This is a genomic window from Lelliottia sp. EB106-05-01-XG201 (assembly GCF_058791735.1).
Map to the genome: position 1 here is coordinate 4533226 of NZ_JBYTDV010000001.1, position 57671 is coordinate 4590896.

Genomic DNA, 57671 nt, shown 5'->3' on the forward strand with positions numbered 1-57671 from the left:
GCAAGACCGGCGGCCAGCGGGATATCGAGGAACGCGGATTTCCAGCCGAGACGCTGCATCTTCAGCGCGGTGTGGGCATCTTCCGTCACCGTTTCCACGGCGAAGCCACCGATCTCTTCCAGCGCGCTGCGGCGGATCACCGCACAGGAGCCGCAGAAGAAGGTCGCGTTCCAGTTGTCGTTGCCCTGCTGAATCGGGCCGTAGAACAGAGTCCCTTCGTTCGGGATGTTGCGCCCGACGGAGAGGTTACGCTCGAACGGATCGGGCGAGTAGAAGTAGTGCGGCGTTTGCACCAGCGCCAGTTTCGGATCTTTCAGGAATCCGCCCACCGTCGCCTGCAGGAAAATGCGCGTGGCGACGTGGTCGCAGTCGAAGACGGTGATTAGCTCGCCCTGGGTGAGCTTCATCGCGTGGTTGAGGTTGCCCGCTTTCGCGTGGGAGTTGTCGTTGCGCGTGATGTATCCCACGCCGACATCCGCCGCAAAGACGGCGAACTCGCGGCGCTTACCGTCATCGAGCAGGTAGATTTTCATTTTGTCGCGCGGGTAGTCGATACACTGCGCGGCCAGCACCGTGTCGCGTACCACGTCCAGCGATTCGTTATAGGTCGGGATGTAGACGTCGACCGTCGGCCAGAGCGACATGTCGTCCGGCAGCGGAACAATCTCGCGCTTGAGCGGCCAGATGGTTTGCAGGTAGTTCAGCAGGAGCAGCACCCAGACGTAGACCTCGGCGAGGAATAAACCCATCCCGAGAATCGTCTCAATCTCGGAATTAAAATGCAGAGTTTGCGTCAGGCGGAAATACATATAGCGGGTCGACATCAATAATGACATCACCACCATAATCACAGAAATACTGCGTCTTTTGCTGAAGCCCATTAAAAACAGCAGGCCAATGCTGATAAAGCCAAAGATATATTGTTTCTGGCTGTCCATCGGCGTAATGACGATCAGCAGCGCAATGGGGATCATTGCTAACGTCAGCAAAATAAAAAGAAACTTTTTCATAGGTCGCCCTGGGTGAATTTAGAACCCTGACTTACGCGGAAGGGTGTGAACAGTCCCGTCACCCACTTTGACGCCCAGAATGCCGGCGACTTTTTTGGCGATAAGCTCAATGTCGAAGGCGGCGGCTGAGGCCGGGCTAAAGTCGAAGACGGACTGTTGTGAGGCGTTGGCTTCCCCGACACTTTCGTCGCGGTGAACCACACCCAGTAGCTTATCGCCGAGTTTATTCTCGACGAAGGTGGTGACATCCCGACTGATCTGACGGCGGTTGTCGCTTTGGTTGAGAACGAAATAGTGCCCGGCTTTGTGGTTGAGCACCCCGCCCGTCAGGCGCTGATTCTCAATTTGCGGCAGCAGAGAGAGGGACGCGGTATCCGCCAGCAGAGTGATCAAATGCAGATCGGCCAGCCGCGACATGGCTTTTAACGCCGGTGATGGGCCAGGAGGAAAATCGGCGACGATAATCAGGCCCGGATAGTTGAGCAGCGTGCTCAGCCCGCGCGTGAGAAAGTGCTCATCATTGGTGAGTCGCTCCTCAAACGCCATGCGCTGCTCTTCGCTGGCATCGCCGTACGGCAGCACGAACAGGTTTCCGCCGGCGGTGAGGACAAACTGGCTCCAGTCGGAGGATTCCGCGGCTTTGGCCACGTAACCGCGGCTGTCGGAAAGCGGAACGCCGAAGTGCAGACGAAGCGCGTTTTGCACATCGAAATCCAGCGCCAGCACTTTGCTTCCCGAACGCGCCAGGGCGTAAGCCAGGTTGGCGGTCATGGTCGTTTTCCCCACGCCGCCTTTTGGCGAGCAAACGCAAATTAACGGCATGAGGCGATCCTTTCCAGCAGGGAATTCAGGGGCTGATTCTTTTCAGCGGCGGGTTTTGGCGTGCTTGTGGCGGGCGCAAACAGGCGTGAGAAATTCACATCCGTCGGAGCCTGAACCGGTACTGGCGCAGCGGCGCGGACCGGAGTCGGTGCTGGTATGGGTGCGGATGGAGTCTCTGGTTGGGTAGCCAGCTGTTCAGCGACGCCCTGGAAAATCGACGGGGCATGAGCGGGAACCACGTCGACAGTGACGATTTCTGCCACTGGAGCGGCTTCGGCCAGCGTGAAAGTTTCGGCGCTCACGGGCTGCGGTGCGGCGACGGAAACGTGCCCGCCTTGCGCAAACGCCTGGGTTTCCGTCTGAGGCGTCAGCTGGTTGAGAATGGCCCAACTCCCCTGATCGCTCGCCTGGTTTTGAACAGAAAAGTCTTTGAAATCGAGCGCTTGATTGCGCGTTTTATCCTTAAATCGCTGCAAATCATCATAATGATTCATAGTTATACTCATGATTTACAAATAAATAATGTACACACCACGGTTTGTCATTAGTGGCCATTGACGATCAACAGACGTGTTTTATTCAGGTGTAGGTGTACAGTCACGTTACGGTTTTACCCGCACGCTTATTTTTGGCATGTTTAAATTATGGTTTTATTACTGAAAGACTTATTTACAGCATATGCATAATCATCTACTCGACACATGCTAACTGTTTTTAACCCAGAAAAATACCGAAGTGTTTTTGGTTTTAGTTAAGCGGAACCAAGGGGATTAACATTCAGTTTTGACTTTAAAAGCAGTGCTCTGTATGGATAAAATTGAATTACAAAGAACTAAAGACTGACCAGGATGATTCTTACTTTAATAAAACGTTACGCTGTGAAATATCTTGAAATACATTTTCGTCGTTATTATTTTATGGGAATCGTTAACCCCTTATTCTGGTTAATATTATTTATATCCCTACCATTTTAGGGGGGAGGCGAACAAAGTGATAAAAAAGGGAGCCACAGGCTCCCTCAGGTTATTCCGCACTTCTTAGTGAGATTTCACCGCCAACCCACGGCTTAAGAACGCCATCTTGCTCAAGCAAGAGCGCCCCTTGAGCATCGATACCGCGGGAAACACCGAAGATCTCTTTGTCGCCAATGATCAGTTTCACCGGGCGATGAATAAAGTTGTCGAGCTTCTCCCAGCGGGAGAGGAACGGTGCCAGCCCGTCCTGCTCAAAGAGCGTCAACGCGTCGCGCAGATCTTTAATCAGACGAACGGCGAGGGTATTGCGGTCGATGGTGATGCCCGCTTCCTGCAGCGTGATCCAGCCCTGATTGACGATGTCAGACTGCACCTGGCGCATCACCATGTTGAGACCTGCGCCGATCACGATCTGCGCGGCATCTCCGGTTTTGCCCGTCAGTTCGACTAAAATACCGGCCAGTTTACGATCGTTCAGATAGAGATCGTTCGGCCATTTTACGCGGACTTTGTCTGCGCCCAGATCGTGCAGCACTTCGGCCATCACGATGCCAATCACCAGACTTAAGCCAATGGCGGCGGCGGGACCTTGCTCAAGACGCCAGAACATCGACAGATAGAGGTTGGCGCCAAAAGGCGAGAACCACTTGCGCCCACGGCGACCACGTCCGGCCTGCTGATATTCGGCGACGCAGCAGTCACCCGAGTTGAGGCTGCTGATGCGGTCGAGTAAATACTGGTTGGTTGAATCGATAACCGGTAAGACCGTCACTTTCCCCTGGTCAAGCTGACGACAAATCACCTCTTCATCCAGTAACTGGATGGGTTCGGGCAGGCTGTAGCCTTTTCCCGGAACGGTGAAGACATCCACGCCCCAGTCGCGCAGGGTTTGAATGTGCTTGTTGATTGCCGCGCGGCTCATGCCGAGGCGTTCACCCAGCTGCTCGCCAGAGTGAAACTCTCCGTCAGCCAGAATGCTAATCAGTGTTAACGGGACGGTGTTATCTTTCACGCAATTGTCTCCACGGCGTTCACTTCACCAGTACGACCAATAAAGCGGACTTCCGGCTCAAGCCAGACGTTGAATTTATCGCCCACGCACTGGCGAACGTGATGGGCCAGGCGCACGACATCTTCACTGGTCGCATTATTCTCATTGATGAGCACCAGTGCCTGCTGGCGATGCACCGCTGCGCCACCCTCGACCGCGCCTTTGAGCTGACATTGATCGATTAGCCAGCCCGCGGCCAGTTTTACGCTGCCATCCGCCTGCGGATAATGTGGCGCATTGGGCCATTGTGCGAGCAGGGCTTGTGCCGTTTCGCTACCGATCACCGGGTTTTTGAAGAAGCTACCGGCGTTACCATTCACCTTCGGGTCGGGCAGTTTGGTCATGCGCATGTGGCACACGGCATCAAACACATCGCGAGGCGTTGCGGTTTGCGGATCCAGACGCGTCAAATCACCGTAGGTTAAGACCGGCTGCCACTCTTTTGCCAGACGCAAGCCTACAGAAACAATGACATAGCGATCCTGGTATTCATGTTTGAAGATGCTGTCGCGGTAGCCAAAACGGCATTGCTCGGCCGTCAACCGGCTGGCTTTGCCCGTCGCCAGCTCGATGCAGTCGACGTATTCGCAAACATGTTTCAGCTCGATGCCGTAGGCACCGATATTTTGAATAGGGGACGATCCTGCACATCCGGGAATAAGTGCCAGATTTTCCAGGCCAGCCATCCCATGCTCGAGGGTGAATTGCACCAGCTTGTGCCAGTTTTCACCTGCCCCGACGTGCAAATGCCAGCTGTCTTCAGTCTCGGTGACATCAATACCTGAAATGCGGTTCACAATGACCGTACCGGCGAAATCATCAAGAAAGAGAACGTTACTCCCCTCGCCGAGGATCAGGACAGGTTGGTGATTTTCAGTGGCGGTTTTCCACGCGTCGAGCAGTTGCTGAGCGTTTTCGGCGCGCACGATATTGTTGGCATTACGTTGAATGCCAAAGGTATTCCAGGGCTTAAGGGAGTGATTCATAGATGCTATCCTGATGCAAAATCAGGGATAGTTTACCGTATATGTGCGGGGATGGGGGATTAGTTTGCTGCGTCGTGAGAGGGATCTGATGTTCGACAAAAACGCAAAAAGGCCATCCTTGCGGATGGCCTCTTCACTTAATTGATGCCTGGCAGTTCCCTACTCTCACATGGGGAGACCCCACACTACCATCGGCGCTACGGCGTTTCACTTCTGAGTTCGGCATGGGGTCAGGTGGGACCACCGCGCTAAAGCCGCCAGGCAAATTCTGTTATCAACACGCATTTCCGCATGTCGATTAATCTGTTATCAGGCTGAAAATCTTCGTCTCTGCTTTCGCCAAAACATCTTCGGCGTTGTAAGGTTAAGCCTCACGGTTCATTAGTACTGGTTAGCTCAATACATCGCTGCACTTACACACCCAGCCTATCAACGTCGTAGTCTTCAACGTTCCTTCAGGACTCTCAAGGAGTCAGGGAGAACTCATCTCGGGGCAAGTTTCGTGCTTAGATGCTTTCAGCACTTATCTTTTCCGCATTTAGCTACCGGGCAATGCCATTGGCATGACAACCCGAACACCAGTGATGCGTCCACTCCGGTCCTCTCGTACTAGGAGCAGCCCCCCTCAATTCTCCAGCGCCCACGGCAGATAGGGACCGAACTGTCTCACGACGTTCTAAACCCAGCTCGCGTACCACTTTAAACGGCGAACAGCCGTACCCTTGGGACCTACTTCAGCCCCAGGATGTGATGAGCCGACATCGAGGTGCCAAACACCGCCGTCGATATGAACTCTTGGGCGGTATCAGCCTGTTATCCCCGGAGTACCTTTTATCCGTTGAGCGATGGCCCTTCCATTCAGAACCACCGGATCACTATGACCTGCTTTCGCACCTGCTCGAGCCGTCACTCTCGCAGTCAAGCTAGCTTATGCCATTGCACTAACCTCCTGATGTCCGACCAGGATTAGCTAACCTTCGTGCTCCTCCGTTACTCTTTAGGAGGAGACCGCCCCAGTCAAACTACCCACCAGACACTGTCCGCAACCCGGATCACGGGTCTACGTTAGAACACCAGCCATTAAAGGGTGGTATTTCAAGGTTGGCTCCACGCAGACTGGCGTCCACGCTTCAAAGCCTCCCACCTATCCTACACATCAAGGACCAGTGTTCAGTGTCAAGCTATAGTAAAGGTTCACGGGGTCTTTCCGTCTTGCCGCGGGTACACTGCATCTTCACAGCGAGTTCAATTTCACTGAGTCTCGGGTGGAGACAGCCTGGCCATCATTACGCCATTCGTGCAGGTCGGAACTTACCCGACAAGGAATTTCGCTACCTTAGGACCGTTATAGTTACGGCCGCCGTTTACCGGGGCTTCGATCAAGAGCTTCGCCTTACAGCTAACCCCATCAATTAACCTTCCGGCACCGGGCAGGCGTCACACCGTATACGTCCACTTTCGTGTTTGCACAGTGCTGTGTTTTTAATAAACAGTTGCAGCCAGCTGGTATCTTCGACTGGTTTCAGCTCCGTCCGCAGGGACTTCACCTACACACCAGCGTGCCTTCTCCCGAAGTTACGGCACCATTTTGCCTAGTTCCTTCACCCGAGTTCTCTCAAGCGCCTTGGTATTCTCTACCTGACCACCTGTGTCGGTTTGGGGTACGATTTGATGTTACCTGATGCTTAGAGGCTTTTCCTGGAAGCAGGGCATTTGTTACTTCAGCACCGTAGTGCCTCGTCATCACACCTCAGCGTTAATAAAGGTCCGGATTTACCTAAACCTTCCGCCTACATGCTTAAACCGGGACAACCGTCGCCCGGCTAACATAGCCTTCTCCGTCCCCCCTTCGCAGTAACACCGAGTACAGGAATATTAACCTGTTTCCCATCGACTACGCCTTTCGGCCTCGCCTTAGGGGTCGACTCACCCTGCCCCGATTAACGTTGGACAGGAACCCTTGGTCTTCCGGCGAGCGGGCTTTTCACCCGCTTTATCGTTACTTATGTCAGCATTCGCACTTCTGATACCTCCAGCACCCCTCACAGGACACCTTCAACGGCTTACAGAACGCTCCCCTACCCAACAACGCCTAAGCGTCGCTGCCGCAGCTTCGGTGCATGGTTTAGCCCCGTTACATCTTCCGCGCAGGCCGACTCGACCAGTGAGCTATTACGCTTTCTTTAAATGATGGCTGCTTCTAAGCCAACATCCTGGCTGTCTGTGCCTTCCCACATCGTTTCCCACTTAACCATGACTTTGGGACCTTAGCTGGCGGTCTGGGTTGTTTCCCTCTTCACGACGGACGTTAGCACCCGCCGTGTGTCTCCCGTGATAACATTCTTCGGTATTCGTAGTTTGCATCGGGTTGGTAAGCCGGGATGGCCCCCTAGCCGAAACAGTGCTCTACCCCCGAAGATGAGTTCACGAGGCGCTACCTAAATAGCTTTCGGGGAGAACCAGCTATCTCCCGGTTTGATTGGCCTTTCACCCCCAGCCACAAATCATCCGCTAATTTTTCAACATTAGTCGGTTCGGTCCTCCAGTTAGTGTTACCCAACCTTCAACCTGCCCATGGCTAGATCACCGGGTTTCGGGTCTATACCCTGCAACTTAACGCCCAGTTAAGACTCGGTTTCCCTTCGGCTCCCCTATACGGTTAACCTTGCTACAGAATATAAGTCGCTGACCCATTATACAAAAGGTACGCAGTCACCCCATAAAAGAGGCTCCCACTGCTTGTACGTACACGGTTTCAGGTTCTTTTTCACTCCCCTCGCCGGGGTTCTTTTCGCCTTTCCCTCACGGTACTGGTTCACTATCGGTCAGTCAGGAGTATTTAGCCTTGGAGGATGGTCCCCCCATATTCAGACAGGATACCACGTGTCCCGCCCTACTCTTCGAGTTCACAGCGTGTGCATTTTTGTGTACGGGACTATCACCCTGTACCGTCGGACTTTCCAGACCGTTCCACTAACACACGCGCTGATTCAGACTCTGGGCTCCTCCCCGTTCGCTCGCCGCTACTGGGGGAATCTCGGTTGATTTCTTTTCCTCGGGGTACTTAGATGTTTCAGTTCCCCCGGTTCGCCTCATGCCACTATGTATTCATGACATGATAGTGTGTCGAAACACACTGGGTTTCCCCATTCGGGTATCGCCGGGTCAAAGGTTCATATCACCTCGCCGACGCTTATCGCAGATTAGCACGCCCTTCATCGCCTCTGACTGCCAGGGCATCCACCGTGTACGCTTAGTCGCTTAACCTCACAACCCGAAGATGTTTCGTAAAACATCTCGTGTTGCGAAAATTTGAGAGACTCGAACACACTGTCATTCTGTTCTTATTACGGAGAACAGATGCAGCGTGTCGTTTCAATTTTCAGCTTGATCCAGATTTTTAAAGAGCAAAACTTCGCAGTGAACCTTTTCAGGTACACTCTGAAGTTTTCTTGTTTTTTCGCAGTAAAAAGGATGGTGGAGCTATGCGGGATCGAACCGCAGACCTCCTGCGTGCAAGGCAGGCGCTCTCCCAGCTGAGCTATAACCCCATCGCAAAAACTGAATCTCTGTTACCCTAATTCGTTTCCGGGCAAGGCGTGGTGATGCGAAGCATACTTATGTATGTGAGCATCGCCATAACGCAGCACGGAGGCGAATTTGGTAGGCCTGAGTGGACTTGAACCACCGACCTCACCCTTATCAGGGGTGCGCTCTAACCACCTGAGCTACAAGCCTGCAGAGATTTTTTACTGCTTATTTTTCATCAGACAATCTGTGTGGACACTACAAAGGCAGGTTCTTTCAGGTAAGGAGGTGATCCAACCGCAGGTTCCCCTACGGTTACCTTGTTACGACTTCACCCCAGTCATGAATCACAAAGTGGTAAGCGCCCTCCCGAAGGTTAAGCTACCTACTTCTTTTGCAACCCACTCCCATGGTGTGACGGGCGGTGTGTACAAGGCCCGGGAACGTATTCACCGTAGCATTCTGATCTACGATTACTAGCGATTCCGACTTCATGGAGTCGAGTTGCAGACTCCAATCCGGACTACGACGCACTTTATGAGGTCCGCTTGCTCTCGCGAGGTCGCTTCTCTTTGTATGCGCCATTGTAGCACGTGTGTAGCCCTACTCGTAAGGGCCATGATGACTTGACGTCATCCCCACCTTCCTCCAGTTTATCACTGGCAGTCTCCTTTGAGTTCCCGGCCGAACCGCTGGCAACAAAGGATAAGGGTTGCGCTCGTTGCGGGACTTAACCCAACATTTCACAACACGAGCTGACGACAGCCATGCAGCACCTGTCTCACGGTTCCCGAAGGCACTAAAGCATCTCTGCTAAATTCCGTGGATGTCAAGAGTAGGTAAGGTTCTTCGCGTTGCATCGAATTAAACCACATGCTCCACCGCTTGTGCGGGCCCCCGTCAATTCATTTGAGTTTTAACCTTGCGGCCGTACTCCCCAGGCGGTCGACTTAACGCGTTAGCTCCGGAAGCCACTCCTCAAGGGAACAACCTCCAAGTCGACATCGTTTACGGCGTGGACTACCAGGGTATCTAATCCTGTTTGCTCCCCACGCTTTCGCACCTGAGCGTCAGTCTTTGTCCAGGGGGCCGCCTTCGCCACCGGTATTCCTCCAGATCTCTACGCATTTCACCGCTACACCTGGAATTCTACCCCCCTCTACAAGACTCTAGCCTGCCAGTTTCGAATGCAGTTCCCAGGTTGAGCCCGGGGATTTCACATCCGACTTGACAGACCGCCTGCGTGCGCTTTACGCCCAGTAATTCCGATTAACGCTTGCACCCTCCGTATTACCGCGGCTGCTGGCACGGAGTTAGCCGGTGCTTCTTCTGCGAGTAACGTCAATCACTGTGGTTATTAACCACAATGCCTTCCTCCTCGCTGAAAGTACTTTACAACCCGAAGGCCTTCTTCATACACGCGGCATGGCTGCATCAGGCTTGCGCCCATTGTGCAATATTCCCCACTGCTGCCTCCCGTAGGAGTCTGGACCGTGTCTCAGTTCCAGTGTGGCTGGTCATCCTCTCAGACCAGCTAGGGATCGTCGCCTAGGTGAGCCATTACCCCACCTACTAGCTAATCCCATCTGGGCACATCTGATGGCAAGAGGCCCGAAGGTCCCCCTCTTTGGTCTTGCGACGTTATGCGGTATTAGCTACCGTTTCCAGTAGTTATCCCCCTCCATCAGGCAGTTTCCCAGACATTACTCACCCGTCCGCCGCTCGTCACCCAGAGAGCAAGCTCTCCTGTGCTACCGCTCGACTTGCATGTGTTAGGCCTGCCGCCAGCGTTCAATCTGAGCCATGATCAAACTCTTCAATTTAAGTTTGATGCTCGTGAATTAAACTTCGTAATGAATTACGTATGTTCACTCAGAGACTTTGGTATTCATTTAGCGTCTTGCGACGTTTAGAATCCATGTCACTTTGAGTGCCCACACAGATTGTCTGATAAATTGTTAAAGAGCAGTGCCGCTTCGTTTTTCTCAACGGCGCGGGGTGTGCATATTACGCTTTCCCGCTTTAGAGTCAAGCTTTATTTTCGCTTTTCTCTGTCGGTGTTCATCGCTGAACCCCGCTAACCCGGCGGCCTGTAAGCCGTTGTTCCGTGTCAGTGGAGGCGCATTATAGGGAGTTCTTCGGAAGTGACAAGCATAAAATTCAAAAAACTTATCGTTCGCTTATTTTTCAAACTCGACGTTGATTAAACATGCGAATTGCCGGTTAATTGCGCGATTTCCCGGGCAAAACCGGCCACCTGCGGCCAGTCGGTATACACCACTTCTTTACGCGTATCGGTTTCGCCGCCGGTCATCTTCATAATCAAGCGGATCATAAAGCGGTCATACCAGCTATAACGTGGATAACGCAGCGCCCCCGCAAAGACGGCGCAGAGCTCCGGCTGCCATGGCGAGTTCAGCAGGAACTTGCGCGTATAGCTGTTGGTCTGCGGCGTGCGCTTTTCTGGCTTACGTGCAACGAGGTTCACAGAGTAGAACGCGCCCGGCAGACTCTTTAAGGTATCGAGGTGCTTTTTCACAAAGCGATCCAGCGCCGGATGGAAATGGCCGTAACGTATAGAGGCACCAATCACCACGCGATCGTAATCCGCCCAGTGGATCTCTTCAGTACGATTGAGATTCACCACGTCAGCGTATATGCCCTGCTCTTTCAACTCAGACGCCAGATAAGAAGCAATCTCACGCGTCTGACCGTCACGCGTCGAGAATAAAATTAATGTCTTCACCAGATAATTCCTTACTCGCGCCAGAATGTTGGGGTAAACAGTACCAGCAGCGTAAACACCTCCAGACGACCAAACAGCATGTTGGCAATCAGGATCCATTTCGCGACCGGATTCATGCTGGCAAAGTTATCCGCCACCACGCCGAGCCCAGGGCCCAGGTTATTGAGCGTCGCCACCACGGAAGCAAACGCCGAGAAATCATCCACGCCGGTGGCGATAATCGCCAGCATGCTGACGATAAAGACCAACGCGTAGGCAGAAAAGAAGCCCCACACCGCTTCAAGGATACGTTCCGGCAGCGCACGGTTGCCAAGCTTTATGCTGTAAACCGCATTCGGGTGCACCAGACGTTTCAGTTCACGGTTGCCCTGTTTGAACAGGAGCAGAATACGGATGACCTTCAATCCCCCGCCCGTCGACCCCGCACAGCCCCCGATAAAAGCAGAACACAGAAGCAGGACCGGCAGGAACAGTGGCCAGCGGGCGATACTGTCGGTGGTAAAGCCCGCGGTGGTTGCCATCGACACCACCTGGAAGAAGGCCTGGTTAACGGTCGTGACCGCCGAGCTGTAAACATCGTGGAACCACAGCACCAGAGTGCAGATGATCACCAGCGTCAGCTGGACGCCGATAAACATTCTGAATTCTGGGTCACGCCAGTAGACCCTCAGGCTGCGCCCGCTTAATAAAGAGAAGTGCAGGCCGTAGTTACACCCGGAGATCAGCAGGAAGATAGCAATAATGGTGTTGATGGTCGGGCTATCGAAGTAGCCGACGCTGGCATCGTGAGTCGAGAACCCACCAATCGCAATCGTTGAGAAGCTGTGTCCAATCGCATCGAAAGCAGGCATCCCGGCAAACCACAGGGCCAGCGCACAGGCGACGGTCAGTAATACGTAGATAAACCAGAGCGTTTTTGCCGTCTCGGCGATACGCGGGCGCATCTTGTTATCTTTCAGCGGCCCCGGCATTTCCGCGCGATAGAGCTGCATCCCCCCGACGCCCAGTATCGGCAGGATCGCCACGGCCAGCACGATGATCCCCATCCCGCCGAACCACTGCAGCATCTGGCGATAGAAGAGAATGGCGTGCGGCAACGAGTCCAGCCCCACCAGCGTGGTGGCGCCCGTGGTTGTAAGCCCTGAGAAAGATTCAAAAAAGGCGTCGGTGACGGTCAGATTCGGCTGTTCCGCGAAGATAAACGGCAGAGCACCCACGCTCCCCAGCACGGTCCAGAACAGCACCACAATCAGAAAGCCCTCGCGGGACTTAAGCTCGCCCTTCTCACGGCGGTTAGGCCACCAGAGAATCGAGCCAATCACCAGCGCGGCGAAGAAGGTCTGCGTGAACGCGCGCCCCGCGCCGTCCCGATAGATAAGCGCTACCAGCCCTGGGAGGATCATCGTCCCGGAAAAAAGTATGACCAGCAGTCCAACGATTCGGGTTATGGCACGAAAATGCATCTCTGCCGTTCCTTTGGTATTCAAAAAGTAAGGTGGGGATTATTCTTCAATCGGCAGTAATTGCAACGCACCACGACTAAAATCAGCCAGTTTTGCTGAAAAAGCCGCCTGTTCCGCCTGAGGAAGCGCCACGCGTAATTGGACCGTCGCCTGGTAATCACTCTGCACAATCACGCCGTTAAATTGCTTAAGCAGCGTTTCGATGCCAGATAACTGAGCGTAATCACACAACAAAGTATATTCGGTCAGTGGCGTTTTGCGGACTGTCTTCAGCAGATTAAGCGCCTGCTGCACACCTCCGCCGTAGGCTTTGACCAGCCCACCGGTTCCTAACAGAATGCCGCCGTAGTAGCGAACCACTACCGCGGTGATCTCTCCGACGCCACTTCCCATCAGCTGAGAGAGCATCGGTTTCCCCGCCGTGCCTGCGGGTTCACCATCATCAGAAAAGCCAAGCTGCTGAGAATCATTCGGCGGACCGGCGACCCACGCCACGCAGTGGTGACGGGCATCGGGGTGCTCCGCGCGAACGGATTCGACAAACGCCTTCGCCGCCTCCACGCCGTTGGTATGAGCCAACAGCGTGATAAAGCGGCTCTTTTTGATCTCTTCGACGAAGATGACCGGCTCAGCCGGTATCAGCCAGCTATCCATCACGCCAGTTTCTGATCTCGCGTCATGTTCTCGATGCTGTTTTCGTGGATAACCACGTTATCTTCAATACGGATGCCTCCGAACGGTTTCAGCGCTTCGATTTTCTGCCAGTTGAAGTGTTTGCTGAACTGGCCTTCACGCCACGGCTGTAGCAGAGAATCGATGAAGTAAATGCCCGGCTCGATGGTCAGCACCATGCGCGGCTGCAGCACGCGGGTGCAGCGCAGATACGGATATTTCGACGGTGCTGCCAGATGGGTGCCGGTATCATCCTGCATAAAGCCCGCCACATCGTGAACCTGCAGACCCAGCGGATGACCAATCCCGTGCGGCATAAATGGCCCGGTGAGATCGTTTTCGACCATCGCCTCTTCGCTGATGTCCTTCACAATCTGGTGCTTACGCAGCAGTTTGGCGATGCGTTGATGGAACTGAATATGGTAATCAACGTAGCTGGTCCCCGCTTTCAGGGTGCTAATAAGCGCCAGCTGCTCGTCATTCACGTCTTTGATCAGATGCGCGAAATCGGTGTCCGCGTTCGCCGCCCAGGTACGGGTCAGATCGGCCGCATAGCCGTTGTACTCAGCGCCCGCATCCAGCAGGAAGCTGCGCATCTCGGCCGGTGCGCGGTGGTCCAGTTTCGTGTAGTGCAGCACGGATGCGTGCTCGTTCAACGCCACGATATTGCTGTAAGGCACGTCGGTATCACGATGGCCTGTGGCAGTCAGATACGCCTGATTGATATCGAATTCGCTCATCCCGGACAGGAAGGCTTCATGAGCCGCCTGATGACCGTTCACCGCCGTTTTCTGCGCTTCACGCATGCAGGAAAGTTCATAGTCGGTCTTATACGAGCGGTAATAGTGCAGATAATCGATCACGCCTTTCGGGTTGATGTTATCCGCCGGGATATCCAGACCCAGAGCACGTTCCGGCACCGGACCGATATAGCCGATGTTACCGCGCGCAGCAGGCAGCTGGCTGCCGATTCCGTCGGCTTTTGGCAGGGCAATCACCTCCACTTCTTCGGTCCAGAAACTGGTCGGCAGCGGTTCGACGTTGTGCCAGTAATCGACCGGCAGATAAAACCACAGCTTCGGCTTATTCACGCCATCCACCAGCAGCCAGCAGTTCGGCACCTGTGTCACCGGCACCCAGGCTTTGAACTGTGGATTGACCTTGAACGGGTACGGATGGTCGTCCAGGAAGACGTTGACCAGCTCACCGGAGTGAATCAGCAGCGCATCGAGCTTGAAGCGAGCCAGTACATCGCGGGTACGTTCCTGTAACGTAACAATATGATTTTTATAAAGTGAGGCCAGTGAGTCCATCATTCTTCCTTTCTTTATTGAGCTCAAGTCTTCGCATCTTAGCACACCTCGCTTTTACTGCGTGATTTCCACCGAGCGTGATCAATGCAGCAATTATTTAATGAGTGATTTGCATTTTATTAACATAAATTCCACACTCGACTTCATCTGGTATGACCAGATCCAATTGCTGGATTCAGGAGACTGACATGCTCTACAAAGGCGACACCCTGTACGTAGACTGGCTGGAAGATGGCATCGCCGAACTGGTGTTCGATGCCCCCGGCTCAGTCAACAAACTCGACACCGCGACGGTGGCCAGCCTCGGCCACGCGCTGGATGTCCTCGAAAAAAAAGCTGATTTGAAAGGGCTGCTGCTGCGTTCCGAGAAAGCGGCCTTTATTGTCGGTGCCGATATCACCGAGTTCCTCTCCCTGTTCCAGGTGCCGGAAGAACAGCTCAGCCAGTGGCTGCATTTTGCCAACAGCGTCTTTAACCGCCTGGAAGATCTTCCTGTCCCGACCATCTCTGCCGTCAACGGCTACGCGCTGGGGGGCGGCTGCGAGTGTGTGCTGGCGACAGACTATCGTCTCGCCACGCCGGATCTGCGTATCGGTCTGCCGGAAACCAAGCTGGGCATCATGCCGGGCTTTGGCGGTTCCGTGCGTATGCCACGTATGCTGGGCGCGGACAGCGCACTGGAGATCATCGCCGCCGGTAAAGATGTGGGCGCGGATCAGGCGCTGAAAATCGGCCTGATCGACGGCGTGGTGAAGGCAGAAAAACTGCGCGACGGGGCCATCGCCATTTTACGTCAGGCGATTAAGGGCGATCTCGACTGGAAAGCCAAACGCCAGCCGAAGCTTGACCCGCTGAAACTCAGCAAAATTGAGGCCACCATGAGCTTCACCATCGCCAAAGGCATGGTGATGCAGACGGCAGGCAAACACTATCCGGCACCGATCACCGCGGTGAAAACCATCGAAGCCGCTGCACGCTTTGGCCGCGACGAAGCGCTGAAATTAGAAAACCAAAGCTTCGTCCCGCTGGCGCACACCAGCGAAGCGCGCGCGCTGGTCGGCATTTTCCTCAACGATCAGTTCGTGAAAGGGAAAGCCAAACAGCTCACCAAAAATGTGGAAACGCCAAAACACGCGGCGGTTCTCGGCGCAGGCATTATGGGCGGCGGTATCGCCTACCAGTCGGCCTGGAAAGGCGTGCCGGTGGTGATGAAAGATATTAACGAGAAATCCCTGACGCTCGGCATGAACGAAGCGGCCAAGCTGCTCAACAAACAGCTCGAGCGCGGCAAGATTGATGGCCTGAAGCTGGCGGGCGTGATTGCAACTATTCAGCCGACGCTGGACTATAGCGGTTTCGACCGCGTGGACGTGGTCGTTGAAGCGGTCGTCGAAAACCCGAAAGTGAAAAAAGCAGTGCTGGCCGAAACGGAAGAGAAAGTGCGCCCGGATACGGTTCTGGCGTCCAACACCTCGACCATTCCGATCGGCGAGCTGGCAAGCGTGCTACAACGCCCGGAAAACTTCTGCGGGATGCACTTCTTTAACCCTGTTCACCGTATGCCGCTGGTTGAAGTGATTCGTGGGGAAAAAACCTCCGATCAAACCATCGCCAAAGTGGTGGCGTGGGCCAGCAAAATGGGCAAAACCCCGATTGTGGTCAACGACTGCCCGGGCTTCTTCGTCAACCGCGTGCTGTTCCCGTACTTCGCCGGATTCAGCCAGCTGCTGCGCGACGGCGCGGACTTCCGCAAAGTCGACAAAGTGATGGAAAAAGTGTTCGGCTGGCCGATGGGCCCGGCGTATCTGCTGGACGTGGTCGGCATCGACACCGCGCACCACGCGCAGGCCGTTATGGCCGCTGGTTTCCCGCAGCGTATGCAGAAAGATTATCGTGACGCCATCGACGCGCTGTTCGAGGCGAATCGCTTTGGACAGAAAAACGGTCTGGGCTTCTGGCGCTATAAAGAAGACAGCAAAGGCAAGCCGAAGAAAGAGGACGATGCCGCCGTTGAAGATCTGCTGGCAGGCGTAAGCCAGGCCAAACGTGATTTCAGCGACGAAGAGATCATCGCCCGCATGATGATCCCGATGGTCAACGAAGTAGTGCGTTGTCTGGAAGAAGGCATTATCGCAAGCCCGGCCGAAGCGGATATGGCGCTGGTCTACGGCCTTGGTTTCCCTCCGTTCCACGGCGGCGCGTTCCGCTGGCTGGATACGCTCGGCAGTGCGAAATATCTCGACATGGCGCAGCAATACCAGCATCTCGGGGCGTTATATGAAGTGCCGGAAGGCCTGCGCGCTAAAGCGCGTCATAACGAACCGTACTATCCCCCAGTTGCGCCTGCCCGTCCGGTCGGCGAGCTGAAAACGGCTTAAGGAGTCACAATGGAACAGGTTGTCATTGTCGATGCAATTCGCACCCCGATGGGCCGTTCAAAGGGCGGCGCATTCCGGAATGTGCGCGCGGAAGATCTCTCCGCGCACCTGATGCGTAGCCTGCTGGCGCGTAACCCCGCGCTGGAAGCAGCAGCGCTGGACGATATTTACTGGGGCTGCGTGCAGCAAACCCTGGAGCAGGGCTTTAACATCGCCCGTAACGCCTCGCTGCTGGCTGAAATCCCACACTCCGTTCCGGCAGTTACCGTTAACCGCCTGTGCGGCTCGTCGATGCAGGCGCTGCACGATGCGGCCCGCATGATCATGACCGGCGATGCGCAGGTCTGTATGGTCGGTGGCGTGGAACACATGGGCCATGTGCCAATGAGCCACGGCGTGGACTTCCATCCCGGCATGAGCCGCAACGTGGCGAAAGCCGCCGGTATGATGGGGCTGACCGCCGAAATGCTCTCCCGCATGCACGGCATCAGCCGCGAAATGCAGGATGCCTTCGCCGCGCGTTCCCACGCTCGCGCCTGGGCTGCGACGCAATCCGGTGCGTTTAAAAATGAGATCCTCCCAACCGGCGGCCACGACGCGGACGGCGTGCTGAAACAGTTCTTCTACGACGAAGTGATTCGCCCGGAAACCACCGTCGAAGCGCTGTCCACCCTACGCCCGGCGTTTGACCCGGTCACCGGTACGGTGACGGCAGGTACTTCGTCTGCCCTTTCCGACGGTGCGGCGGCGATGCTGGTGATGAGCGAAAGCCGCGCTCTTGAGTTAGGCCTGAAGCCACGCGCTCGCGTGCGTTCGATGGCAGTCGTCGGATGCGATCCGTCAATCATGGGTTATGGCCCGGTTCCAGCGTCAAAACTGGCGCTGAAAAAAGCCGGTCTGACGACCAGCGACATCGACCTGTTTGAGATGAACGAAGCGTTCGCCGCGCAGATCCTGCCGTGCATTAAGGATCTGGGCCTGATGGAGCAGATCGACGAGAAGATCAACCTCAACGGCGGCGCGATCGCCTTGGGTCACCCGCTGGGTTGTTCGGGAGCGCGTATCAGCACCACCCTGATTAACCTGATGGAACGCAAAGACGCCCAGTTTGGTCTGGCGACGATGTGCATCGGGTTGGGTCAGGGGATCGCAACGGTGTTTGAGCGAGTGTAAGCAAGATAACCCAGGCCCGATAAGCGAAGCGCCATCGGGCAACAAGCCGGGGGCGCTGCGCTTGCCCGGCCTACAATCATTAAGTCTCAGAGAGTTTAGTTGCCGTTTTTCCCGCCTGTCAGGGGCGGGTTTTTTATTTAGATAAACGCAAACGCATCGCCGAACAGGCGGTCTTCACGCGCATCGCGCTCATGGCAGAACAGGTCGCGGGCAATCTTCGCCATTTCAAAACGACCGGCAATATAGATATCGTGCCCGGCCAGCGTACCGTGATCCTGCAACACCGCCGTCAGCACCGTACCTGAACGCCCACGCCATCCCTCTTCTGGCTGCTCAACCACCGGCTCAACTCGCAGGTTCGGGTGGGTCACGCTCAGCGCTTCCAGCTCGGACAGATCGTAAAGATGCTTCTCTTCACGACCGCCCCAGTAGATGGTGATATCGCGGTTCGGGTTTTGCGAAAGCGCGGTCAGCAGAATAGAGCGCACGTAGGAGAAGCCCGTGCCACCGGCAATCAGGATCAGCGGACGGTCTTCGTCTTCGCGCAGCCAGGCTTCACCGTGCGGGATATCCACGTCGATTTCACGCTCTTTCAGAATGCGGTCCATCACCGCCATGGCATACAAATTAAGCTCTGACGCACCGATATGCAGCTCAATAAATTCCTGCTCTGCTGGCGTAGACGCCATAGAGAAAGGGCGCTTATCACGCTCGTCCATCACTACCATCAAATACTGGCCCGCGCGGAATGAAAACGCCGCCTCCGGAACCAAACGGACGCGATATACGGTGTCGGTGATAGCATCTACCGAGGTCACTTTACAGCTTAAGGTTGTCATTCGCTCTCTCTGTCGGGAAGTCTATAGGGCTTAACGGTCAGTCTCTGGCTTACCGTCATTCAATATGGCCAACTCGTCCCATATCGCGTCAATTCGCGCGGTCACTTCAGGATCTTTTTTAATCGGGCGACCCCATTCACGCTCGGTTTCGCCGGGCCATTTATTGGTGGCATCCAGTCCCATTTTTGAACCAAGCCCAGAAACCGGCGAGGCAAAATCCAGATAATCAATCGGTGTGTTTTCCACTAACACCGTGTCGCGCGCCGGGTCCATCCGCGTAGTGATGGCCCAGATAACGTCATTCCAGTCGCGGGCATTGACGTCGTCATCGCAGACAATAACAAATTTGGTATACATAAACTGGCGCAGGAATGACCACACGCCCATCATCACGCGCTTGGCGTGACCTGCGTACTGTTTCTTGATCGTCACCACCGCCAGGCGATAGGAGCATCCTTCCGGCGGCAGGTAGAAATCGACAATTTCCGGGAACTGCTTCTGCAGAATCGGAACGAACACTTCGTTCAGCGCGACGCCTAATACCGCAGGCTCATCCGGCGGACGGCCGGTATAAGTCGAGTGATAAATCGCATCGTCGCGCTGGGTAATGTGCGTCACGGTAAACACCGGGAAACTATCCACTTCATTGTAGTATCCCGTGTGGTCGCCATACGGCCCTTCCGGTGCCAGCTCGCCCTGTTCAATGTAACCTTCAAGCACGATCTCCGCGCTGGCTGGCACTTCGAGATCGTTGGAAACACACTTTACCACTTCGGTTTTGGTGCCGCGCAGCAAGCCCGCGAAAGCATATTCTGAAAGGGTATCAGGAACCGGCGTCACCGCGCCGAGAATGGTCGCCGGATCGGCACCGAGCGCCACCGAAACCGGGAAACGCTCGCCCGGATGCGCCGCGCACCACTCCTGGAAATCAAGCGCACCGCCGCGATGCGACAGCCAGCGCATAATCAATTTGTTTTTGCCAATCAGCTGCTGGCGATAGATACCGAGATTCTGGCGCTCTTTATGCGGGCCACGGGTGACGGTCAGACCCCAGGTAATCAGCGGCGCGGCGTCTTCTGGCCAGCACTGCATAATCGGGATTTGCGTCAGATCGACGGCGTCACCTTCGAGGATTTTCTGCTGGCAAGGCGCACCGCGCAGGCGTTTGGTTGGCATGTTCAACACCTGCTTAAACTGCGGCAGTTTGTCGAACAGATCGCGGAAGCCTTTTGGCGGCTCAGGCTCTTTCAGGAACGCCAGCAGTTTACCGACTTCACGTAAGGCACTGACATCCTCCTGACCCATCCCCATCGCCACACGCTTAGGCGTGCCGAAGAGGTTGCAGAGCACCGGCATGGAATAGCCTTTTGGATTTTCAAACAGCAGCGCGGGGCCACCGGCACGCAGGGTGCGGTCGGCGATTTCTGTCATTTCCAGATAAGGATCAACAGGGAGCGTAATGCGTTTAAGTTCGCCCTGCTTTTCCAGCAGCGCCAGGAAGTCGCGTAGATCGTGGTATTTCATGCAGTTAGTCATGGCCTCTCGGTAAGCGCTTCATTATACGGCGTTCGTCATCATGACGCTGTAATTTTGTTAAATAAGCGTGAAGTTCTGCCTCAACTTCCCCTTTCGGCCATTATAATCACCTTAGCGATCCCGCCGGGGTTTTGATATGCTTGCGCCGCGAACAAAGGGAAAGAGTGATTATGCAAGCCTGGTATTTACTGTATTGCAAGCGTGGGCAGATTCAGCGCGCGCAAGAACATCTGGAGCGTCAGGCAGTCAATTGTCTGATGCCCGTCATTACGCTTGAAAAAATGCTGCGCGGCAAGCGGACGATGGTCAGTGAACCCCTGTTCCCCAACTACCTTTTCGTTGAGTTCGACCCGGAAGTGATTCACACCACCACCATCAACGCCACGCGCGGCGTCAGCCACTTCGTCCGTTTTGGTTCGAACCCGGCGACCGTGCCTTCGAAGGTGATCCATCAGCTATCCGTTTACCAGCAGCCGGAAGATATTACCGATCCTGAAACCCCCTACCCGGGCGATAACGTGGTGATCACCGAGGGCGCGTTCGAAGGATTTCAGGCGATCTTCGCGGAGCCAGACGGCGAAGCGCGTTCCATGCTGCTGCTGAACTTCCTCAACAAGCAGGTGCGTCAGAGCGTCAAAAACACCGAGTTCCGCAAAGTTTAAAACGCGACGCCGAACAGACGGCGTACGTTGTCATCTGTTTGCGCATCCAGCCATTGCACCTCTTCGCCCCGCCAGTGCGCAATCCGCTCCAGGATATGCCCGAGATAAGCCGGTTCGTTGCGTCGCGACGCAGGTTTAGGGCGCATATCGCGCGGCAGAAGATACGGCGCATCCGTTTCGACCAACAGCCTATCGGCCGGAATGACCGGCAACAGCTCGCGCAGTTCCAGCCCACGACGCTCGTCGCACACCCAGCCGGTAATGCCCAGATACAACCCGCGATTCAGACAATCCATCGCCTCCTGACGGGAGCCGGTAAAACAGTGCAGTACCGCGCCTGGGAGTTTATCCAGCCAGGGTTCCAGCAGCGCGAGAAAGCGCTCGTGGGCGTCGCGACAGTGCATAAACACCGGCATGCCAAGTTCAGCCGCCAGCGCCAGCTGCGCGGTGAAAGCGCGCTCCTGCTCGGCCGGAGTCGAAAAATTGCGGTTGAAGTCGAGACCACATTCGCCGATCGCTACCACTTCTGGCGTTTTCGCCAGCGCATACAGCGTCGCGGCGCTTTCATCGGTCCACTGGCTGCTGTCGTGAGGATGCACGCCTGCGGTTGACCAGCAGCGATCAAAGCCGTGCGCCAGCTGCTGCGCATGCTCGCTCTCCTGCAGATTAGTTCCCGTCAGCAGCAAGCCTTTGACGCCCGCGGCAAACGCACGCGCCACGACTTCATCACAGTCTCTCGCGAACTGCGAACTGGTCAGATTCAACCCGATATCAAACATGCTCTCTCCCATATGACAACCGCCCTGTCGGGCGGCTGGTTTTACTCTTCTGTCGGATTCTCTGGCTCATCTTCTTCGTCATCCCGCGAGCGACGTTTGCCCACGTAGAAGCGCGAGAAGAACACGCCGACCTCAAACAGGCAGTACATCGGTATCGCCAGCAGGGTTTGCGAAAAAACATCCGGCGGCGTCAGCAGCATCCCGACCACGAACGCACCGACCAGCATGTACGGGCGCTTTTTACGCAGATCTTCTGGCGTCGTCACGCCCATCCAGCAAAGCAATACAATCGCGACCGGCACTTCGAAGGCCACGCCAAACGCCATGAACAGCGCCATCACAAAGCTGAGATAGCTGGCGATATCCGTCGAGACCTGCACCCCTTCCGGCGCGGTGTGCGTCAGGAAGCCAAAGGCCAGCGGGAAGACGACGAAGTAGGCGAAAGCCATACCGATGTAAAACAGCAGCGAACTGGAGACCAGCAGCGGGATGACCAGCTTGCGCTCATGCTTGTACAGCGCAGGGGCCACAAACGCCCACACCTGGTACAGAATCACCGGCGCGGAGGCGATCAGCGACACCCAGAAGGTCAGTTTAATTGGCGTGAAGAACGGCGACGCCACGTCGGTGGCAATCATGGTCGCGCCGAGCGGCATCTGCTTAATCAGCGGCGCAGAGACCACCTGATAGATGTCGTTGGCGAAATAGACCAGGCATAAGAAAATCAGGAAAACGGCAATAATGCAGTTTAACAGACGCTTACGCAGCTCAATGAGGTGCGTAATAAGTGGTTGAGTATCATCTACTGCCATGTTTACGCTTTATCACTCGACGAGGGGGCGGATTCGGAAACGGGCGCGGCGGCTTTAGCTTCTGCAGCCTTCGGTTTCACCACAGGCTCTGGTGCAGGAGCAGGCTCGGGCTCTTGTGCCGCAGGTGCCTGCGCGGGCGCACTGGCCTGATGCTCGGCATCGGCAGGCGTCACACCTTCATGCTGCGCTTCGTTATCCTTCACTAACGGATTACGAATGGTGTTCGCTTCGTCGCTCGCTTTTTCAGGATCATTGACGCTGTAGGAGCGCTTCATGGACTCTGCGGCTTCACGCAGTTCGTCCATTGAGGCTTTCAGCTCAGGCGACAGATTATCCATGCTCGCCTTCTCAACCTTTTTCAGGCTGTCCTGAAACTCCTGGAGCTTGAGTTCCTGCGCCAGTTCATTTTGCACCGTCGTTGCCAGCGAGCGCAGCGCGCGCACCCAGCCTGCGACGGTTTTTACTGCCACCGGCAGACGTTGCGGGCCCAGTACGATCAGACCAATCACGAACACCAGCAGCAGTTCACCAAAACCAATATCGAACACGACTTACACCTGCTCTTTATCGTGGCGTTTAGCGTCTTCCTTTTTGGCTTCGTCCTGTTTGTCTGCGATGGATTTAGCCGTGAAATCCGCATCCTGGCTGGATTTTTCCTGCTTGTCTTCATCATCGCTGATGGCTTTCTTGAAGCCTTTGATGGACGCGCCAAGGTCGGAACCGATAGAACCGAGCTTTTTAGTGCCGAACAGCAGCACGACGATGACGGCAATGATTAACAATTGCCAGATACTGATACCACCCATACTACATCCTCGATAGATGATGATTAATTAATCAGATTGCATTATACGTATGCAACCTGGCGATAGCGACGCAATTCAGCGCGTTTTTCTCCAGCCAATCAGCCAGACCACAAGGCCTGCGGCCATCACCCAGGCGGGCATCATCTCCCAGTCTGGGCGATTGATCAGCAGCAGCGTGCCGCTCAGCAGCAAGGTTGCGCCTATCCCAAAGAGATAGCGGGATTGTCCCTGACGCACGCGGTTTGACTGAAGCTCGCGGGCGATTTTATCCATGCTGTGCTGAAGGTTCTTGCTCTGACGCAAAGTGTCGTAAACCAGTTCAGGAATCTCTGGCATTTTTTCGATCCAGAACGGCGCTTTCTCTTTGAACGCCCGCACCAGGGAAGGAATACCGACCTGATCTTTGATCCACGACTCAAGGAAAGGTTTCGCCGTCTTCCATAAGTCTAACTGAGGATAGAGCTGGCGGCCTACGCCCTCAACGTAAAGTAGTGTTTTCTGAAGTAAAACTAACTGCGGCTGCACTTCCATATTGAAGCGACGGGCGGTGTTAAAGAGATTCAGCAGCACGTGACCAAATGAGATTTCCGACAGCGGCTTTTCGAAAATCGGCTCGCAGACGGTGCGGATCGCAAACTCGAACTCTTCGACGTTAGTATCCGGCGGAACCCAACCTGAATCGACGTGCAGCTCGGCCACCTTGCGGTAATCGCGATTGAAGAAGGCGATGAAGTTCTCTGCCAGATAACGCTTATCTTCTTTGTTCAACGAGCCGACAATCCCGCAGTCGATGCCGATATACTTCGGATCTTCCGGGTGCTCGTAGCTGACAAAGATGTTGCCCGGGTGCATGTCCGCATGGAAAAAGCTGTCGCGGAACACCTGGGTGAAGAACACCTGCACGCCGCGTTCGGCCAGCAGTTTCATGTTGGTGCCCTGTTTTTCCAGCGCCACCACATCCGAAACGGGAATGCCGTAGATGCGCTCCATCACCATCATGTTCTGACTGCAGTAGTCGGAATAGACTTCCGGCACGTAAAGCATCGGGCTGTTTTCAAAGTTGCGGCGCAGCTGGATGGCGTTGGCCGACTCACGCAGTAAGTTCAGCTCATCGATCAGCGTCTTTTCATATTCGCGTACCACTTCCATCGGACGCAGACGGCGCCCATCCGGCAACAGGCGCGGAACCCAGCGTGCCAGACGGTAAATCAGTTTCATGTCCGCTTTGATGACCGGCAGAATGTCCGGACGGATCACCTTGATGACGATCTCTTTGCCGTTCTCTTTCAGGCGCGCGGTGTGCACCTGCGCAATGGACGCTGAGGCCAGCGGCGTGATTTCAAAATCATCAAACCAGGTTTCAACCGGAATGCCGCCCATCGCCTCTTCGATCTGCTGTTTGGCGCGCGCACCGTCGAAGGGTGCCACGCGGTCCTGTAACAACGCCAGCTGATCGGCAATCTGCGGCGGGAAGAGATCGCGGCGGGTGGAGAGCATCTGCCCGAATTTAATCCAGACCGGACCAAGCTCCTGCAATGCCAGTCGTAACCGCTCGCCAAGAGGCTGGCCTTTGTGACGGTTTGGCATCCAGAACAGCATGCGCCGCCCGATTCGCAGCGGCAGCGTGATACGCATTTTGGGGATAAGCTCGTCGAGCCCGTAACTCAAAAAGGTGCGAACGATAAAGTAGAGGCGCCGAATTTCACCAGGCGTCATTTGCCCTCCAGTTTTTCCAGGCGTTTGGTGAACGCGTCAACCGCACGTTCAACGGCAGCAGACTCTTCCGCAAACCACGCCATCTCCAGCGGGCCGGGCGCCATGCGCCACTCTTCGGTCAGCACTTCGGCAACGTAGCGTTGCTGGCGCTGCACGCCCTTACGCAAGAATGACGAGCCGCCGCGCAGGAACTTGCCAATGCCTTCGGCCACGATGTCACCGGTATAAGGAGCCAGTAGCTCCGCCGGATCAAACTCGGCCAGATCGGCCAGCGCGACGAAGTTTTGCACCACCTGAATATCGCCTTCGACTTCCAGCTCACCGCTGCGGATCAGCGCCGTCAGCTGCTGGCGGTCGCGCAGTTTGGGCAGCACGCTCATGTGCGTGATGACGGAACAATCCGCCTCGCCTTCCCATTCGCCCACCACGTCGAGCTGGCGCTCGCTGAACACCAGCACCAGCGGCGTGGAGAACTCTTTTAAGACGACACGCAGCACCTTGCCGTTCAGCCGCTGGCGCGCCGTTTTCAGCGCAGGCGAGCGGTACAGGAAACTATTCAGGACATTCTCGATGCCCGCGGTGACTAACGGTTTAAAAGGCATGGCTTGCCTCCACTCAGAACTTGTAGCCGCGATGCAGCGCGACAACACCCGCCGTCAGGTTGAAGTACTCCACGTTTTCAAACTCGGCGTCCTGCATCATAGCTTTCAGGGTGTCCTGATCCGGGTGCATACGGATAGATTCCGCCAGATAGCGATAGCTTTCTGCGTCATTGGCCACCATTTCGCCAATGCGCGGCAGAATATGGAACGAGTAAGCGTCGTAGGCTTTGCTCAGCGGTTCGATAATCGGTTTGGAGAACTCCAGCACCAGCAGACGTCCACCCGGTTTCAGCACACGGTACATGGAACGCAGGGCTTTCTCTTTTTCGGTCACGTTACGCAGGCCGAAAGAGATGGTGATGCAGTCAAAGGTGTTATCCGGGAACGGCAGGGCTTCGGCGTTAGCCTGAACGTATTCCACGTTACCCACTACGCCGATGTTGCGCAGTTTTTCACGCCCCATTTTCAGCATGGAGTCGTTGATATCCGCCAGCACCACGCGGCCGGTTTCGCCGACCATACGGGAGAATTTGGCCGTCAGATCGCCGGTACCACCCGCAAGATCCAGAACGGTTTGACCACGGCGAACACCGCTACAGTCGATAGTGAAACGCTTCCACAAGCGATGAATGCCGAATGACATCAGGTCATTCATGACATCGTACTTCGACGCCACGGAATGGAATACGTGGGCCACCATGTCAGCTTTCTGCTCTTTGGCGACAGTCTGGAAGCCAAAGTGCGTTGTTTCTTGTGAATCTTCAACCATCTCAGTGCCTGCTAATCAGTCAAATGTTCGTGAAGTGTATCAGATTGGACGCGATTGCCCTACGATTCAACCACCATGAAAGAATCGTTCTGACGCCGTTTCGGGCGCCGCTTGCGCGGCTAAATCATTGTCATCACGGCTCATATTTTGTTCATCCACGCCTTCGCGCAGACGGTATTCTTCATCCTGCGCCGTGGCCTGTTCCGCCAGTTCCGGATTAATCTCGCGCTTCACCTCCACCCCCAACGTGCGGAAGGCCTCGGCCTGCGAAAGCAAATTGCCGCGCCCGGAAGCGAGTTTTTTCATTGCCTGTCGATAGTTATCCTGCGCGCGATCCAGGCTTTGCCCTACAGAGGACATATCGTCAACAAACAGGCGCATTTTGTCGTACAGCTTGCTGGCGCGGTCGGCGATCTGCTGCGCGTTGCGGCTCTGATGTTCGTAACGCCACAGGTTGGCAATGGTGCGCAGCGCCACCAGCAGCGTGGTCGGACTGACCAGCATAATGTTGTTTTTCAGCGCCTCGGTAATCAGCTCCGGCTGCCTGTCGAGGGCCAGCAGGAATGCCGGTTCGACGGGGATAAACATCAGCACATAGTCGAGCGAACGCAGACCGGGCAACTGCTGGTAATCCTTGCGGCCCAGCATGCGGATGTGGTTTCGCACCGAGGCGATGTGCTCCTGCAGCGCGGATTCACGGGTGAAATCGTCTTCGGCATTGAAGTAACGTTCGTAGGCCACCAGCGTCATTTTGGCGTCGATTACCACGTCTTTGCCCTGCGGCAGCCGCACGATCACATCGGGCTGCATGCGCGAACGGCTATCGGTTTCGATGCTGACCTGGGTTTGATATTCATAGCCCTCGCGCAGGCCGGACGCTTCCAGCACGCGGGTCAGCACCACCTCTCCCCAGTTGCCCTGAGTTTTGTTGTCGCCCTTCAGCGCCCGCGTCAGGTTAACCGCCTCCTGCGCCATTTGCGCATTCAGCTGCTGGAGATTACGGATTTCGTGGGCCAGCGTGTGGCGCTCCCGCGCTTCCATACCAAAGCTGTCCTGCACCTGTTTGCGAAAACCGTCGAGCTGTTCGCGCAGGGGAGTCAGCAGGCCGTTCAGACTCTGGCGGTTTTGCTCGTCGACGCGGCGGTTGCTCTGCTCGAATATGCGGTTGGCGAGGTTTTCGAACTGCTCGCTGAGGCGCTGTTCGCTGTTGATCATCTGGCGGATTTTGTCTTCCGCATGCAGTTGGGTAGATTCCAGACGGGTGGTGACTTCGCGGAGATCCGCTTCGAGGGAGGTATTGATATCGCGCAGGTTGCGCAGTTCGTTGTTGAGCAGCTCGCACTCGTCGCGCCAGTGGGCGCTCTGGGCCAGCTGTTGTTTTGTCGCGCTCAGCTCCGCGACCATCTCTTCGCGGTCAATCAGCTGTTCCGCTTTATGCTGCGCATGTTGATAGCCTGAAATCAGCCAGCCAATGGCCAGCCCCGCCAGCGCTATCGCCGCATAAATGATGATTGAGATATCCACACCGCCTCCTGCATCAAACCGTTACCGCACAAAATAGAATTGTGCTGTATAAACGTCCAGTTTAAAAGGTTTTTCCTGCGAGGCGCTACGCAAAAAGAAAAGGCCGAACATGTCGGCCTTAAACAGAATGCAGTGCGATTAGATCAGGCGGCGAGCCGCTTCAACCACGATTTTCACCGCGTGGCTTTCGGTCTGCTTCATGGTTTCAGCGTTCGGGATCTCTTGCTGAGTACGGTTGACGATCACGCCCGCCACCATACCCGCACGCAGACCCTGGCTTGCGCACATGGTCAGCAGCGTTGCCGATTCCATCTCATAGTTCATGACGCCCATTGACTGCCACTCTTCCATGGAGCCTTTGAAACGGCTGACTACGCGACCAGAGAAGGTGTCGTAACGCTCCTGGCCTGGGTAGAAGGTGTCAGAAGAGGCGGTCACGCCGATGTGGGTGGTTGCACCGATAGATTTAGCCGCTTCAACCAGCGCTGTCGTACATTCGAAGTCCGCAACCGCCGGGAATTCCATTGGAGCGAAGTGCAGGCTTGCCCCGTCCAGACGCACAGAGGCGGTGGTTACCAGAACGTCACCGACGTTGATGTGCGGCTGAATCGCACCGGTCGTACCGATACGCAGGAAAGTACGAATGCCCAGTTGCGCCAGCTCTTCCACAGCAATAGAGGTAGACGGGCCGCCGATACCGGTCGAGCACACGATAACCGCTTTGCCATCCAGCTCTGCACGCCAGGTGGTGAATTCACGATGCGCTGCCAGCTTAACCGGCTTATCCATCAGCGCGGCGATCTTTTCCACACGCTCAGGATCGCCAGGGACGATAGCCAGCGTAGCCCCTTGTAGATCGTTTTTAGTGAGGCCGAGATGAAAAACATCAGACTTAGACATAGGTGACTCCTCTGTGGGTCGGTGTGTCAGAAGAAGTAAAACGGTACTTTACAGAAGCACCAGGCTTAATTTCGTGACACACCTCACCATGAATGAAAATGGTTGCAGTTAATTTCCATAAAATAGTGATTTACATCACATTAACAAGTTATATCGTTCAGCGCTGCACAAAAGATAGCCCGTTTCGGGCACTGTGAGTTGTTAACTTGAGGTCTATATTTACTTTTGCGCTAACAGGTACGGAGAATACCATGACACAAAAGACCCATTTTGCACCTGCTGCAGCCCCTCACGCCGCGACCATCGTCTCCACCTCAGAAGAAGCCATTTCCGCAGGCGAAACCTCGATCCCCACGCAGGGTGAGAACATGCCCGCCTACCACGCGCGCCCGAAAGAGGCGGACGGTCCGCTGCCGATCGTGATTGTGGTGCAGGAGATTTTCGGCGTTCACGAACATATTCGCGATATTTGCCGCCGTCTGGCGCTGGAAGGTTATCTGGCCGTCGCATCAGAGCTCTATTTCCGCCAGGGCGACCCCAACGACTACAGCGATATCCCAACCTTATTCAGCAACCTGGTCAGCAAAGTGCCAGATGCGCAGGTGCTGGCCGATCTGGACCACGTCGCCAGCTGGGCCGCGCGCAACGGCGGCGATCCGCATCGTCTGCTGGTCACCGGTTTTTGCTGGGGCGGGCGCATCAGCTGGCTGTATGCCGCCCACAATCCGCAGCTTAAAGCTGCCGTGGCCTGGTATGGCAAACTGGTCGGTGAGAAAACGCTGAATTCGCCGAAGCATCCGGTGGATATCGCCACCGATCTCAACGCGCCGGTGCTGGGGCTGTACGGCGGGCAGGATACCGGGATCCCCCTGGAGAGCGTGGACACCATGCGGCAGGCACTCCGCGCCGCCAATGCGAAAGCCGAGATCGTGGTCTATCCCGACGCGGGCCACGCCTTTAACGCCGACTATCGCCCGAGCTATCACGAAGAGTCCGCCAAAGACGGCTGGCAGAGAATGCTGGCGTGGTTCAGGCAGTATGGCGCGAGAAAGAGTTAAGTCGCTCACACATTGACGCAACACCCGCAGCGGTTGTTTGACTTTTCAACAGATTTTGGTCGATATAAAAGCACAGGCGTGTAACTACGATCCGTAGGCAAGACCTGAAGCCCATCTCTCCTTCTCAGGAGGAATGGGCTTCAGGTCTTTTTTTTTGCTCTGGAGACAGGGACCAGACATGAATCACTTGCAGACAGCACTGGATATCATCGCCCAGGTGGGTGGCGCTGAAAACATCGAACACCTTGAACATTGCTCCACCCGTTTACGGTTGAGTCTGTACGACAACAGCAAAGTGAACAAGATCGAACTGGCGAAAATTGACGGTGTGCTGGGCGTGCGTGTTAACGTGCAGTGCCAGGTGATCATCGGCCATGAGGTGGTTCAGGTTTATGAAGCGGCGCGCTCACTTGTCGGTTCGCCACAGGCAAATGCACCAGCTCAGACCGCAAAACCTAACCGTGGCGCGCAAATTATCGACTTTGTCATTAGCGTGTTTCAGCCACTGGTACCCGCCATCGCGGGCGGTGGGGTACTCAAATCGCTCCTGTTGCTGCTCGACGTGCTCGGCTGGCTTAGTCGCGACAGCTCCACCTACAAAGTGCTGGATAACATCGGTTCTGCCCCGCTCTATTTCCTCCCGATTCTGGTCGCAATTACCACCGCGACGAAGCTAAAAGTGAACGTACTGGTTGCTGTCTCGGCCGTTGCAGTGATGGTGTTACCGGCGATGACTAAGCAACTCGCTGATGGCGCAGAGTTTATGTCGTTCGATCTGCGCAATGTGGCGTATGCCTCTCAGGTCTTCCCGGCCATTCTATGCGTGCTGTTTTACGCTCAGACCGAGAAATTGTTCAACCGCTATTCTCCAGGCGCACTACGTATTTTCCTCTCACCGATGCTCTCGCTTCTGGTCACCGTACCGGTCACTTTGTTGATTCTCGGGCCGTTAGGATATGAACTTGGCGCCGGGCTGGCCACCGTGATCTTATGGCTGTATAGCAAGCTGGGATTTGTGGCGACGGGTTTGCTCGCAGCCGCGCTGCCCTTTATGGTCGCCGCCGGGATGCATAAACCCATGCTGCCTTATGCAGTGGCATCGATGAGTCAGTTTGGTCGCGAAATGCTCTATTTACCCGCATCGCTGGCGCATAACATCGCCGAATCCGGGGCATGTCTGGCGATTGCGTTTAAGAGCAAAGATAAAGTCCTGAAATCCACCGCGTTCTCAGCGGGTATCTCAGCGCTATTTGGTATTACCGAACCAGCCTTGTATGGCGTCACGCTCCTGAACAAAAAAGCACTCTACAGCGTGATTGCGGGCAGCCTGGTCGGCGGCGCGTTTATTGGCTGGATGGCCATAGAAGCCTTTGCGCTGGTCGGCCCAGGACTTGCCAGTATTTCCATGTTTGTTTCACCTGATAATCCCATGAACATCGTCTGGGCCTTCGCCGGTGCAGGCTTGTCTTTTGTCATCGCCTTCCTCAGCGCCCTGCTTTTATGGCGCGATAACGTCGCGGAGCAGTCCAGCGCACTCACCTTTATCCGCCCCGTAGAAGGGAAAATCATCCCCCTTGAGAACGTCAATGACGACGTTTTCTCACGCAAGATCATGGGAGATGGCATCGCTATCATCCCTTCTCAGGGCGTTCTGCGCGCCCCCGCGGACGGCACAGTGGTTAACGTGTTTGAAAGTGGTCACGCATTGAGTCTGTTGACCGATGCGGGTGTTGAACTGATTTTTCACATCGGCATCGACACCATCAGGCTGCAGGGCGAAGGATTCCACCCGCGTGTGAAAGAAGGTCAGCAGGTGAAAGAAGGCGACGTACTGATTGAATTTTCTCTCGACACCATCACCGCCGCCGGACTGGATCCCGTAGTGGTGATGGTGGTGACAAATGGCGAAAGATTCTCGCTGACACCAGGCAGTAACGACAATAAAGACACTCACCCTCATATCATCATGACGCTTAAGGAGTCCGTGTAATGGATAAATCCCTCCCATTTCCGCAAGGTTTTTTATGGGGCGGCGCGATTGCCGCTAATCAGGCTGAAGGGGCATGGAACGTTGACGGCAAAGGACCGTCAGTTGCTGACGCCATCACCTGGAAGCCCAATCTATCGCTGAAAGACTATGACGCCCACATGGCGCTAACTGATGACAACATTCGCGATGCGTTTGAAGGCCGTAACGATGCGTTGTACCCGAAGCGGCGTGGCATAGATTTTTACCACCACTACAAAGACGATATCGCCCTGTTTGCCGAGATGGGCTTTAAGGTTTTACGCGTATCTATCGCCTGGTCGCGTATTTTCCCGACCGGTGAAGACGCCGCTCCAAATGAAGCTGGCCTGCAGTTTTACGAAGAGATGTTCCGCGAACTGCGCCGCCACAATATTGAGCCGCTCGTGACGCTTTCACATTACGAAATGCCACTGGCGCTAAGCGAAAAGTATAACGGCTGGGTGAATCGCAACGTAGTTGACGCTTTCGTGCGCTTCAGCAATGTCTGCTTCGATCGCTATAAAGATTTGGTGCGCTACTGGCTCACGTTTAACGAGATCGACAGTATTCATCGCCATCCATTTACTACCGCCGGGATTCGTGAAGAGAAAAGTGCACCAGGGAAAGCCAAGCAGGATATTTATCAGGGGCTGCACCACCAGTTCGTTGCGTCTGCGCTGGTGACTCGCGACTGCCACGCCAAAATTCCAGGCAGCCAGGTTGGGTGTATGCTCACCAAACTTACGACCTATCCGCACAGCTGTCGCCCGCAAGACGTAGAGGCCACGCTGAAAAAGAATCTCGAAAACTATTTCTATGCCGATGTGCAGGTGTTTGGCGAATATCCACCGCTGATCCTGCGCGATCTCGCCAGCCGCGATATTCAGATTGAGATGCAGGCAGACGATCAACGCATCCTCAAAGAAAATACCGTCGATTTCGTCTCCTTTAGCTATTACATGTCGCTCACTGAATCAACGCAGGCGGACGTCGAGCGCACCGCAGGCAACACTATTCTGGGTGTGAAAAACCCGTATTTGCCGGCATCCGAATGGGGATGGCAGATTGACCCCATTGGGCTCAAAATTTCCCTGCTCGAACTTTACGATCGCTACCAGAAGCCATTGTTTATTGTCGAGAATGGACTGGGCGCAAAAGATATCGTTGAAGAAGGGAAAATCCACGACAGCTATCGCATCGACTATTTCCGCGCCCACTTCGAGCAAACTTTGGCAGCTATTAACGAAGGGGTAGATGTGATGGGATTCACCACCTGGGGTTGTATCGACATTATCAGCGCGGGTACCTCGCAGATGTCCAAGCGCTACGGCTTTATTTATGTCGACCAGGATGATGAAGGCAACGGTACCTTAAAGCGCCTGAAAAAAGACTCCTTCTGGTGGTACCAGAGAGTGATTGCCAGCAATGGCGCTGACATGAGCTAAACGGCCAGGCCGCAGGAATAACCGTGATTACGATAAAGAAATCGCTGAATAACAGTATGCTGCTGGTTGATAACGACCAGCGGGAAATGATCCTGTTTGGCAAAGGGATTGGTTTCGGAGCCAAACCTGGCACGCACATCGATCTGGCGCAGGTAGAGAAAGTTTTTCTGCCGCTCAGTGACCTGAAATCACGCCATTTTTTATCACTGACGGATACCATTCCTGCGGCACTCTTTGAGATTAGCCATGAGATTCTGACCCTCGCTCGCAGCCAGTGCGCTGAAAAAATGAATTCCGTCTTGCTGTTTACTCTCGCCGAGCATCTGCATTTTGCCGTGGAACGCTGCCGCAACGGACAGCTGATTCTGAATAAACTGAGCTGGGAAGTGAAACGCTACTACCCGCAGGAACACAGCGTCGGGATGCAGGCGCGGGCAAAAGTGAATGAGCGCTTTGACGTTGAACTGCCGGAGGATGAAGCGGTTAACATCGCGTTTCATCTGATTAACGCCAGCAGTCAGGATGATGATAATTCCGCACATCAGCAGGTCGAACTGGTCAACCGCATCGCTGAAATCGTGCGCTACAAACTGAGCAAAACGATTGATACGGAGTCGGTTAACTACCGGCGTTTTATCACGCATTTGCGCTATTTTGCCGAGCGAGTATTAACCGGAAAAATTGTGGTCAGCGAGACCGAGGATTTCTATGAGGAATTGATGCGCCATCGCCCGGACGCAATGACCGTCGCCTGGGTGATTCGCGATTACGTACAGGATAAATATCAGCATACGCTGCCAAAAGACGAGCTGACGTGGTTGAGCATTCACATCAGCCGCCTAATGGAAGGCCATTCTTAGGCCGGGCGGTTGCCCGGCCATTTCACATTACGCCTGACGCAGGTTCTGCGCAGCTTTCACCATGTTCGCCAGCGCGGCGCGAGTTTCTGGCCAGCCGCGAGTTTTCAGGCCGCAGTCCGGGTTGACCCACAGACGCTCCGCCGGAATGCGCTGGGCGGCTTTCTGCAGCAGGGCCTCAATCCACTCCACACTTGGCACGTTCGGGGAGTGAATGTCGTACACGCCCGGCCCGATTTCGTTCGGGTAGTCGAACTCTTCGAACGACTCCAGCAGCTCCATATCGGAACGCGAGGTTTCGATGGTGATCACGTCCGCATCCAGCGCGGCGATGGAGTCCATGATGTCGTTAAATTCGCAGTAACACATGTGGGTGTGGATCTGTGTGTCGTTCTTTGCCACCGCCGCGTTGATGCGGAAGGCTTCCACGCCCCACTCCAGGTACGCCGCCCAGTCGCTGCGACGCAGCGGGAGACCTTCGCGCAGCGCCGGTTCGTCAATCTGGATGATGCCAATCCCGGCCGCTTCCAGATCCGCCACTTCATCGCGCAGCGCCAGAGCAATCTGCTTGGCGATGGTTTCGCGGGTCACGTCTTCGCGCGGGAAGGACCAGCAGAGAATGGTCACCGGACCCGTCAGCATGCCTTTCACCGGTTTGTCGGTCAGAGACTGAGCGTACTTCGCCCACTCAACGGTGATCGCTTCCGGGCGGCTCACGTCGCCGATGACGACCGGTGGTTTCACGCAGCGGGAGCCGTAGCTCTGCACCCAGCCGTTCTGGGTGAAGACGAATCCGTCCAGGTGCTCGCCGAAATACTCGACCATGTCGTTACGCTCGGCTTCGCCGTGGACCAGCACGTCCAGACCCAGACGCTCCTGCTCAACAATCGCCTGCTTGATGTGTTCCGCGATGCCGGTGCGGTAGTTGTTGGCGTCCAGATTGCCTTTTTTGAAGTCCAGGCGCAGGCCGCGGATTTCAGTGGTCTGCGGGAAGGAGCCGATAGTCGTCGTCGGCCAGGCCGGCAGATTAAAGCGCGCACGCTGAGCTTCAGCACGCACTTCGTAGGCATTTTCACGCTGGCTGTCTTTGGCGGTGATCGCCGCCAGACGTTTTTCCACCGCCGCATTATGAACGCGAGTCGAGTGACGACGCGCCTGAATCGGAGCGCTCCATTCGGTAATCGCCGCCGTGTCGCCGCTGTTCAGCGCATCGCGCAGCAGGGCCAGCTCTTCACATTTCTGCAGGGCGAAGGCAAACCAGCTCTTCACTTCCGCATCCAGACGCGTTTCAACGCTAAGGTCGATCGGGCTGTGCAGCAGGGAGCAAGATGACGCCACCCACAGATCACGTTTCCCGACGATGTCTTTAATCTGCGCGTATTTCTCGGTGAGATCGGCGCGCCAGACGTTACGACCGTTCACCAGACCGGCAGAGAGCAGCCAGTCAGACGGCAGACGCTGGTGAATTTCCGCCACGTCATCTTTGCCGTGAACCAGGTCCACATGCAGGCCCTGCACCGGCAGCGCGGTGATGGTGTCGAGGTTCGGCGTGACGCCTTCGAAATAGGTGGTCAGCAGAAGTTTGACCTGGCCTGCCAGCGCGTCGTACGCCGGTTTGAAGGCATCCAGCCACTCCTGCGGCAGCTCCAGCACCAGCGCCGGTTCGTCGATTTGCACCCACTCGACGCCGCGTTTTGCCAGCTCAGCCAGCACCTGCTGGTAGACCGGCAGGATGTCGTTCAGCAGGCTCAGGCGGTCAAACTGCTCGCCTTTCACTTTGCCCAGCCACAGGTAGGTCACCGGGCCGAGCAGCACAGGTTTGATTTTGTGGCCCAGCGCCAGGGCTTCGTCGACTTCATCCAGGATCTGGGTCCAGGTCAGTTTGAACTGCTGGCCCTTCACGAACTCCGGCACCATGTAGTGGTAGTTGGTGTTGAACCATTTGGTCATTTCCGCGGCGGCGGCGGGCTCACCGGTCGGTGCGCGGCCACGGCCCAGACGGAACAGGGTGTCGATATCTACCGATCCATCGTTGTTCTGATGACGAGCCGGCACGTTGCCGAGCAGCAGGCTGGTGGTCAGAACATGGTCGTACCAGGCGAAATCGCCCACCGGCAGCAGATCTACGCCCGCCTGTTTTTGCTGATCCCAGTGGCGAGCGCGCAGTTCACGCCCCACCGCCAGCAGTTCGTCACGCGTGGCGTTGCCCGCCCAGTAGCTTTCTTGTGCTTTTTTCAGCTCGCGGCGCAGGCCAACGCGAGGGAAACCGAGGGTGTGGTTAATAATTGTCATGTCGCTGCCTCTTATGGAATTCGTTATTTAGCCGTCCAGATGTTTACACATCTATAATTGGCAGGTACTGTATATTCCTCAAGCGCAAAATGTTCATGGCGAAGTGAAGGACTTTCATGATCGAGATAAAACACCTGAAAACGCTACAAGCGTTGCGGAACTGCGGTTCGCTCGCAGCGGCTGCGGCCACGCTGCATCAAACACAATCCGCCCTGTCACACCAGTTCAGCGATCTGGAACAACGCCTTGGCTTCCGTCTGTTCGTGCGTAAGAGCCAGCCGCTGCGCTTTACGCCGCAGGGCGAGATTTTGCTGCAGCTGGCGAATCAGGTGCTGCCGCAGATCGCCAGCGCGCTGCAATCCTGCAATGAACCGCAGCAGACGCGGCTGCGCATCGCCATCGAGTGTCACAGCTGTATTCAGTGGCTGACGCCCGCGCTGGAGAATTTCCGCGCGAATTGGCCGCAGGTGGAGATGGACTTCAAATCGGGCGTGACCTTTGACCCGCAGCCGTCTCTCCAGCAGGGCGAGCTGGATCTGGTCCTGACCTCCGATATTCTGCCGCGCAGCGGTCTGCACTATTCGCCGATGTTTGATTATGAGGTGCGCCTGGTGCTGGCCCCGGATCATCCCTTAGCGCTGAAAACCCGCGTGACGCCGGAAGATCTGGCGACCGAAACCCTGCTGATCTATCCGGTGCAGCGCAGTCGTCTGGATATCTGGCGCCATTTCCTGCAACCGGCAGGCATCAGCCCGAACCTGAAAAGCGTCGATAACACCCTGCTGTTGATTCAGATGGTGGCGGCGAAAATGGGGATCGCGGCGCTGCCGCACTGGGTAGTGGAGAGTTTTGAACGCCAGGGTCTGGTGGTGACCAAAACCCTGGGCGAGGGACTGTGGAGCCGACTGTACGCCGCCGTGCGCGATGGCGAGCAGCGTCAGCCGGTGACGGAGGCCTTTATTCGCTCAGCGCGGAATCACGCTTGCGACCACCTGCCGTTTGTTCGGAGCGCGGAGCGACCCAATGGCGATGCACCCATAGCGAAGCCAGGATCACCGTCCCCCCAATAATAAAGCTTGGCCAGTGCGGTTGTTCCTGCCAGATCGCCAGGTTCACCAGCAGCCCTGCGGGCACGTGAACGTTGTTCATGATGCCCAACGTCCCGGCGTCCACCTGCGTGGCTCCGTAGTTCCACATAAAATAGCCCAGCCCTGATGCGACCACGCCCAGCCAGACAAGCACGCTCCACTGCAGCGTGGTGGTCGGCAGTTTTTGCGGATTGCCGAGCATAAACCACGCCACCACCGCGACGATGAATGCCCCCATGTAGAACCAGGCGAAGGCGTTGTGCTGCGGCATCGGGTGGATCTCCATCAGGCGTTTGTAGCCCACCATCCCAATCGCAAAGCTGATGTTCGCCAGCTGGACAAACATCAGGCCGGTCCAGAAGTGATCGCTCACTTTGTCGTAGCGAATAATCGCCGCACCGGCCACCGCCAGCAGCGCGCTCAGCACGTAGCCCCAGCGCAGGCGGCGTTTGCTCAGCAGGTCATAAATCAGGGTGATATAGAGCGGCGTCAGCACTGTGAAAAGCAGAAACTCCGAGACCGACAGATAGACATACGCGCGGAAGCTGAACAGGTACATGACGCCGAGCTGCATCGCGCCCACCAGCATGTACAGCAGAATGGTTTTGAGCGTCTGCCCGCGCAGGCGCAGGAACGGCAGGAACACCAGCGCCGCCAGCCCGACTCGCATCAGCACCGAGAAGTAGCTGTCGACGTGTCCGGCAAGGTATTCACCGATCAGGCTGAACGAGAAGGCCCACAGAATAGTGGTGATAATGAGTAGCGCCACAATGCATGTCTCTCAGAAAGAAGGACTGGCATTGTAGCGAACTCTTCAGTTGACAACTGAGCAATAAACAATCAAATGAAGATTATTCAAGGAACAGCTTGCGCAGGTAGTTCGGCACGGCGTTGTCGGCGTTGGTGCCGATCACTTCCAGCTCAGGATGCATGTCTTTCAGACGCTGGTGCGCATTTTCCATGATGCAGCCTTTCCCGGCCATCGACAGCATTTCCGCGTCGTTCATGCCGTCGCCAAAGGCGATGCAATCTTTCAGCTCGTAGCCCATGCGTTTCGCGACCGCTTCCAGCGCGTGGCCTTTCGACACGCCGCCTGCCATCACTTCCAGACAGGTCAGAGTGGAAAAGCTGACGTTGACGCGATCGCCCCAGCGCGCGTTAATCGCCTGCTCCAGCGGGAGCAGCTCTTCGTGGCTTTCGCAGGTGAAGAACACTTTGCTGATCCCTTCTGGCTCAAGCAAACCTGGCTCGTACAGGGTGTAGTTGAACACCGCTTCCTTGAAGAAACGCATCTCATCCGGGCGATGACGGTTCATAAACCAGTCGTCGTTGCGGTAGACGTTAGTGACGATCTTCGGGTTGCTGTGCACCACGCCAAACAGGTCGGCGGCGATGTCGCGGTCGAGGTTATGGGTGAAGATCAGGTTGCCGTCGGTGTCGTGTACGCGCGCACCGTTGGAGGTGATCATGTACGCTTTGATGTCCAGATTATCGCGGATCTGCCCCACATCCACGTGGTGGCGGCCCGTCGCGAAAACGAAGTTCACGCCACGAGCAGTCAGGAGTTTTAAGGTTTCTTTCGCGTAAGGCGACAGGGTGTGATCGGGGGAAAGCAGCGTGCCATCTAAATCAGATGCGACAACCTGGTACATAGGAAAATTTAACCTCAATAGGAAATCAGTTATGCCTGTCGAAAAACTCGACGATGGCGTTGAGCGCGACTGAGCGCATGGTGTCCTTTTCAAAAAGGATCTCATGGTACGCGCCCTTTATGACCAGCGGTTTTTCCCCTTCACAGGGATGTCCGGCGGCGGCGCGCAATTCACAAAAACGGTCGTGCATGCGGTTATCCACCACACGCTCTTCTTCGGCCTGAATCAGAAGCGTCGGCGTCGCATCTTTATTGACACCCGCGAGCGCTGATTCACCCGCGCGAATGCCCTCACGCACCCAGTGGTACGTTGGCCCACCGACGCGCAGACGCGGCTCATCGGCGTAAAAGCGCAGGTTGCGGCGATAGCGCTGTCGGCTGTGCGTCAGCACGTTCATGGCGAACGGCAGCGCGCGCCAGCGACCGGTGCCGATCGCGTAGCCTTCACGAATGCGCTGATGGCCCTCAGCCCAGTCGAGAATATGGCGTACCATCCAGTCCGGGAAGCGCATCACGATGCCAAACATCGGGGCGGTGAGCGCAATGGCATCGCACTGATGCGGGTGACGTTGTAAAAACAGCGTCGCAATCGCCCCACCCATCGAGTGCGCCAGAATATAGCGTTTGCGCCACGGACCCGGCTGCACTTCCTGCTCCCAGAACGCAGCGAGATCGTCGACATAATCGCTGAAATTCACCACATGCCCGCGGTGCGTGTCCGATAACAACCGCCCGGAGCGCCCTTGCCCACGATGGTCGATAATCAGTACATCAAAACCCAGATGGAAAAGGTCGTAAGCCAGTTCAGCGTATTTGACGTAACTTTCGATTCGACCGGGACAGACGACGATCACGCGGTCGTTTTTGACATCCCGAAAACGCACAAAGCGCACCGGAACATTATCCACGCCGGTAATTTCGGCCTCTTCGCGCTGACGCCAGAAATCGGTCAGCGGCCCCATGGAGAAAGCAGCAAATGCGTTCTCGCGTGTTTCCCAGTCCTTTTTCTGCTGAAACATCGGGTTTCCACCCCTGTAAGCCAAGGAATATCGTTTTTTCAGGACGCATCGCACAACGACGCGACAATAGCGTATTGTGGCATAAAAATAGACGATTCGGGAGTTTCAAATGACCTTCGAGTGGTGGTTCGCTTACCTGCTGACATCCATCATCCTGAGCCTTTCCCCAGGCTCCGGCGCGATCAATACCATGACCACGTCCATTAACCACGGCTATCGCGGCGCGGCTGCGTCCATTGCCGGACTGCAGACCGGGCTGGGGATTCATATCGTGCTGGTCGGGATTGGCCTTGGGACTTTGTTCTCGCGTTCGGTGCTGGCGTTTGAAGTGCTGAAATGGGCGGGCGCGGCCTATCTGATTTGGCTGGGCATCCAGCAGTGGCGCGCGGCGGGCTCAATCGACCTGAATACCCTCGCCCACACGCAGACACGCGGTCGTCTGTTCAAGCGCGCGGTGTTTGTGAACCTGACCAACCCGAAAAGCATCGTGTTTCTCGCCGCCCTCTTCCCGCAGTTTATCGTCCCGCATCAGCCCCAGGTGATGCAGTACGTGGTGCTGGGTGCGACGACCATTATTGTCGATATCATCGTGATGATTGGTTACGCGACGCTGGCGCAGCGGATTGCGGCGTGGATTAAGGGTCCTAAGCAGATGAAGGCGTTGAATAAAGTGTTTGGGTCGCTGTTTATGCTGGTGGGGGCGTTATTGGCGTCGGCGAGGCATGCCTGAGGATCATGGGGTGAAGTTATGCTGTGGGTGAGGATGTTTTTCAGCATCGCTGCTGCTCACCCCTGCTCCAGCAAAAATACTCAAAAATATTATCTATACTTTGATATTACCCCTCAATAAATCATCAATCTTTTTTGGTTCTAAAAAATCAGAAAATTTATTCAGCCTTCCTATAAATGGCATACCATGAAAAACACTTCGCTAATTCATAGGGAATACCAGGTACATTTTTCCGGGCCCATTCCTCTATAGTCTTTTGCTCTGAGATACCAGCTGCACCACTCCACATTGAGATATAGTCACCTTTAAGTTCATCACCGGAATAAAATAAAAAAACCTCATCAGCGTCGAAAGTTTCTATATAAGCTATCGAACTCCCCTTATCTTTGAAGAATTTTATAACATTGACCCCATCTACTTTTAGTTGCCTTTTAACATTATTCCCCAATGTTATTTTTTCTGACACATTCAACTCAGTAACCATACCCTTACATAGAGATTGTGCAGATGAATTAGCGCAAAGAATCAAGAATAAAAAGACGCCTTTAAAAATATTTAGCCTACAATTATTATACTTCATTTTACCTCACCAAAATTTCATATCGATACGTTAAAAAAGCTCTTGGCATTTTCCATTTACATACATTTCAGTTCCAACTTCCTTTCCCATTCCACACTGACCGCCAGGAGTTATATTTCCTGCACCTGCACCTGCACCTGCACCTGCACCTGCACCTCCACCTCCACCTCCACCTCCACCTCCACCTCCACCTCCACCTCCACCTGCAGAATATCTGTACCATGTAGGTGTTCCAAACCAATTTTTATCACTCGCTCTGAATGCTGGTCCTCCCGTATGTGAAGCACTCCATATATCTCTCCCTTTTACACCCGTTGCATCACCTCCATAAATAACAACGTGCCCAGGATAAACACCGACATCTCCTAAAGTTGGCATACCTTCTACGCGTGAGAAATTAGAATTATGCGCGAATTGACCACTTGTCATTCGACCTATATTAATACCAGCCTGTTTAAATATAGATGAAACAGCCCCTGAACAATCTGCACCTGATTTTGTCGCTCCACCATATACATAAGGCACATTAGAATTTACCCAATCTTCCGCAGCTGTTTCAATTGAGTTTTTCTGGGCAGGCGTTAAATCCAGACCTAATGGATCAATCCCAGAAAGGGGATCTAACGGATACCCATATAAATTCCATCCCCCCCGCAACCCAATCGGATCCTGAGTGATATACCGCCCCTGCCGCGGATCGTAATAACGATACCGGTTATAATGCAGCCCCGTTTCTTCATCGTATTGCTGTCCTGGCAGGCGAATGAGTTGTTGCAGGTTTTCCGGGTTATCTTCGTTCAGTTGATTACCCCATTCGTCATAATCTGCGCGCCAGGCTGTGGTGCCATCTTCATTCATTAGCGCCAGTGGCAGTCCGCGATGGTCACAGTGATACAGGTGGATTTTCCGCTCCGGCTCATAGAAGGGGTCCATCTGGTTTGCCATTTGCTCCACGGTCAAACCGCAACCTGCCAGCCACTGACGATTTTCATCACTGACCGTATTTTGCTGCAGTTCACCCTCAAGCTTGTCGAGTCGTGAAATCAGCTCAGCCGGATAGACGACATTCCCGTCCTGCTGCAGTTTTTCCGCCAGGCTGCGACGAGCGGTATGCGCCAGTTCGCTGTTTTCTGTTTCGATACGTACCAGTGGCGTAAAACTTCCCGGAAGGTACACCGTCTGGACGCGTTTGCTTTCTGTTTGTGTCGTGACCAGCCTGTCGCCATCCCAGCCGTACCAGGTCACTTCGGGGAGCGGGTTTTGCACGATAAGCTCACTGTCGCCCTCGCCATACCTGTTGGTCTTCCACACTTTTTTCCCTATCCGCCTGCCGAGCGGATCGTAGAAGTAGCGGCTTTCGGAAATGACTCTGTGGTTCCAGATCTGCTCACAGACGTGGGCGACAAGCCGGTGCTGAAGGTCATAACGATAATGCCGAATCAGCTCGCCACTCATGTGCGCGGCACCGGGTGGTAAATTAATTTCCTGCCGGATGAGGCTGCCGTAATTATCATAGTCGTAAAGATAATGTGCATTCTTCGCGATACGATTGTCCGGCCATGCAGTGAGGCTGTCGTCAGGATTCAGCTCCTGACGGGTCATCCGGTTACCCGCTGGATCAAAGACATAAGGTATGCTGATGTTAAGATCTGCAGAGGTGATATTGACCCCTGTCAGACGACCAGTGCTGCTGTACTGGTAGCTCCGTTGCTGGTTCGCCCCACTGATGTGGATAAGCTGCCCGTTATCATTCCAGCCATAATCTCTATTCAGAAGGGGGTTATTCAGATGATGACTTTTGAGCTGGCCGCCCGGTGCGTAGCCAGTATCCAGCTCATAAGCACCAGAAGTACGCTGTATTTCCCGGTGCAGACGGTCGCGGGTGAAATCAATGAGTGGTCGATTGCCCAACTTTAGGCCTGCTAAATGGCCGCTGCCATAGGTCAGCCATTCCACCTGAGCCAGACCGTCAGGTGTAAACCGATTCTGTTGCCCACGAGCATTCCAGTCGTATTGGGTTTCGTGCTGCCATAACAGCTCACTGGTATCAGGATCGTGTACCGTCTGGCGTTCGCCAGTGCGGCGCCCCTGGCTGTCATGCGTATAATGGACAGCAACGCGGTGCTCTTCACTGAGATGGCTGATACCGGTAAGCCATCCACGTTCATCGTACTGCCACTGCTCAGCGGGAGTATCATTGACGGTGCGATGCGTCAGGCGGTCGGCGTCATCGTAATGCCAGAGGGTGACCAGGCCTTCATCTTCGCTCTGCGTCAGCTTGCTTAGCGGGTCATAATGATAACGGCGAGTACGCCCGTCGAAGCCGATCTCCTGTGACAACCTGTCCAGCAAATCATAGGTAAATGTCGTATGGCTGCCGTTTTCGTTGGTCAGTTGCGCGATGCGGCCAGCAGCATCATATTCCATCCGGCGGGTCAGACTGCCAGAGCTGGCGGAAACAGGGCGTCCGGCGGCATCAAACTCTGTCGTACTGCGGGTTCCATCCGGTGCAATGACGCCTGTCAGGTCACCCGCGACGTTGTATTCGTAATGAGACTGATGGCCTGCGGGATCCGTCTGACTGAGCAGTCTGCCACGCACATCGAATTCCCTGTACTGGCTCAAACCCTCTTCCATGTGGAGGGCAGTAAGCTGCCCGAACCGGTCGTATTCATGCCGGGTTTCGAATCCTGAGCAGTCGGTGAAGGTCAGCAACTGACCATAGCGGCTCCAGGTCATCTGCTGTTGACTGCCGGTGGCATCTTCACGTGTGGTGGGGAAGTCGCTGTGCGGGTCCGCATAGACATACTTCATGGTGTCGCCAGCGCGGGAGGTTTCGGCCGTCAGCCTGCCCGATTCATCATATTCCCGACGGCTGTTAAGCCCGTCCGGCCACACCGTGCTGATAAGCTGGCGCTGAGCGTTGTAATAAAATTCTGTCACCCTGCCATCCGGCGTCACGCTGGCATTCACAAGCCCGGAGGCAGGGTTAATCCTGTACGTTGTTTTTCGACCCACGGCGTCGGTTTGTGCCACCATGCGCCCGTAATGATCAAATTTACGGCGGGTGATACTGCCGTCGGCAGCGACGCTTTTGACGACCCGTTTCAGGCCATTTTCGCCTTCCGTGTGGAGCACTTCGCGGCGGTTCAGGCTGTCGGTAATCGAGACCTGATTTTTTTCATAAACGTACTCATAACTGAGTCCTGCCGGATTGAGCTGTTCTGTCACCCGCCCTGCCGCATCATAGCGATAGCGAATTTCGGGGCGACCGGCGTAATGATGCGCGACCATCCGGCCCGGGACGTTATCGTCGTAGGTGAAATAGCGCGTTTGCGTACCGCTACGATCAAAGACCGCCAGCAGCTCCCCACGACTGGAATACTGATAACGCGCCAGCGGTGCGCCCGGCAACCTGTCCGGGTATTCCGGATCGCCAGTCAACCACACTTCAGTCAGGCGTAGCCCGCTGTCCACACCGTATCGCGTCTGGGGAACATCATCTAAGCGGCTGTATTTCAGCCCGAAACGCCGGCCTGCGCCGTCGGTCACACCGACAATCTCTCCGCCAGCCGCGCGGTGAAACGCCAGCCTGCGTCCGGGGTTATCCACCAGGCCCGTCAGGACACGATATGGCGGTAAAGGTGCGGGGAGAGCTTCATTCTCCTGAGGTACTCGCTCTGACCAGCCCAGGATCCACCATGGCCCGTACGGATGGTTAGTGGCGAAATAATGGTGCGGACTCAGACGGATATCTTCAGGGAGTGACTGCCACAGACGGTGCAACGGGTGGCTCTCATGCTGTTTTAACACCCCGCCACGCGCCAGCCAGAAGGACTCGCTTTGGCTGAACGCGATTTCACCAGGCAGCAACAGGTCAAAGTGAATACTTCGCCCGCCACTGTCATTGAGGATCAGTTCGCTGTCGCGCAGTTGCAGATGAATATCAGTGGAAGCCTTCCAGCCTGGACCAAACATCCCAACGGGGGCGGGCGTTTTCGTTTGATAGCTGCTGTAGGTGCGGGAAAGGATAAACGGCAGCGGGCCTGGCAGGGCGAAATCTGTTTCGCCAGGCTGGACTTTAGCCCCCAGCAGCGGATTCACAGGGTTGCCTGAAGTGTGTCCCCCAGGACATACCGAACAGGCCACGCCGGTCGGCGCGCCAATCATAACGCCAGGAGAGCCCTGTACAATCGGGCCGCCAATTGCAGTCATATCGCCCTGACGCGCTGCGGGTTTTCCACTCATAACCAATTCCTTTTGGTTTGTCTTCAATCACGGTCCTGAAATTACATTCACAAAACCAAGCAAAGACATTAAAATATAAATAGAATCAATAAATTAAAATCAATGGAAATATATTCCCACGGAAAAACACGCACGATTGTGAGCATGATCGCGAAAGATAGCTGGAAAGAGTCTGAAGAGGGACTTTAGGAAAAAGACAGGGCTGCTTGCCCTGTCTCGATAGAAGAGGAGCTTAGCGCGAAATAATCAGGTGAATACCAAACCCTGCAAACAGCGCACCCGCAAAGCCATCAATCCACTTCGCCAGACGCTGATAGCCGCGACGCATGGACGGTAAGGCGAACAGGCTCGCCACCACGGTGAACCACGCGAAGGTTTCGACGACGATCAGCAGGAAAATGCCCCAGCGCGCGCCTGCGCCGACGTCGTCACCGACGAACAGAGAGAACACCGAGCCAAAGTAGATAATCGCTTTTGGGTTGGCGAGGTTGGTCAGTAAACCGCGCACAAAGCTGCGACCGCCGGTTGCCAGCTCCACTTTCGGCTCTGGTGCAGCAACGCCCTCTTCTTTCTTCAGCGCACCGCGCAGCATCTGGTAGCCCATCCAGCACAGATACAGGCCGCCGCCGACCATAATGATGTTATGCAGCCAAGCCATTTTCGCGAGGATAAGGTTCAGGCCGAGCAGCGCCACGGCAGCCCAGACCATTACGCCCATGGTAATCCCGAGCACGCCCATCATCGCCTCTTTACGGGAGCGGCTGACGGCGGTCTGCGAAACGAAGAAAAAGTCAGGGCCAGGGCTCATCAGCGCAACGATGTGCACCAACGCCACAGTGAGGAATAGCATCAACATAATTAACTCGCGGGAGAATAGTTCAGTGAGTCACCATCCTGGCACTTTTTAGCCGGGCTGACTACTCCTCATCGTCACCATCCGCATGAGAGCGGATCAGCGCCATGAACTCTTTGCCGAAGCGCTCGAGTTTGCGCGTACCGACGCCGTTAACGCTGAGCATTTCACCGGCGCTGAGCGGCATCTGCTCGGCCATTTCAATCAGCGTCGCATCGTTAAACACCACATACGGCGGGATGTTCTCTTCGTCGGCGATCGCCTTACGCAGCTTGCGCAGTTTGGCAAACAGCTTGCGGTCGTAGTTGCCGCCGTAGGATTTTTGCGCCACGCGTGGTTTCAGGGCAATCACGCGCGGAACCGCGAGCTGGAGTTCTAACTCGCCGCGCAGCACCGGGCGCGCCGCTTCTGTGAGCTGGAGCGCAGAGTGCTGGGCAATGTTTTGCGTGGCGAAGCCGAGGTGAATCAGCTGGCGAATAATGCTCACCCAGTGCTCGTGGCTCTGTTCGCGGCCAATGCCATAGACCGGCAGCTTGTCATGGCCCATCTCGCGAATACGCTGGTTGTTCGCGCCGCGCAGCACTTCCACCACGTAGCCCATACCAAAGCGCTGATTCACGCGGTAAATGGTTGAGAGCGCCTTACGCGCGTCCATCAGGCCATCGTACTGCTTCGGCGGATCGAGGCAAACATCGCAGTTGCCACACGGCTCCTGACGCCCCTCACCAAAATAGTTGAGCAGCACCAGACGACGGCAGGTTTGCGCTTCGGCAAACGCGCCCATCGCGTTGAGCTTGTGACGTTCGATATCCAGCAGCTGACCATGCGGTTTTTCTTCCAGACAGCGGCGCAGCCACGCCATATCCGCTGGATCGTAAAACAGCATCGCTTCCGCAGGCAGGCCGTCGCGTCCGGCGCGGCCCGTCTCCTGATAGTAGGATTCGATATTGCGCGGGATGTCGAAATGCACCACAAAGCGCACGTTCGGCTTGTTGATCCCCATCCCGAAGGCGACGGTGGCGACCACGATTTGCAGATCGTCGCGCTGGAATTTCTCCTGTACGTCGGCACGGATGTGGTTTTCTAAACCGGCGTGATAGGCCGCGGCGCTAAAGCCACGGTTTTGCAGACGCGCGGCGGTGTCTTCCACCTTCGCGCGGCTGTTGCAGTAGATGATGCCGGATTTGCCGCGCTGCTCCTGCACGTAGCGCAGAAGCTGGTCCGTCGGCTTGAATTTTTCCATCAGCATGTAGCGGATGTTAGGGCGGTCGAAGCTGCTAACCTGAATGAACGGATCGTTCAGCCCGAGCAGGCGCACGATATCCAGACGCGTGGTGTCATCCGCCGTCGCGGTGAGCGCCATAAACGGCAGCGCCGGGAAGCGCTGACGCAGCTGGCCGAGCGCGGCGTATTCCGGACGGAAATCATGTCCCCACTGGGAGATACAGTGCGCTTCGTCGACCGCCAGCAGCACCGGATTCCAGTGCGCCAAATGATCGAGGAAGTTATCCAGCATCAGGCGTTCAGGGGCGATGTACAGCAGACGAATCTGCCCGGTACGGCAGCCCGCCATCACGTCCTGCTGCTGTTCGCGGGTCTGGGTGGAGTTGATACAGGCAGCGGCAACGCCGTTCGCCAGCAGCTGATCCACCTGGTCTTTCATCAGGGAAATGAGCGGCGATACGACGACCGTCAGGCCGTCCAGCACCAGCGCGGGCACCTGATAGCAGAGCGATTTCCCGCCGCCAGTCGGCATGACCACCAGACAGTCACGGCCTTCCAGCACGGTTTCAATGATGGTTTCCTGGCCAGGGCGGAACTGCTGATAGCCAAAGGTTTCCTGCAAAACCTGTTTAGCCAGCGATTCCTGATTCATTACTTCCGCCTGCGCCACGTTAACCCCATTTGCCAGATACAAAACAGGCGCTATTTTCAGCGCCTGAGAGAGAAACTTCAACGTTTAACGCAAAAACATTCGAGCAGGCTAGAAAAGATCGTTCAGCATCACGCCCACGCCGACGCGCGTTTGATTAAAGTTGTAGTCGATCAGCGACTCGCCGTAACCGCTGTACACCTGCGTATAGATGCGCACGTGTTTGGTCATCGGGTAGCTTAAGCCCAGCTCTGCGCCGCCGTAGCCGGTGTTCCAGTTGTACTGACCTTTCGCGCTCAGCACCGCGTCGCCCAGCTGATAGCCGATTTTGAGCTGATAGTAGCCCATGTATTTGGTGATATCCGGGTTGTCATCCGTATCGCCAATCACATACCACGGCTTCACTTCCACCATCCAGTTGCCGTTTTGCGCCATCAGGCGGGTGTAGAGACGGTTCCAGCTGCGGGAAGTCGGGTCGGAACGCCCGTTGGAGTCGTGGTTGAAGCCAAACTCCACGTCGCGCAGCGTCCAGCCTGCGAATTCGTCATCGGTCGCAAAGCCAAGGAACAGCTGCGGCTCATAGTTGGTTTCACGGAACGGAGAGGATTCGCCGCTGTTGGAGAGCTGCCACCAGGATTTCTGCGTGTAAGAGCCGCCCAGAACCGAGTTCGGCCCCAGAATGCCGCGCCAGAACGGGAAGGCCAGGCTGAGCTGGAATTTCACTTCGTCTTTGCGCGCATTATCGGACCAGTTGTAGGAGCTGATCGCTTCTTTGTTCAGATCGCTGGTCTGGGTATAAATCACATAGTTGGTGTCGTACGGGTAGAGCGTGAACGGATTGTCATGCTCCTGAAGCAGGTTAGCGATAATGCTGCCGCGCACGGCGGGCTTATCGTGTACCTCTTTGAGCGTCGCTTCCTGCGCAAATGCTGTGAGGGGCAGCGCAACCGCCGCCAGTAACCAACCCAGATACATCCGCATCGGTGGTGTTCTCCTGCAAATTAGAAATTATGTGAATAGTTATGTGCGACACATTCTACCTATTTCTCAATTAACTTCCCCTCCTCGTTTCTGAAAGTGGAAATCCTTATCCTTGAAGCATAAAATCAACATTTTGTTAACAACGAAGGATGCGACTGTTCATGTCAGCCACGCTTACCGCTGAAGAAGCTTTGAAACTGGTGGGGGAGATTTTTGTCTACCACATGCCCTTTAACCGCGCGCTGGGGCTGGAGCTGGAGCGTTACGAGAAGGGATTTGCTCAGCTGAGTTTTAATAATCAGCCGATGATGGTGGGAAACTGGGCGCAAAGCATTTTGCACGGCGGGGTGATCGCCTCGGCGCTGGATGTCGCCGCCGGGCTGGTCTGCGTGGGCAGCACGCTGGCGCGTCATGACACCATCAATGAAGACGAGCTGCGTCAGCGCTTATCGAGGATGGGCACCATCGATCTGCGCGTGGACTATCTGCGTCCGGGTCGCGGAAATCGTTTTACCGCCTCCAGCAGCCTGCTGCGCGCGGGCAACAAGGTCGCTGTCGCACGCGTCGAATTGCATAACGAAGAGCAGGTTTACATCGCCAGCGCAACCGCCACTTATATGGTGGGTTGAGACGGTTTAATCGGGTAAAATGAATTTACTTTCTTGTAACGGATTATCCCGATGGATGCTAAACAGACGCGGCAGGGCGTTTTACTCGCCCTTGCCGCTTATTTTATTTGGGGTATCGCGCCCGCGTACTTCAAGCTGATCTACTTTGTCCCGGCTGACGAAATCCTGACCCACCGCGTGATCTGGTCGTTTTTCTTTATGATCGCGTTGATGAGCGTGAGCCGTCAGTGGTCAGGCGTGAAAACCCTGCTGCAAACCCCGAAGAAAATATTCCTGCTGGCGCTGTCGGCGGTGCTGATCGGCGGCAACTGGCTGCTGTTCATCTGGGCGGTGAATAACCACCACATGCTGGAAGCGAGTCTGGGGTACTTCATTAACCCGCTGGTGAATATCGTGCTGGGGATGTTGTTCCTCGGCGAACGCTTCCGCCGGATGCAGTGGGTGGCCGTATTACTGGCACTCTGCGGCGTGCTGGTACAGCTCTGGACTTTCGGCTCGCTGCCGATCATCGCCCTGGGGCTGGCGTTTAGCTTCGCGTTTTATGGTCTGGTGCGTAAGAAAATCGCCGTGGAAGCACAAACCGGGATGCTGTTTGAAACCCTGTGGCTGCTGCCGCTGGCCGCGATTTACCTGTTCGGCATCGCCGACAGCAGCACCAGCCATATGGGTAATAACCCGTGGTCGCTGAACCTGATGCTGATTGCCGCGGGCGTGGTCACGACCATTCCGCTGCTGTGCTTCACCGGGGCCGCCACGCGCCTGCGCCTGTCGACGCTCGGCTTCTTCCAGTACATCGGCCCGACGCTGATGTTCCTGCTGGCGGTGGTGTTCTACGGCGAAGTGCCGGGGGCGGATAAGATGGTGACCTTCGCGTTCATCTGGGTCGCGCTGGCGGTGTTTGTTGCTGATGCGATTTATACCCAGCGTAGGGTGCGGAAAGGGTTGTAGTGGTTTTTTGCCGGATGGCGGCTTCGCCTTATCCGGCCTACAAAGATTGTAGGGCGGGTAAGCGCAGCGCCACCCGCCAGATTTTCAAAGCCAGTTACGACGTTTGAAATAGAGATACGGCGCCAGCCCGGCGAGGATCATAAAGATAATCGCGCCTGGGTAGCCGAAGCTCCAGCGCAGTTCCGGCATAAATTCGAAGTTCATCCCGTAGCTCGACGCCACCAGCGTCGGCGGCAGGAACACCACGGATACCACCGAGAAGATCTTGATGATGCGGTTCTGCTCGATGTTGATAAAGCCCATCGCCGCCTGCATCAGGAAGTTCACCTTCTGGAACAGGGATTCGTTGTGCGGCAGCAGGGATTCGATATCGCGCAGGATCTCACGCGCCTGCTCCAGCTGACCGCCCGGCAAACGCGCTTTACGCACCAGGAAGTTCAACGCACGCTGGGTATCCATCAGACACAAACGCACTTTCCAGCCGATATCTTCCTGCTCCGCCAGCGTAGAGAGCGCTTCATCGTACTCATCGCCCTGATGACCTTCCATGATCACGCGGCTCAGCTTTTCCAGATCGCTGTAGATGTTTTCGATTTCGTCCGCCAGCTGTTCGATTTTGGTTTCGAACAGATCGAGCAGCAGCTCGTAGGCGTTGCCGTCGACCATCGCCTGGCTGCGGGCACGCATACGATAGAGGCGAAACGCAGGCAGTTCGCGCTCGCGCAGGGTGAACAGGCGGCCATCGCGAATAGTAAACGCGACGGTGGAGTTACCGGCGTGGTCTTCCGCATCTTCAAAAAAGAAGAAGGAGTGGATATGTAGGCCGTCTTCGTCTTCAAAGAAACGCGCGGAGGCCTCGATGTCTTCCAGTTCCGGGCGGGTTGCCAGGCTTTGCCCGAGCTCTGACTGTACGCGAAGGCGTTCATCGTCGTCCGGCTCGACCAGATCCACCCATACGGCATCAATGAGGGGCTGTGACTCTTCAGCTTCAAGCCGAATCAGTCGGTTTTTTTCCAGTTGAAATGCGCTCAACATGACCGGGACTCCCAATGCAAAAAATATCGGACAGTTCGGTGGGCACACAGAAACAATATGGGTTTCAGACCATTAAAAGCCTGACTCAGCGCGACGGGAATTAAGCAGGTCGCTGACAACCACTAAGGCCATCAGCAAGAGGAGATAGCCTTAGGAGTTGTTCCTGGATGACAGGGAATTGAGCCAGTATCTACTGGGTGTGTCCAAGGCGAATGTCCTCTTAGCGTAATCGTGCGCGCATGTTACGCCAGCAATAACGATGGCGTCAACACGCAACGGGACGCTGAAGGGCAATAAATAGCCTTACGCTTATAAGGCTAGCAGATTATTACAAAATAATGATATTTTTCTGAACGTTACACTGTTTCCAGCTTGGCGTAGGCCGCGACCAGCCATTTGATCCCCTGGCCCTGGAACGCCACCTGCAGGCGACTGTGCTCGCCGCTGCCTTCCAGATTGACGATGGTGCCTTCGCCAAATTTTGAGTGGCGAACGCGCTGGCCCAGCTTGTAGCCGGTATCGTTTTCCGAGATGGGCGTGCCCATCCGCTGATGGTTCACCGGACGGCTGATGCTGGCGCGCAGACGCACCTCTTCCACGCACTCTTCCGGCAGCTCGCCGATGAAGCGTGACGGACGGTGATACACCTCTTTGCCGTACAGGCGGCGGGTCTCCGCGTATGTCAGGGTCAGCTTTTGCATCGCACGAGTGACGCCCACGTAGGCCAGGCGACGCTCTTCTTCCAGACGCCCGCCTTCATCCAGCGACATCTGGCTCGGGAACATCCCCTCTTCCATCCCGACGATAAACACCTGCGGGAACTCCAGCCCTTTCGCCGAGTGCAACGTCATCAGCTGCACCGCGTCCTGCCAGGTATCCGCCTGCCCTTCGCCCGCTTCCAGCGCCGCGTGGGAGAGGAATGCCTGCAGCGGCATCAGATCTTCGTCTTCTTCGTTGTAGCTGAACTGGCGCGTTGCCGTCACCAGTTCCTCTAAGTTCTCAATACGCGTCTGGCCTTTCTCGCCTTTTTCCTGCTCGTACATCATGCGCAGGCCGGAATCTTTCACCACCCGATCGGTCTGCACGTGCAGCGGCATGTCAGCCGTTTCCTGCGCCAGAGCGTCAATCAGTTCCATAAAGCGCTGTAATGCGCTCGCGGCACGCCCTGCCAGCGCTTTTTCCTGCAACAGCTCACGGCACGCCTGCCACAGCGTCAGCTGGCGGTCACGGGAAGCCTGACGAACCACGTCGAGGGTGCGATCGCCGATGCCGCGCGTTGGTGTGTTCACCACGCGCTCAAAGGCCGCGTCGTCGTTGCGGTTGGCAATCAGGCGCAGATACGAGAGCGCATCTTTGATCTCCTGGCGTTCGAAGAAGCGCATCCCGCCGTAAATACGGTACGGCATGCTGACCTGCAACAGCGCCTCTTCCAGCACGCGCGACTGGGCGTTGCTGCGATAGAGAATGGCACACTGCTCCAGCGCTCCGCCGTTCTCCTGCCAGGTTTTAATGCGGTTCACCACAAAGCGGGCTTCGTCCAGTTCGTTGAACGCGCAATAAATGGAAATCGGTTCGCCGTCGACGCCGTCGGTCCACAGCTTTTTGCCCAGACGCCCGTTGTTATTCTCAATCAGGGCGTTGGCGGCGCTGAGGATGTTGCTGGTCGAACGGTAGTTCTGTTCCAGACGGATGGTTTCGGCACCGGGGAAATCGTTGAGGAAGCGCTGGATGTTTTCCACCTGCGCACCGCGCCAGCCGTAGATCGACTGGTCATCATCGCCGACGATCATCACTTTGCCGGTGTCGCCCGCCAGCAGGCGGATCCACGCGTACTGAATGTTGTTGGTATCCTGGAATTCGTCCACCAGGATATTGGTGAAGCGTTCGCGATAGTGCTGAAGAATATGCGGTTTATTGAGCCACAGCTCGTGGGCGCGCAGCAGCAGCTCGGCGAAATCCACCAGCCCGGCGCGATCGCAGGCTTCCTGGTAGGCCTGATAAACCTTCTGCCAGGTTTGCTCCACCGGATTGCCGAAGCTCTGAATATGGTGCGGGCGTAACCCTTCGTCTTTCTGACCGTTGATGTACCACATCGCCTGACGCGGCGGCCACTGCTTCTCGTCGAGGTTCATCGCCTTGATCAGGCGCTTGAGCAGACGCAGCTGGTCTTCGCTGTCGAGGATCTGGAAATCCTGGGGCAGGTTGGCGTCCATGTGATGCGCGCGCAGCAGACGGTGCGCCAGCCCGTGGAAAGTGCCGACCCACATGCCGCCCTGGCTGGTGCCCATCAGCTGGGCGATACGGTGGCGCATCTCCGCCGCCGCTTTGTTGGTGAAGGTCACGGCCATGATGGAATAAGGCGAGCAGTTTTCTACGCTCTGCAGCCACGCGATGCGATGCACCAGAACACGTGTCTTACCACTGCCCGCTCCAGCCAGCACCAGCATATTGGTCCGCGTCGCGGCAACCGCGTCACGCTGTTTGTCATTAAGGCTGTCGAGAAGGTAAGAAACGTCCATTGGCACCAAAACCTGGTTATTTATACAATACTGCTGGTGATTATATCAGCGTGGTCAGGGATGCCAACCGCGAAATTTCGACGTGCGGCAACAGGCGGCTGTCGGCGGTCTGCATCAGGTCGGCATTTTCCGGTTTGATCCAGCAGGCCTGCATCCCGCAGCGGATCGCACCTGCTACGTCGGTGGTCAGGTCATCGCCCACGTGCAAAATCTCGCCGAGCGGCAGGCTAAGTTTTTCCGCGGCCAGGTGATACATATCGTTAAACGGCTTCGCGCGCCCGTGCGGACCGGCGCGCAGGACAAACTCGAAATAGTCGCCGAGACCAAACAGCTCCGGCTGCGCGTTGCCGTTGGTGATCGCCACCAGCGGCCATTTTTTAGCCAGCAATGCCAGGGTGTCGTGGGTTTCCTGCGGCACGTCGATGCGGCTGCGCCATTTGGCAAAGTTCGCCATCGAGGCCTCTGCGCCCAGCGCCGCCTCTTGCGCGCTCAGCCCGGCGTTCAGCATCGCCTGCTCAACGGCACGACGTCGCCACTCGGTCACGTCGTGGTAGATCTCCGGTTCGGTTTCACGCAATAACTGGCGCAGGCGCTGGAAATCTTTGTTTTGCAGCGTTTTTAAAGAGGGATGATAGTTTTGCACAAACGCCAGCGCTTCCTGCTCGGTACGCAGGATCACTTCGCGGTTGTCGTAAAGGGTGTCATCAAGGTCAAACGTCAGGGCAGAGATCTGACCCAGTGGGCGGTAAAAACGCATTATTTCCCCCGTTTTGCGCGTGGATGCGCCGAGTCATACACCGAAGCAAGGTGTTGAAAATCAAGATGGGTATAGATTTGGGTGGTCGATAAATTGGCGTGGCCTAACAGCTCCTGCACACCGCGCAGATCGCCGCTGGACTCCAGCATATGGGTCGCAAAGGAGTGGCGCAGTTTATGCGGGTGAACGTGGCTGTTCAGCCCCTGCTTGATCCCCCATTCGGCAAAACGCTTCTGCACGTTTCGCGCAGAGATACGTTTCCCGAGCTTCGAGAGAAACAGCGCGTTCTCTTCTGCGCCAAACAGACCGCGCAGATCCAGCCAGTGTTCAATCCACGCCACCGCATTGCGGCCAATGGGTAAACGGCGCTCTTTGCTGCCTTTCCCCATCACCCACACTTCGCCGGTATCGAGATCGAGATGTTTAAGATCCAAACCCACCAGCTCAGAAAGACGTAATCCCGCGCCGTACATCACCTCCAGCATGGCGCGGTCGCGCACCGCCAGCGGATCGTTAAGATCGATATCCAGCAGACGATTCACATCATCGACGTCGATATTTTTTGGCAGATGACGCGGGGCTTTCGGGGTGGAGATGCCTTTCGCCGGATTGGCTTTGAGTTCGCCCTGGCTCACCAGCCAGTCGAAGAAACTGCGCAGGGCAGAAAGACGTAACGCGAGGCTCGCCGGGCCTAAGCCTTTGCGGCGGCTGCGCACCACAAACCCGCGCACGGTCGCAGCGTCACAGTGTTGCCAGCTCTTCAGGCCGATCTCGTCGGCAATCTGCATGATGGCATCAAGCTGACGCTGGTAGTTCAGTAGCGTGATAGGGCTCAGCTGGCGTTCAACGCCCAGATAGCGCAGGAAACGCGCTACCAGAGGTGCAAGCAGGGAATCTGTCATACGCGCTCAATCCAGCGCTCCAGCAGCTCAGGGAGCATCAGGGCGATTTCCTGCAGCAGATGCGTGCCTTGTCCCTGCTCGTAATGATGCGCGTCGCGGCTGGTGAATAACATCACGCCCAGATCGCCTTCGCGCCCCATCAGGGACATGGCGACTGAACCGATGGCTTTGGCCTCAGGCAGCACCACCAGCAGTTCCGGTCCGTTCAGCGGGCCGAGATAGTGATGCTCATGCCCAAGACGCTGAATGCGCAGCGGTTCAAACGCCTGACGGCTTATCGCCAGATGGGTGAAGCCGGAAGGTGCGCCGATGCGCCAGCGATCGGGGAACAGGCGAATCGTCGCCCCTGCCAGGCCAAGCTCGCGCGCCCAGCGATGAAAACGGCTGAGGAACTCTTCCAGACTGTGCGCCGACGCCAGCCGCGCCTGCAGATGCAGCAGACGATAAAACAGGCTCTCGTTGTTACTGGCCTGTTCCATCAACAGGGTCATGTTCTCTTCCAGCTGATCGATGTGCTTGCGCGAGCGCGCCATGTGCCATTCGACCAGCGAGACGGTGTCGCGCACCGGATGCGGCACGCGCATCTGTTCGACCACGCGTGCATTGCGGATAAAAAACTCAGGATTGCGCAGCAGATAATCCACAACCGTCCTGTCATCCAGTTCCGTTATGAGCTCCTGCAGTTCTTCCCCTGGTTGTTTCATAGATGGATAAACCCGTCGTATACATGTGCCGCCGGGCCAGTCATATACAGTGGATGACCCGGACCTTTCCAGGCGATATCAAGACGACCGCCCGGCAATTCCACGCGAACCTCTTCTGCCAGTAACCCTTGCGAGATGCCGACAGCCACAGCCGCGCACGCGCCGCTGCCACAGGCACGCGTTTCGCCCGCGCCGCGCTCGTACACGCGCAGGCGGATGTGTTCGCGTTTCACCACCTGCATGAAACCGATATTGGCGCGTTCCGGGAAGCGTTCGTGGCTTTCCATTATCGGGCCTAAGGTTTCGACGGCGGCGATATCCACATCATCAACCTGAATCACGCAGTGGGGATTGCCCATCGAGACAACGCCGCACAATACTGTCTGCTCGGCCGCCCGCATAATATAGGTCTTTTCCGCTTTGATGGCGCGGA

The 57671-nt window shown here is 55.8% G+C and carries 46 protein-coding genes, 2 tRNA genes, 3 rRNA genes and 1 pseudogene (2 of these 52 only partly in view); 11 read left to right on the plus strand and 41 right to left on the minus strand.

The window, feature by feature from the left end; genetic code table 11:
• From bcsA to pepQ, 14 genes are all read right to left on the minus strand, one after another.
• Positions 1–1010, minus strand: partial view of a UDP-forming cellulose synthase catalytic subunit gene (gene bcsA / locus AC3WS9_RS21200; protein ID WP_285150161.1) — the 5' portion only. The gene continues 1090 nt to the left of window position 1, outside the view; the window shows 1010 of its 2100 coding nt (coding positions 1–1010); its start codon is at positions 1008–1010; the stop codon falls past the left edge of the window.
• A gap of 18 nt (positions 1011–1028) precedes the next feature.
• A complete protein-coding gene (gene bcsQ, locus AC3WS9_RS21205; RefSeq protein WP_285146066.1) occupies positions 1029–1832 on the minus strand; it encodes a cellulose biosynthesis protein BcsQ in 804 nt (267 codons plus the stop codon).
• Positions 1823–2326 carry a cellulose biosynthesis protein BcsO gene (gene bcsO, locus AC3WS9_RS21210; protein WP_492490209.1) on the minus strand — a complete coding sequence of 168 codons (504 nt, stop codon included), beginning with the start codon at positions 2324–2326 and terminating at the stop codon, positions 1823–1825. The genes bcsQ and bcsO overlap by 10 nt, the downstream gene beginning before the upstream one ends.
• A gap of 529 nt (positions 2327–2855) precedes the next feature.
• On the minus strand, positions 2856–3818 hold the full coding sequence (birA, locus tag AC3WS9_RS21215; RefSeq protein ID WP_282492830.1) for a bifunctional biotin--[acetyl-CoA-carboxylase] ligase/biotin operon repressor BirA: 963 nt from the start codon (positions 3816–3818) through the stop codon (positions 2856–2858).
• Positions 3815–4843, minus strand: a complete 1029-nt coding sequence (murB, locus tag AC3WS9_RS21220) for a UDP-N-acetylmuramate dehydrogenase (protein ID WP_492490210.1) — start codon at positions 4841–4843, stop codon at positions 3815–3817. The genes birA and murB overlap by 4 nt, the downstream gene beginning before the upstream one ends.
• Before the next feature lie 146 nt (positions 4844–4989).
• A 5S ribosomal RNA gene (rrf, locus tag AC3WS9_RS21225) occupies positions 4990–5105 on the minus strand.
• Between the two features lie 98 nt (positions 5106–5203).
• A 23S ribosomal RNA gene (locus AC3WS9_RS21230) occupies positions 5204–8110 on the minus strand.
• 208 nt (positions 8111–8318) lie between these two features.
• Positions 8319–8394: transfer RNA gene (locus tag AC3WS9_RS21235), tRNA-Ala, on the minus strand.
• Between the two features lie 110 nt (positions 8395–8504).
• Positions 8505–8581: transfer RNA gene (locus AC3WS9_RS21240), tRNA-Ile, on the minus strand.
• A 71-nt stretch (positions 8582–8652) separates the two neighbouring features.
• Positions 8653–10194, minus strand: a 16S ribosomal RNA gene (locus tag AC3WS9_RS21245).
• Together the 16S, 23S and 5S rRNA genes with 2 tRNA genes alongside form the textbook arrangement of a ribosomal RNA operon.
• Positions 10195–10574: 380 nt before the next feature.
• Complete coding sequence (gene hemG, locus AC3WS9_RS21250; protein WP_282493948.1) at positions 10575–11117, minus strand: menaquinone-dependent protoporphyrinogen IX dehydrogenase; 543 nt, start codon at positions 11115–11117, stop codon at positions 10575–10577.
• 11 nt (positions 11118–11128) lie between these two features.
• The gene (gene trkH / locus AC3WS9_RS21255; protein ID WP_095283848.1) at positions 11129–12580 is read right to left on the minus strand and encodes a Trk system potassium transporter TrkH; all 1452 of its coding nucleotides are present in this window, start codon (positions 12578–12580) and stop codon (positions 11129–11131) included.
• A gap of 39 nt (positions 12581–12619) precedes the next feature.
• Positions 12620–13234, minus strand: a complete 615-nt coding sequence (locus tag AC3WS9_RS21260; RefSeq protein WP_285154643.1) for an IMPACT family protein — start codon at positions 13232–13234, stop codon at positions 12620–12622.
• On the minus strand, positions 13234–14565 hold the full coding sequence (gene pepQ, locus AC3WS9_RS21265) for a Xaa-Pro dipeptidase (protein WP_492490354.1): 1332 nt from the start codon (positions 14563–14565) through the stop codon (positions 13234–13236). The genes AC3WS9_RS21260 and pepQ overlap by 1 nt, the downstream gene beginning before the upstream one ends.
• Positions 14566–14753: 188 nt before the next feature.
• Between pepQ and fadB the strand changes: the two genes are divergently transcribed.
• Together fadB and fadA are read left to right on the plus strand one after the other, a co-directional pair.
• A complete protein-coding gene (fadB, locus tag AC3WS9_RS21270; RefSeq protein ID WP_492490211.1) occupies positions 14754–16943 on the plus strand; it encodes a fatty acid oxidation complex subunit alpha FadB in 2190 nt (729 codons plus the stop codon).
• A gap of 9 nt (positions 16944–16952) precedes the next feature.
• Complete coding sequence (gene fadA / locus AC3WS9_RS21275) at positions 16953–18116, plus strand: acetyl-CoA C-acyltransferase FadA (protein ID WP_492490212.1); 1164 nt, start codon at positions 16953–16955, stop codon at positions 18114–18116.
• Positions 18117–18253: 137 nt separating this feature from the next.
• Here the strand turns inward: fadA and fre are convergent, their stop codons facing one another.
• On the minus strand, positions 18254–18955 hold the full coding sequence (fre, locus tag AC3WS9_RS21280) for an NAD(P)H-flavin reductase (RefSeq protein WP_282493943.1): 702 nt from the start codon (positions 18953–18955) through the stop codon (positions 18254–18256).
• A gap of 30 nt (positions 18956–18985) precedes the next feature.
• The gene (gene ubiD / locus AC3WS9_RS21285) at positions 18986–20491 is read right to left on the minus strand and encodes a 4-hydroxy-3-polyprenylbenzoate decarboxylase (RefSeq protein ID WP_282493942.1); all 1506 of its coding nucleotides are present in this window, start codon (positions 20489–20491) and stop codon (positions 18986–18988) included.
• Positions 20492–20661: 170 nt separating this feature from the next.
• Between ubiD and rfaH the strand changes: the two genes are divergently transcribed.
• Complete coding sequence (rfaH, locus tag AC3WS9_RS21290; protein ID WP_282493941.1) at positions 20662–21153, plus strand: transcription/translation regulatory transformer protein RfaH; 492 nt, start codon at positions 20662–20664, stop codon at positions 21151–21153.
• Here rfaH and tatD read toward each other — a convergent pair.
• From tatD to udp, 9 genes are all read right to left on the minus strand, one after another.
• Positions 21150–21932 carry a 3'-5' ssDNA/RNA exonuclease TatD gene (gene tatD, locus AC3WS9_RS21295; RefSeq protein ID WP_492490213.1) on the minus strand — a complete coding sequence of 261 codons (783 nt, stop codon included), beginning with the start codon at positions 21930–21932 and terminating at the stop codon, positions 21150–21152. The two genes, rfaH and tatD, sit on opposite strands and share 4 nt — an antisense overlap.
• A 41-nt stretch (positions 21933–21973) precedes the next feature.
• A complete protein-coding gene (gene tatC, locus AC3WS9_RS21300) occupies positions 21974–22744 on the minus strand; it encodes a Sec-independent protein translocase subunit TatC (protein ID WP_100778465.1) in 771 nt (256 codons plus the stop codon).
• A gap of 2 nt (positions 22745–22746) precedes the next feature.
• Complete coding sequence (tatB, locus tag AC3WS9_RS21305) at positions 22747–23292, minus strand: Sec-independent protein translocase protein TatB (protein WP_492490214.1); 546 nt, start codon at positions 23290–23292, stop codon at positions 22747–22749.
• Positions 23293–23295: 3 nt separating this feature from the next.
• A complete protein-coding gene (gene tatA / locus AC3WS9_RS21310; RefSeq protein ID WP_282493938.1) occupies positions 23296–23550 on the minus strand; it encodes a Sec-independent protein translocase subunit TatA in 255 nt (84 codons plus the stop codon).
• Positions 23551–23625: 75 nt separating this feature from the next.
• Positions 23626–25266: a ubiquinone biosynthesis regulatory protein kinase UbiB gene (ubiB, locus tag AC3WS9_RS21315; RefSeq protein ID WP_282493937.1), complete on the minus strand. Its 1641-nt coding sequence runs from the start codon at positions 25264–25266 to the stop codon at positions 23626–23628.
• The gene (ubiJ, locus tag AC3WS9_RS21320; protein ID WP_282493936.1) at positions 25263–25868 is read right to left on the minus strand and encodes a ubiquinone biosynthesis protein UbiJ; all 606 of its coding nucleotides are present in this window, start codon (positions 25866–25868) and stop codon (positions 25263–25265) included. The genes ubiB and ubiJ overlap by 4 nt, the downstream gene beginning before the upstream one ends.
• A gap of 13 nt (positions 25869–25881) precedes the next feature.
• The gene (ubiE, locus tag AC3WS9_RS21325; protein WP_282493935.1) at positions 25882–26637 is read right to left on the minus strand and encodes a bifunctional demethylmenaquinone methyltransferase/2-methoxy-6-polyprenyl-1,4-benzoquinol methylase UbiE; all 756 of its coding nucleotides are present in this window, start codon (positions 26635–26637) and stop codon (positions 25882–25884) included.
• A 66-nt stretch (positions 26638–26703) separates the two neighbouring features.
• On the minus strand, positions 26704–28161 hold the full coding sequence (gene rmuC / locus AC3WS9_RS21330; protein ID WP_492490215.1) for a DNA recombination protein RmuC: 1458 nt from the start codon (positions 28159–28161) through the stop codon (positions 26704–26706).
• Between the two features lie 138 nt (positions 28162–28299).
• Positions 28300–29061, minus strand: coding sequence for a uridine phosphorylase (gene udp / locus AC3WS9_RS21335; protein WP_154128911.1), 762 nt, complete (start codon positions 29059–29061; stop codon positions 28300–28302).
• Positions 29062–29312: 251 nt separating this feature from the next.
• On the opposite strand from udp, the gene AC3WS9_RS21340 reads away from it, so the two are divergent.
• From AC3WS9_RS21340 to AC3WS9_RS21355, 4 genes are all read left to right on the plus strand, one after another.
• Complete coding sequence (locus AC3WS9_RS21340; protein WP_492490216.1) at positions 29313–30119, plus strand: dienelactone hydrolase family protein; 807 nt, start codon at positions 29313–29315, stop codon at positions 30117–30119.
• Between the two features lie 178 nt (positions 30120–30297).
• Positions 30298–32109, plus strand: a complete 1812-nt coding sequence (locus AC3WS9_RS21345; RefSeq protein WP_492490217.1) for a beta-glucoside-specific PTS transporter subunit IIABC — start codon at positions 30298–30300, stop codon at positions 32107–32109.
• Entirely contained in the window at positions 32109–33572 is a 1464-nt protein-coding gene (locus AC3WS9_RS21350) for a glycoside hydrolase family 1 protein (RefSeq protein WP_103950223.1), read from the plus strand. The genes AC3WS9_RS21345 and AC3WS9_RS21350 overlap by 1 nt, the downstream gene beginning before the upstream one ends.
• Positions 33573–33595: 23 nt before the next feature.
• Positions 33596–34432, plus strand: coding sequence for a PRD domain-containing protein (locus AC3WS9_RS21355; protein WP_492490218.1), 837 nt, complete (start codon positions 33596–33598; stop codon positions 34430–34432).
• Positions 34433–34459: 27 nt separating this feature from the next.
• Here the strand turns inward: AC3WS9_RS21355 and metE are convergent, their stop codons facing one another.
• Positions 34460–36721 carry a 5-methyltetrahydropteroyltriglutamate--homocysteine S-methyltransferase gene (gene metE / locus AC3WS9_RS21360; RefSeq protein WP_285148770.1) on the minus strand — a complete coding sequence of 754 codons (2262 nt, stop codon included), beginning with the start codon at positions 36719–36721 and terminating at the stop codon, positions 34460–34462.
• A gap of 116 nt (positions 36722–36837) precedes the next feature.
• Between metE and metR the strand changes: the two genes are divergently transcribed.
• On the plus strand, positions 36838–37791 hold the full coding sequence (gene metR / locus AC3WS9_RS21365) for an HTH-type transcriptional regulator MetR (protein ID WP_492490219.1): 954 nt from the start codon (positions 36838–36840) through the stop codon (positions 37789–37791).
• Here the strand turns inward: metR and AC3WS9_RS21370 are convergent.
• From AC3WS9_RS21370 to pldB, 3 genes are all read right to left on the minus strand, one after another.
• Positions 37679–38578 carry a carboxylate/amino acid/amine transporter gene (locus AC3WS9_RS21370; RefSeq protein WP_282493927.1) on the minus strand — a complete coding sequence of 300 codons (900 nt, stop codon included), beginning with the start codon at positions 38576–38578 and terminating at the stop codon, positions 37679–37681. The genes metR and AC3WS9_RS21370 overlap by 113 nt on opposite strands.
• 82 nt (positions 38579–38660) lie before the next feature.
• Positions 38661–39461, minus strand: a complete 801-nt coding sequence (yigL, locus tag AC3WS9_RS21375) for a sugar/pyridoxal phosphate phosphatase YigL (RefSeq protein ID WP_282493926.1) — start codon at positions 39459–39461, stop codon at positions 38661–38663.
• Positions 39462–39486: 25 nt separating this feature from the next.
• Positions 39487–40479, minus strand: coding sequence for a lysophospholipase L2 (gene pldB / locus AC3WS9_RS21380; RefSeq protein ID WP_095283874.1), 993 nt, complete (start codon positions 40477–40479; stop codon positions 39487–39489).
• Positions 40480–40588: 109 nt separating this feature from the next.
• Between pldB and rhtB the strand changes: the two genes are divergently transcribed.
• Positions 40589–41209, plus strand: a complete 621-nt coding sequence (gene rhtB / locus AC3WS9_RS21385) for a homoserine/homoserine lactone efflux protein (RefSeq protein ID WP_112012613.1) — start codon at positions 40589–40591, stop codon at positions 41207–41209.
• 157 nt (positions 41210–41366) lie between these two features.
• On the opposite strand, the gene AC3WS9_RS21390 is transcribed toward rhtB, so the two are convergent.
• The 5 genes and pseudogenes from AC3WS9_RS21390 to pldA all read right to left on the minus strand — a co-directional run bounded on the left by AC3WS9_RS21390 (position 41367) and on the right by pldA (position 49744).
• Positions 41367–41789 (minus strand): hypothetical protein, encoded by a 423-nt coding sequence (locus AC3WS9_RS21390; protein WP_492490220.1) that lies wholly within the window; start codon positions 41787–41789, stop codon positions 41367–41369.
• Positions 41790–42110: 321 nt separating this feature from the next.
• Positions 42111–46037: pseudogene (locus AC3WS9_RS21395) on the minus strand (RHS repeat-associated core domain-containing protein); the annotation flags it as partial.
• Between the two features lie 232 nt (positions 46038–46269).
• Positions 46270–46893 carry a threonine export protein RhtC gene (gene rhtC / locus AC3WS9_RS21400; RefSeq protein ID WP_095283876.1) on the minus strand — a complete coding sequence of 208 codons (624 nt, stop codon included), beginning with the start codon at positions 46891–46893 and terminating at the stop codon, positions 46270–46272.
• A 61-nt stretch (positions 46894–46954) separates the two neighbouring features.
• Positions 46955–48784 (minus strand): ATP-dependent DNA helicase RecQ, encoded by a 1830-nt coding sequence (gene recQ, locus AC3WS9_RS21405; protein WP_492490221.1) that lies wholly within the window; start codon positions 48782–48784, stop codon positions 46955–46957.
• A gap of 90 nt (positions 48785–48874) precedes the next feature.
• Positions 48875–49744: a phospholipase A gene (gene pldA, locus AC3WS9_RS21410; protein WP_282493922.1), complete on the minus strand. Its 870-nt coding sequence runs from the start codon at positions 49742–49744 to the stop codon at positions 48875–48877.
• Between the two features lie 161 nt (positions 49745–49905).
• Here pldA and yigI point away from each other — a divergent pair, with 161 nt between their 5' ends.
• Both yigI and rarD read left to right on the plus strand, forming a co-directional pair.
• The gene (yigI, locus tag AC3WS9_RS21415; protein WP_492490222.1) at positions 49906–50373 is read left to right on the plus strand and encodes an acyl-CoA thioesterase YigI; all 468 of its coding nucleotides are present in this window, start codon (positions 49906–49908) and stop codon (positions 50371–50373) included.
• Between the two features lie 51 nt (positions 50374–50424).
• The gene (rarD, locus tag AC3WS9_RS21420; RefSeq protein ID WP_282493921.1) at positions 50425–51321 is read left to right on the plus strand and encodes an EamA family transporter RarD; all 897 of its coding nucleotides are present in this window, start codon (positions 50425–50427) and stop codon (positions 51319–51321) included.
• A gap of 84 nt (positions 51322–51405) precedes the next feature.
• On the opposite strand, the gene corA is transcribed toward rarD, so the two are convergent.
• The 7 genes from corA to dapF form a co-directional block, all read right to left on the minus strand.
• Positions 51406–52356, minus strand: a complete 951-nt coding sequence (gene corA, locus AC3WS9_RS21425; RefSeq protein ID WP_285145519.1) for a magnesium/cobalt transporter CorA — start codon at positions 52354–52356, stop codon at positions 51406–51408.
• A gap of 150 nt (positions 52357–52506) precedes the next feature.
• Positions 52507–52563: a YsgD/CorL family protein gene (ysgD, locus tag AC3WS9_RS21430; protein WP_212743980.1), complete on the minus strand. Its 57-nt coding sequence runs from the start codon at positions 52561–52563 to the stop codon at positions 52507–52509.
• A 149-nt stretch (positions 52564–52712) separates the two neighbouring features.
• A complete protein-coding gene (gene uvrD / locus AC3WS9_RS21435) occupies positions 52713–54875 on the minus strand; it encodes a DNA helicase II (protein ID WP_285154658.1) in 2163 nt (720 codons plus the stop codon).
• Between the two features lie 40 nt (positions 54876–54915).
• The gene (gene yigB, locus AC3WS9_RS21440) at positions 54916–55632 is read right to left on the minus strand and encodes a 5-amino-6-(5-phospho-D-ribitylamino)uracil phosphatase YigB (RefSeq protein ID WP_282493919.1); all 717 of its coding nucleotides are present in this window, start codon (positions 55630–55632) and stop codon (positions 54916–54918) included.
• A complete protein-coding gene (gene xerC / locus AC3WS9_RS21445; protein ID WP_282493918.1) occupies positions 55632–56534 on the minus strand; it encodes a tyrosine recombinase XerC in 903 nt (300 codons plus the stop codon). Before xerC ends, yigB begins: the two co-directional genes overlap by 1 nt.
• Complete coding sequence (locus AC3WS9_RS21450; RefSeq protein ID WP_285145521.1) at positions 56531–57238, minus strand: DUF484 domain-containing protein; 708 nt, start codon at positions 57236–57238, stop codon at positions 56531–56533. The genes xerC and AC3WS9_RS21450 overlap by 4 nt, the downstream gene beginning before the upstream one ends.
• Positions 57235–57671 carry the 3' portion of a diaminopimelate epimerase gene (dapF, locus tag AC3WS9_RS21455; protein ID WP_095283888.1) on the minus strand. Its footprint extends 388 nt past the window's final position, so only the last 437 of its 825 coding nucleotides appear in the window; its start codon lies beyond the right edge, outside the window — the gene reads right to left on this strand; the stop codon is at positions 57235–57237. Before dapF ends, AC3WS9_RS21450 begins: the two co-directional genes overlap by 4 nt.

What these genes read in the sequence shown, in the direction of transcription:
- metE (WP_285148770.1), bottom strand. Translation starts at nt 36,721, where the DNA reads ATGACAATTATTAACCACACCCTCGGTTTCCCTCGCGTTGGCCTGCGC.
- corA (WP_285145519.1), bottom strand. Translation starts at nt 52,356, where the DNA reads ATGTTGAGCGCATTTCAACTGGAAAAAAACCGACTGATTCGGCTTGAA.
- yigI (WP_492490222.1), top strand. Translation starts at nt 49,906, where the DNA reads ATGTCAGCCACGCTTACCGCTGAAGAAGCTTTGAAACTGGTGGGGGAG.
- rarD (WP_282493921.1), top strand. Translation starts at nt 50,425, where the DNA reads ATGGATGCTAAACAGACGCGGCAGGGCGTTTTACTCGCCCTTGCCGCT.
- udp (WP_154128911.1), bottom strand. Translation starts at nt 29,061, where the DNA reads ATGTCTAAGTCTGATGTTTTTCATCTCGGCCTCACTAAAAACGATCTA.
- yigL (WP_282493926.1), bottom strand. Translation starts at nt 39,461, where the DNA reads ATGTACCAGGTTGTCGCATCTGATTTAGATGGCACGCTGCTTTCCCCC.
- AC3WS9_RS21345 (WP_492490217.1), top strand. Translation starts at nt 30,298, where the DNA reads ATGAATCACTTGCAGACAGCACTGGATATCATCGCCCAGGTGGGTGGC.
- ubiJ (WP_282493936.1), bottom strand. Translation starts at nt 25,868, where the DNA reads ATGCCTTTTAAACCGTTAGTCACCGCGGGCATCGAGAATGTCCTGAAT.
- fadA (WP_492490212.1), top strand. Translation starts at nt 16,953, where the DNA reads ATGGAACAGGTTGTCATTGTCGATGCAATTCGCACCCCGATGGGCCGT.
- pepQ (WP_492490354.1), bottom strand. Translation starts at nt 14,565, where the DNA reads ATGGACTCACTGGCCTCACTTTATAAAAATCATATTGTTACGTTACAG.
- tatD (WP_492490213.1), bottom strand. Translation starts at nt 21,932, where the DNA reads ATGTTTGATATCGGGTTGAATCTGACCAGTTCGCAGTTCGCGAGAGAC.
- tatC (WP_100778465.1), bottom strand. Translation starts at nt 22,744, where the DNA reads ATGGCAGTAGATGATACTCAACCACTTATTACGCACCTCATTGAGCTG.
- AC3WS9_RS21450 (WP_285145521.1), bottom strand. Translation starts at nt 57,238, where the DNA reads ATGAAACAACCAGGGGAAGAACTGCAGGAGCTCATAACGGAACTGGAT.
- AC3WS9_RS21350 (WP_103950223.1), top strand. Translation starts at nt 32,109, where the DNA reads ATGGATAAATCCCTCCCATTTCCGCAAGGTTTTTTATGGGGCGGCGCG.
- rfaH (WP_282493941.1), top strand. Translation starts at nt 20,662, where the DNA reads ATGCAAGCCTGGTATTTACTGTATTGCAAGCGTGGGCAGATTCAGCGC.
- fadB (WP_492490211.1), top strand. Translation starts at nt 14,754, where the DNA reads ATGCTCTACAAAGGCGACACCCTGTACGTAGACTGGCTGGAAGATGGC.
- ubiD (WP_282493942.1), bottom strand. Translation starts at nt 20,491, where the DNA reads ATGACTAACTGCATGAAATACCACGATCTACGCGACTTCCTGGCGCTG.
- trkH (WP_095283848.1), bottom strand. Translation starts at nt 12,580, where the DNA reads ATGCATTTTCGTGCCATAACCCGAATCGTTGGACTGCTGGTCATACTT.
- bcsO (WP_492490209.1), bottom strand. Translation starts at nt 2,326, where the DNA reads ATGAATCATTATGATGATTTGCAGCGATTTAAGGATAAAACGCGCAAT.
- rhtC (WP_095283876.1), bottom strand. Translation starts at nt 46,893, where the DNA reads ATGTTGATGCTATTCCTCACTGTGGCGTTGGTGCACATCGTTGCGCTG.
- xerC (WP_282493918.1), bottom strand. Translation starts at nt 56,534, where the DNA reads ATGACAGATTCCCTGCTTGCACCTCTGGTAGCGCGTTTCCTGCGCTAT.
- murB (WP_492490210.1), bottom strand. Translation starts at nt 4,843, where the DNA reads ATGAATCACTCCCTTAAGCCCTGGAATACCTTTGGCATTCAACGTAAT.
- pldA (WP_282493922.1), bottom strand. Translation starts at nt 49,744, where the DNA reads ATGCGGATGTATCTGGGTTGGTTACTGGCGGCGGTTGCGCTGCCCCTC.
- pldB (WP_095283874.1), bottom strand. Translation starts at nt 40,479, where the DNA reads ATGTTTCAGCAGAAAAAGGACTGGGAAACACGCGAGAACGCATTTGCT.
- ubiB (WP_282493937.1), bottom strand. Translation starts at nt 25,266, where the DNA reads ATGACGCCTGGTGAAATTCGGCGCCTCTACTTTATCGTTCGCACCTTT.
- tatA (WP_282493938.1), bottom strand. Translation starts at nt 23,550, where the DNA reads ATGGGTGGTATCAGTATCTGGCAATTGTTAATCATTGCCGTCATCGTC.
- yigB (WP_282493919.1), bottom strand. Translation starts at nt 55,632, where the DNA reads ATGCGTTTTTACCGCCCACTGGGTCAGATCTCTGCCCTGACGTTTGAC.
- uvrD (WP_285154658.1), bottom strand. Translation starts at nt 54,875, where the DNA reads ATGGACGTTTCTTACCTTCTCGACAGCCTTAATGACAAACAGCGTGAC.
- AC3WS9_RS21260 (WP_285154643.1), bottom strand. Translation starts at nt 13,234, where the DNA reads ATGGATAGCTGGCTGATACCGGCTGAGCCGGTCATCTTCGTCGAAGAG.
- metR (WP_492490219.1), top strand. Translation starts at nt 36,838, where the DNA reads ATGATCGAGATAAAACACCTGAAAACGCTACAAGCGTTGCGGAACTGC.
- ubiE (WP_282493935.1), bottom strand. Translation starts at nt 26,637, where the DNA reads ATGGTTGAAGATTCACAAGAAACAACGCACTTTGGCTTCCAGACTGTC.
- AC3WS9_RS21390 (WP_492490220.1), bottom strand. Translation starts at nt 41,789, where the DNA reads ATGAAGTATAATAATTGTAGGCTAAATATTTTTAAAGGCGTCTTTTTA.
- rhtB (WP_112012613.1), top strand. Translation starts at nt 40,589, where the DNA reads ATGACCTTCGAGTGGTGGTTCGCTTACCTGCTGACATCCATCATCCTG.
- fre (WP_282493943.1), bottom strand. Translation starts at nt 18,955, where the DNA reads ATGACAACCTTAAGCTGTAAAGTGACCTCGGTAGATGCTATCACCGAC.
- AC3WS9_RS21340 (WP_492490216.1), top strand. Translation starts at nt 29,313, where the DNA reads ATGACACAAAAGACCCATTTTGCACCTGCTGCAGCCCCTCACGCCGCG.
- bcsQ (WP_285146066.1), bottom strand. Translation starts at nt 1,832, where the DNA reads ATGCCGTTAATTTGCGTTTGCTCGCCAAAAGGCGGCGTGGGGAAAACG.